Annotated in this window: 29 protein-coding genes and 9 tRNA genes; 9 read left to right on the top strand and 29 right to left on the bottom strand. The window is 40.8% G+C overall.

Annotation, left to right across the window (positions count from 1 at the left end; genetic code table 11):
* Positions 1-64 precede the first annotated feature (64 nt).
* The 15 genes from AB4160_RS12185 to AB4160_RS12115 form a co-directional block, all read right to left on the bottom strand.
* Positions 65-138: transfer RNA gene (locus tag AB4160_RS12185), tRNA-Cys, on the bottom strand.
* Positions 139-153: 15 nt separating this feature from the next.
* Positions 154-229 (bottom strand) — tRNA-Gly (locus AB4160_RS12180).
* Between the two features lie 183 nt (positions 230-412).
* Entirely contained in the window at positions 413-961 is a 549-nt protein-coding gene (pgsA, locus tag AB4160_RS12175) for a CDP-diacylglycerol--glycerol-3-phosphate 3-phosphatidyltransferase (RefSeq protein ID WP_076539933.1), read from the bottom strand.
* 45 nt (positions 962-1,006) lie between these two features.
* A complete protein-coding gene (uvrC, locus tag AB4160_RS12170) occupies positions 1,007-2,839 on the bottom strand; it encodes an excinuclease ABC subunit UvrC (RefSeq protein WP_102440277.1) in 1,833 nt (610 codons plus the stop codon).
* Positions 2,840-2,890: 51 nt separating this feature from the next.
* Positions 2,891-3,535 carry a UvrY/SirA/GacA family response regulator transcription factor gene (gene uvrY / locus AB4160_RS12165; RefSeq protein ID WP_372004784.1) on the bottom strand — a complete coding sequence of 215 codons (645 nt, stop codon included), beginning with the start codon at positions 3,533-3,535 and terminating at the stop codon, positions 2,891-2,893.
* A gap of 264 nt (positions 3,536-3,799) precedes the next feature.
* Complete coding sequence (locus AB4160_RS12160) at positions 3,800-4,396, bottom strand: hypothetical protein (RefSeq protein ID WP_102440279.1); 597 nt, start codon at positions 4,394-4,396, stop codon at positions 3,800-3,802.
* A 276-nt stretch (positions 4,397-4,672) separates the two neighbouring features.
* Positions 4,673-5,695, bottom strand: coding sequence for an HD domain-containing phosphohydrolase (locus AB4160_RS12155; protein WP_372004782.1), 1,023 nt, complete (start codon positions 5,693-5,695; stop codon positions 4,673-4,675).
* 45 nt (positions 5,696-5,740) lie between these two features.
* Positions 5,741-10,528, bottom strand: a complete 4,788-nt coding sequence (locus tag AB4160_RS12150; RefSeq protein WP_372004779.1) for a response regulator — start codon at positions 10,526-10,528, stop codon at positions 5,741-5,743.
* A gap of 155 nt (positions 10,529-10,683) precedes the next feature.
* The gene (locus AB4160_RS12145) at positions 10,684-11,334 is read right to left on the bottom strand and encodes an ion channel (RefSeq protein ID WP_157937390.1); all 651 of its coding nucleotides are present in this window, start codon (positions 11,332-11,334) and stop codon (positions 10,684-10,686) included.
* A gap of 20 nt (positions 11,335-11,354) precedes the next feature.
* Complete coding sequence (locus AB4160_RS12140) at positions 11,355-12,473, bottom strand: AI-2E family transporter (protein WP_102440283.1); 1,119 nt, start codon at positions 12,471-12,473, stop codon at positions 11,355-11,357.
* A 223-nt stretch (positions 12,474-12,696) separates the two neighbouring features.
* Positions 12,697-13,749, bottom strand: coding sequence for a DUF2955 domain-containing protein (locus AB4160_RS12135; protein WP_102440284.1), 1,053 nt, complete (start codon positions 13,747-13,749; stop codon positions 12,697-12,699).
* On the bottom strand, positions 13,739-14,920 hold the full coding sequence (locus AB4160_RS12130; RefSeq protein WP_102476056.1) for an HlyD family secretion protein: 1,182 nt from the start codon (positions 14,918-14,920) through the stop codon (positions 13,739-13,741). The genes AB4160_RS12135 and AB4160_RS12130 overlap by 11 nt, the downstream gene beginning before the upstream one ends.
* A 518-nt stretch (positions 14,921-15,438) precedes the next feature.
* Positions 15,439-16,410: a phosphoribosyltransferase family protein gene (locus AB4160_RS12125; RefSeq protein WP_303446762.1), complete on the bottom strand. Its 972-nt coding sequence runs from the start codon at positions 16,408-16,410 to the stop codon at positions 15,439-15,441.
* 846 nt (positions 16,411-17,256) lie between these two features.
* Positions 17,257-17,865: a hypothetical protein gene (locus AB4160_RS12120; protein ID WP_372004776.1), complete on the bottom strand. Its 609-nt coding sequence runs from the start codon at positions 17,863-17,865 to the stop codon at positions 17,257-17,259.
* A 200-nt stretch (positions 17,866-18,065) separates the two neighbouring features.
* Positions 18,066-18,156: transfer RNA gene (locus AB4160_RS12115), tRNA-Ser, on the bottom strand.
* Positions 18,157-18,535: 379 nt separating this feature from the next.
* Between AB4160_RS12115 and AB4160_RS12110 the strand changes: the two genes are divergently transcribed.
* Together AB4160_RS12110 and fabA are read left to right on the top strand one after the other, a co-directional pair.
* Positions 18,536-20,275, top strand: coding sequence for a S16 family serine protease (locus AB4160_RS12110; RefSeq protein ID WP_372004774.1), 1,740 nt, complete (start codon positions 18,536-18,538; stop codon positions 20,273-20,275).
* A 73-nt stretch (positions 20,276-20,348) separates the two neighbouring features.
* Positions 20,349-20,864: a bifunctional 3-hydroxydecanoyl-ACP dehydratase/trans-2-decenoyl-ACP isomerase gene (fabA, locus tag AB4160_RS12105; protein WP_102437655.1), complete on the top strand. Its 516-nt coding sequence runs from the start codon at positions 20,349-20,351 to the stop codon at positions 20,862-20,864.
* 128 nt (positions 20,865-20,992) lie between these two features.
* Here fabA and rmf read toward each other — a convergent pair whose 3' ends face one another.
* The 5 genes from rmf to rlmKL all read right to left on the bottom strand — a co-directional run bounded on the left by rmf (position 20,993) and on the right by rlmKL (position 27,611).
* Positions 20,993-21,169, bottom strand: coding sequence for a ribosome modulation factor (gene rmf / locus AB4160_RS12100; RefSeq protein WP_076539913.1), 177 nt, complete (start codon positions 21,167-21,169; stop codon positions 20,993-20,995).
* 179 nt (positions 21,170-21,348) lie between these two features.
* Complete coding sequence (locus AB4160_RS12095) at positions 21,349-23,247, bottom strand: DUF3466 family protein (protein ID WP_372004771.1); 1,899 nt, start codon at positions 23,245-23,247, stop codon at positions 21,349-21,351.
* Positions 23,248-23,272: 25 nt separating this feature from the next.
* The gene (locus AB4160_RS12090) at positions 23,273-25,198 is read right to left on the bottom strand and encodes an ABC transporter ATP-binding protein (RefSeq protein WP_102476871.1); all 1,926 of its coding nucleotides are present in this window, start codon (positions 25,196-25,198) and stop codon (positions 23,273-23,275) included.
* Positions 25,195-25,446 carry a glutaredoxin family protein gene (locus AB4160_RS12085; RefSeq protein WP_102437661.1) on the bottom strand — a complete coding sequence of 84 codons (252 nt, stop codon included), beginning with the start codon at positions 25,444-25,446 and terminating at the stop codon, positions 25,195-25,197. The genes AB4160_RS12090 and AB4160_RS12085 overlap by 4 nt, the downstream gene beginning before the upstream one ends.
* A gap of 17 nt (positions 25,447-25,463) precedes the next feature.
* Positions 25,464-27,611, bottom strand: a complete 2,148-nt coding sequence (gene rlmKL / locus AB4160_RS12080) for a bifunctional 23S rRNA (guanine(2069)-N(7))-methyltransferase RlmK/23S rRNA (guanine(2445)-N(2))-methyltransferase RlmL (protein ID WP_102476872.1) — start codon at positions 27,609-27,611, stop codon at positions 25,464-25,466.
* A gap of 300 nt (positions 27,612-27,911) precedes the next feature.
* Here rlmKL and AB4160_RS12075 point away from each other — a divergent pair.
* The 6 genes from AB4160_RS12075 to AB4160_RS12050 all read left to right on the top strand — a co-directional run bounded on the left by AB4160_RS12075 (position 27,912) and on the right by AB4160_RS12050 (position 28,838).
* Positions 27,912-27,988: transfer RNA gene (locus AB4160_RS12075), tRNA-Met, on the top strand.
* Between the two features lie 152 nt (positions 27,989-28,140).
* Positions 28,141-28,217 (top strand) — tRNA-Met (locus AB4160_RS12070).
* 110 nt (positions 28,218-28,327) lie between these two features.
* Positions 28,328-28,404 (top strand) — tRNA-Met (locus AB4160_RS12065).
* A gap of 114 nt (positions 28,405-28,518) precedes the next feature.
* A tRNA-Met gene (locus AB4160_RS12060) sits at positions 28,519-28,595 on the top strand.
* Between the two features lie 48 nt (positions 28,596-28,643).
* Positions 28,644-28,720 (top strand) — tRNA-Met (locus AB4160_RS12055).
* Positions 28,721-28,761: 41 nt separating this feature from the next.
* Positions 28,762-28,838 (top strand) — tRNA-Met (locus AB4160_RS12050).
* 509 nt (positions 28,839-29,347) lie between these two features.
* On the opposite strand, the gene megL is transcribed toward AB4160_RS12050, so the two are convergent.
* The 7 genes from megL to AB4160_RS12015 all read right to left on the bottom strand — a co-directional run bounded on the left by megL (position 29,348) and on the right by AB4160_RS12015 (position 38,708).
* Positions 29,348-30,517 (bottom strand): methionine gamma-lyase, encoded by a 1,170-nt coding sequence (gene megL / locus AB4160_RS12045; protein ID WP_102437665.1) that lies wholly within the window; start codon positions 30,515-30,517, stop codon positions 29,348-29,350.
* Positions 30,518-30,897: 380 nt separating this feature from the next.
* On the bottom strand, positions 30,898-31,947 hold the full coding sequence (gene oleD, locus AB4160_RS12040) for a 2-alkyl-3-oxoalkanoate reductase (RefSeq protein WP_102437667.1): 1,050 nt from the start codon (positions 31,945-31,947) through the stop codon (positions 30,898-30,900).
* Positions 31,948-32,013: 66 nt separating this feature from the next.
* On the bottom strand, positions 32,014-33,729 hold the full coding sequence (oleC, locus tag AB4160_RS12035; protein WP_303413950.1) for an olefin beta-lactone synthetase: 1,716 nt from the start codon (positions 33,727-33,729) through the stop codon (positions 32,014-32,016).
* A 69-nt stretch (positions 33,730-33,798) separates the two neighbouring features.
* The gene (locus AB4160_RS12030; protein WP_102437671.1) at positions 33,799-34,683 is read right to left on the bottom strand and encodes an alpha/beta fold hydrolase; all 885 of its coding nucleotides are present in this window, start codon (positions 34,681-34,683) and stop codon (positions 33,799-33,801) included.
* A gap of 48 nt (positions 34,684-34,731) precedes the next feature.
* Positions 34,732-35,781 (bottom strand): 3-oxoacyl-ACP synthase III, encoded by a 1,050-nt coding sequence (locus AB4160_RS12025; RefSeq protein WP_076539890.1) that lies wholly within the window; start codon positions 35,779-35,781, stop codon positions 34,732-34,734.
* 253 nt (positions 35,782-36,034) lie between these two features.
* Positions 36,035-37,363: a methyltransferase gene (locus AB4160_RS12020; protein WP_372004769.1), complete on the bottom strand. Its 1,329-nt coding sequence runs from the start codon at positions 37,361-37,363 to the stop codon at positions 36,035-36,037.
* Positions 37,364-37,421: 58 nt separating this feature from the next.
* Positions 37,422-38,708: a chemotaxis protein gene (locus AB4160_RS12015; protein ID WP_372004767.1), complete on the bottom strand. Its 1,287-nt coding sequence runs from the start codon at positions 38,706-38,708 to the stop codon at positions 37,422-37,424.
* 229 nt (positions 38,709-38,937) lie between these two features.
* Between AB4160_RS12015 and AB4160_RS12010 the strand changes: the two genes are divergently transcribed.
* The gene (locus tag AB4160_RS12010) at positions 38,938-39,168 is read left to right on the top strand and encodes a DUF1289 domain-containing protein (RefSeq protein ID WP_102437673.1); all 231 of its coding nucleotides are present in this window, start codon (positions 38,938-38,940) and stop codon (positions 39,166-39,168) included.
* 86 nt (positions 39,169-39,254) lie between these two features.
* Here the strand turns inward: AB4160_RS12010 and AB4160_RS12005 are convergent, their stop codons facing one another.
* On the bottom strand, positions 39,255-39,611 hold the full coding sequence (locus AB4160_RS12005) for a YajD family HNH nuclease (protein WP_076539886.1): 357 nt from the start codon (positions 39,609-39,611) through the stop codon (positions 39,255-39,257).
* Between the two features lie 174 nt (positions 39,612-39,785).
* Complete coding sequence (locus AB4160_RS12000) at positions 39,786-41,756, bottom strand: BCCT family transporter (RefSeq protein ID WP_102437675.1); 1,971 nt, start codon at positions 41,754-41,756, stop codon at positions 39,786-39,788.
* Positions 41,757-42,015 lie beyond the last annotated feature (259 nt).

The following is a 42,015-nucleotide window of genomic DNA, read 5'->3' as shown; positions in this document are numbered from 1 at the left end:
CCGATTCCACCACTCGGGCATAAGTGTTGTTTTAATTGTTAATATAACAACTAAACAAAATTTGTGGAGGCGCGACCCGGAGTCGAACCGAGGTCGACGGATTTGCAATCCGCAGCATAGCCATTCTGCCATCGCGCCGATATAAACATGATTTGGAGCGACATATCGGGTTCGAACCGATGACCTATACCTTGGCAAGGTATCGCTCTACCAACTGAGCTAATGTCGCGTAAATCATTTGTTTATCTTTTCAAATAAACCTGATGTCTTGTAGCTAAAACCTTTTGGTTATAAGCCGAAGCATCCTTGTCTACGGGGGTGCATTCTACCGATTTCAGTGTCGGTGTCAATTGCTGTTTTCAACAAAATTAACTGAGTGAACACTAAGTAAACGTATTGAAGTTTTATTGCGCTACTCAGCCGTTAAGTCTTTCCATGCTGCAGAAATATAGCTCATCATCGACCAGAAAGTCAGCACTGCAGCAATATAAAACAAGCCATAAGCCACATCGGTCAAAAATTCATTCGGCTGCCAGATCAAACCAACAATCGCCGCCATTTGCGCCGCCGTTTTGTATTTACCAATCCATGATACTGCGACAACACCGCGTTTACCGATTTCTGCCATCCATTCACGTAGCGCAGAAATCACAATTTCTCGGCCGATCATGAATAATGCCGCTAAGGTTAGATAAATATTATCATTTTGCTGCACTAGTAATACTAACGCCGTGGTCACCATTATTTTATCGGCAACCGGGTCAAGAAAAGCACCAAAGCGAGTCGACTGCTTTAATTTTCGCGCCGCATAACCGTCTAACGCATCAGTTACCGCAGCAAGCCAAAAGATAAATGCCGAAGCAAAAGGGGCCCACGAATAGGGAAGATAAAACACAACAACAAATACCGGCAATAAAACAAGCCGAAATAAAGTTAATGCTATAGGTAAATTAAAAGGCATGAACGAAACCAAATAGTCAGAAGCAGCGCCAATCTTGCCTTAATTTTATCCCCCTCGCAATGCATCATGGATTGTTTGTGCCATTTCTAGGCTAATTCCAGGAACTTTTGTTAATTCAGCGACACTTGCGCCCTTCACTTCTTGAATACCGCCCAAATGTTGTAACAATAGTTTGCGCCGTTTAGGCCCCACACCAGCAATGGATTCTAGCGTCGATGTATTTCGGGTTTTCTGGCGCTTATTTCTATGGCCTGTAATTGCAAAGCGGTGGGACTCATCACGGATATGCAAAATTAAATGAAATGCTGGTGAATCACTGGGTAATTCAAAGGTATCTTCCGAGCCACCAAACACAAAGGTTTCAAGCCCTGCTTTACGACCTTCGCCTTTCGTTACCCCGATCAGTAAAGGCGCATTATCTAAATGCACACATTTTTCATCAACTATTTGCTGTGCAATACGTAACTGGCCTAAACCACCATCAATAAATACAATATCTGGCACCTTACCCTTGCTATCAATTTTATCAAATCGGCGACTTAAGGCTTGTTCCATGGCAGCATAGTCATCACCACCGGTAATGCCATTAATATTGTAGCGGCGATAATCGGACTTGTGAGGCCCCTCACGGTTAAACACCACACAAGAGGCAACGGTACTTTCGCCCATGGTATGGCTGATATCAAAACATTCCATCCGCTGGATTGGGTGACCTAGCTCTAATGCTTCTTCTAATAATTGAAAGCGCTGCTCAACGGTATTTTTGTGGGACAGGCGCGTATTAACCGCATTGGTGGCATTGGTTAGTGCTAGGCGTAAAAAGTTTGCTCGCTCACCTCTGACATGTGTTTTGATTTCAAACTTTCGTTCTAATGCCGCAGATATAGTTTGTTGTAATCTAGTTAGTTCTTCAAAGGAGTGACTTAATAATACTTCTTTAGGAATTGTGCGCTGGATGTCGGCATTTAAATAAAACTGCCCCATAAAAGAGACGAGTACTTCTTCAAGCTCAGTTTGTGCTGGCACGGTTGGATAATAGCTGCGACTGCCAAAGATTTTACCATCTCGTATAAATAATAAATGAAAACAAACGATACCTGATGCGTAATGTACCCCTATCACGTCCATATCGCCTTTGTGATTAGACACTTCTTGCTGCTCAGCCACTCGCCTTAGGGCGGTGATTTGATCGCGAAATTGCGCTGCATGTTCGTACTCTAGCTCATTGGCAGCCTTATCCATCTTCACCACTAGCTCACTGATCACTTGCTGATCTTTGCCTTTTAAAAACAGGCTGGCTAATTTCACTTGCTCGGAATATTCATCATCGCTTACGCGACCAACACAGGGTGCACTGCAGCGATCTAATTGATACTGCAAGCAAGGTCGAGAGCGCGACTTATAATAAAGATCATCACACTGACGAATAGGAAACAGCTTTTGCATCAGATGTAAGCTTTCTCTAACTGCACCGCCATTTGGATATGGGCCAAAATAATGGCCTTTTTCACGCTTAGGGCCACGGTGATAAGCAAGTCGTGGATGCTTATGGCCACTGAGCAAAATGTAAGGATAGGATTTGTCATCACGCAGCAATACATTGTATTTGGGCATGTATTGCTTGATGTAATCATTTTCGAGCAATAACGCATCGGTTTCACTGTGGGTCAGTGTGACATCAATATTGGCAATACGCGCCACTAATGCTTGAGTTTTTACATGGGGAATATTGGCTCTGAAATAAGATGATAAGCGCTTTTTAAGATCTTTTGCTTTACCAACATAAATGACTTCGCCCTTGTCATCGTACATCCGATAAACACCTGGCGAAGAAGAAACATTCTTGAGAAATAACTTTGGATTAAAACGAGATGGCATCAACTATCCTAAAATAGGTGTGAAATACCAGTTTGACTCAACACCTATTAACTAAAAAGAACTGGCATCAAGCATTTTGTAGCGAATCGCCAAACGGGTCAACTCTACATCACCACCAATATTCAACTTGGCAAATAAACGATAGCGATAACTGTTAACGGTTTTCGGGCTTAAATTGAGCTTTTCAGAAATGTCGTTGACTTTTTCACCATTGGTGATCATCAACATAATTTGAAGCTCACGTTCTGACAGGCTGCTAAAAGGGTTTTCGTCTGTTTGACTAAACGGACTCAAGGCCATTTGCTGGGCAATCTCTGGAGATAAATAACGTTGCCCCCGAGATACCTGCTGAATGGCTCTTAATACCTCAGGCTGTGTTGCCCCTTTGGTTAAATAACCAGAGGCGCCAGCTTGCATGACTTTGGTAGGAAAAGGGTCTTCAGTTTGTACGGTTAATACGATGATTTTAGCTTCAGGTTGATAACGTAAAATTTTACGGGTCGCTTCTAAACCGCCCATACCGGGCATGTTCATATCCATCAAAATAACATCAGCTTCATTTTGACGTGACCACTGCACGGCGGTTTCGCCATCCGGCGCTTCGCCAACCACTTTTATACCACGCTCATCTTCCAATAAACGTCGAATACCGGTTCTCACTAGCTCATGATCATCAACTAAATATACTGAAATCAACTTCAACCCACCTTAAGCGTATTCTTCCTGAATTTTTATCATATCCTTACCGTTGTAATTTAGCCTATTGAACGAGTATCGCAAAGCAATATTAACCACAATAATGGCATAATTGTTCACTCCTTATGCAACCACTAACAACTAGCCCCTGTTGACGGTTAATTATTAGACTGTTGCGATATACAAATATAACAACCAACAAAAAACCGTAGCAGTTGCCTACTACGGCTTTTAATTTTTTGTGCTTCAAGTCATTAGAAAAAATTAGTCTTCACTATTTTCCATGAAATCATCAGAAAAATCGGTTTCCCAATACTTATAACCTTGTACGGTTGCCTGAGCTGCGGCGCCCATTAAGTTAACTTGATAGGTTTTTACACCTGTTACATCAACTGATTGGTTAGCTGAAGCTTGATCGCCACTGTCTTCATATTTAGCGCTCGCTTCTGCTTGAGCTTGGCCTTCATAGCCTGACTCTTTAAAACGTGTCATAGCATTATTATTCATAAATGCTTGCACGAATGCCATTTGCTTCCAGCCAATGCCAGCACCGACGCCTCCGGTTGCAAAACGGTAATAGGAGTTTTGGCCTTTAGAGGTGAGTACGCAAACACCGCCACCGGTTGATAATGCAAATAAGTAACTATTGCTGCCAGTGCACACGACATATCCCACAGAGCTCGCTACCGCAGCTTTAGCTTCATTGTGCTCAGCATAAATTTCTTGCAATGCGGCTTGGGTTTCTTTGCGGGCATTGGCTTTTTTAGCCTCTGGTGTATCACCTGTAGCACAGCCGGTTAACAGTGCTGGAAGCATAACCGCAGCCAGCAGCATTTTTTTACTGAAAAGCGTATTAGACATTGATATTTCCTCTGTTGAACAAGTATTGCGATATGTATTTAGCCATAGCAATTATCGAGTGTATTTAATGACAGCATTTAACGGCACATCAAGAATATGAGCCGCTTATATTCGGATCATACTCGCTATTCATCGTTTAAAATCACAAATGGCTTATTTAGCCAATAACTGCTTGTGAATCCAACAATAACTGACGATAACAGTACCTAATTCATAGCAAAATTTTGACAAACACTCCCAACACCTCAACTTTTATTACATGCTTTTAAACTGCTACTATGTATCGCTTTCATTAAATTTAGCCTTTATTTCAAGAATTTGATCTAATTTTTCAACAAAAAGTGGCACAAGCTGCGGATCAAAGTGTGTTCCAGCTTCTTTTTTAAGTAATTCAAGCGCCTTTTCAACGTGCCAGGCTTCCTTATAAGGACGCTTACTGGTGAGTGCATCAAACACATCTGCCACTGCCACAATACGGCCATAAAGCGGTATATCCTCTCCGCTTAAACCATTGGGGTAGCCACTGCCGTCCCACTTTTCGTGATGGGTTAAGGCTATAGTTTGCGCAACATCCATTAATTCAGAGTCTTGCTCGCCTAAAATTTCAGCGCCGATTTCACAGTGCTTTTTCATTTGTTCAAATTCGTCAAAATCTAATTTGTCGGTTTTTTTTAAGATGGCATCCGATATGCCGATTTTACCCACATCATGCATGGGGGCGGCGTGCATTAATAGCTCGGCATCGTCTTCGCTTAACCCTGCTGCAAGGGCCAATATATGGGTGTAATAACTCATACGGATAACATGCATGCCGGTTTCGTTATCTTTATATTCAGCAGCGCGCCCAAGGCGGCGGATCACGTTCAATTGATTTTGGGCAATTTCAGCTGTTTTTTGCCTTACCTGTAAGGCCAACAAGCGGCTTTGACTGGTTAAGGCTAACTGGGTTTGCACTCGCCTAAGCACTATGGGGGGATTAAAGGGTTTGGTGATGTAATCTGCTGCCCCTAACTCGAGCCCTTTTAATTCATCTGCCGCAGATATTTTTGCGGTAACAAATATAATCGGAATGTGCTGGGTGCGTTTATCTTGTTTCAATTGCCTGCAAACTTCAAAACCGTCAATACCGGGCATCATAATGTCGAGCAAAATGAGGTCTAATGTCATTGCCTTAGCAATTTTTAACGCGAGTTTGCCGTTCTTGGCAATTTTAATCTGATAGTCAGATTTTAATACACTGGCTAACACATCGATATTTTCAGCGGTATCATCGACCACTAAAATGGTTTGCCTTTCCATTTGAACTCCTATTAAACGCAAAAATTTTTAGTGAATAAGCCTCAATTACATGGCTGTTACTTTCTCAAGCATTTGGTTGGCAATTTCGAGACCACGATCCAACTCGTATTCCGACAATTGATAATCAAGCTGTTGATACTCATGTATTAATGGTTTTAAGTTTAAGCATTGTCCGTGGCTAATAAAATACTCTGTGGCTTCCATATCAAAATTCGATAGCATTGAAATGAGGACTTCTAAGGTTTCAATTGCTAATGACTTATTCAAAGTTTGATTTTCTAATGCAGTTTGGGCGAAATCAGCACCTATTGGTTGTAGCTTTGATAATTGCAATGGCTCTGATATTTGTAGTCGCTTAGGCAATAGCCGTTCAATGTCATGACATACTCCTTGTAACTCTATTGATAGTTTTGTAAAAACCCGCTCATAGTGTGCTTCAGATAGACTATCAAGCGTTTGTTCAAACTTTGCTGCCAATGTGGCAAGCATTTGTGCGCCAATGCTGCCAGCAACCCCTTTTAAGGTATGTACCAACCGCTGAGTCAGTTCGGTATCATTATCTATAACAGCTTGTTCAACATACTGCGGAAAAGCTTTTTGCCCTCGGATAAATCTTACTAATAATTTGTGATACAAGCTTATATCACCTTGAATTCGGCTCAAGCCTAGGGCTACGTCAATATGATCACAGGCAATTGAATTGAGGTTTAGGGCAAACTTAACGACATCGGCATCTGTCGTTTCTATTGCCGATTTCGCTGGCTTAGTAGTGTTAGTGGCAACCGTTGGGCTTATCCATTTGGCCATAGTGATAAACATCGACTCAACGTCAATAGGTTTAGAGATATGATCATTCATCCCAGCGGCTAACGCTTTTTCACGGTCACCAGCCATGGCATTCGCTGTCATGGCAATAATGGGCAAGTGTTGAAATTGTGGCTGCAGCCTGAGTAACGAGGTCGCAGTGTAGCCATCCATCACCGGCATCTGGCAGTCCATTAACACCCCATCAAAATCTTGCTGCGCTAAACACTCAATGGCTTGTTGACCATTCTCAGCCAAAACAGTATCAATTTGCTTATTAATTAATAACTCTTCAATTAACTCTTGGTTGAGATCATTATCTTCAACAACAAGCACCTTTGCTCCTACCAAAGAGGTGATCGCCTTATCGAATGGGCTTTGAACCTTAGTTCGAGGATCTGCTAAAGATTTCCCAGACACTAATGAAGATAGGCTTTGGGTTAATGTTGTTAACGTAATAGGTTTAGTTAAAATATGGTCGATGTGAACAGACATTAGACTCATGAGTAGCTCTTCTCTACCAAAAGCGGTAATCATGATGAGTTTAGGTTTAAGCTCGGGCGCAAGCTCGCCAATAAACTTAGCTACATCAACACCGTCAACCCCTGGCATTTGCCAATCGATTAAAGCAAAATCTGGCTTATTACCTGCCGCAATATATTGTATAGCCTCACGGCCACTGGCAACGGCTACTACTTGTAAACCTATTGAGCCCAATAGGTTATTCAGTATCGAGCGAGCGATATCATTATCATCAGCCAGCAACACTGATTGCCCATCAAAGCGACGTTTTTCCAAGGTATCGAGAGTCACTGACGTTGAACGACTTAACTCAAAAGGACAATACAAACTAAACGTACTTCCCTGCTCAAGCTCACTTGTTACCGTTATGCTGCCCTGCATTAATTCGGCTAAATTCTTACAAATGGCTAAACCTAAGCCTGTGCCGCCGTATTTTCGGGTAGTTGAAGCATCAGCTTGGGAAAAGGCTTTAAACAATCTTGATTGTTGTTCTTGACTCATTCCGATACCGGAATCTGTTACTGAAAAGCGAATGAAAGCCTGTTGGCTGGTTAACCTTTCGAGTTTGACTGCAATAATAATATTGCCACGTTCAGTAAACTTTACCGCGTTATTGGCGAGGTTAATGAGCACTTGCCCTAGGCGAAGTGGGTCTCCTAATAGGTTTTTAGGGATAGTATTATCAATATCAAATAGCAGCTCTAAACCTTTATCTGCGACCTTGATCCCAATGAGGTTATTAACATTGTTTAACACTGCTTCGATATCTAATTCGATATGTTCTAAAGCTAGCTTACCCGCTTCAATTTTAGAAAAATCGAGAATGTCATTAATAATCCCTAATAAGGATTGTGCCGAGCGATGGGTTTTTTCAATATAATTGCGTTGCTGAGGGGTCAGCTGGGTGTCTAATGCTAAATGGGACATGCCAATTATGGCATTCATCGGTGTACGAATTTCATGACTCATATTGGCTAAGAAATCACTTTTTGCTTGATTTGCACTATCAGCGGCTGAAATAGCGGCGGCAAGTTTAGTTTGTAATGCTCGCGCTTCATTAATGTTGATATGAACCCCACTGATCCGATCGGGAACCCCATGCTTATCAAAAGAGTAAGGTTGTCCAACGCTTAAAATCCAATCGTAACTGCCGTCTTTTCTGCGCATTCTCAGTTCATGGCGAAGAATTTTATTGTCACTTGCAGCCAATGCTTGTTGCGGATTGGAGATCAAGTTTTGCTCATCGGGGTGGACTAAATCAATAAAGGTTTGCGCGCCATTGATTAATGGCGACCACTTGTCATCCTCTTGACATAAATCAGTTGGTTCATAACCTAGCATCTTTGAATACATGCGGTTAACCACGACTTGTTGCTCATTAGGATAAAAGTCCCACATTCCCATTTGCGCACTTTCTGAGGCCACTTCTAACTTTTCTTCTGATGCGAGTAACCGATTGGCAGCAATTTTTTGTTCGGTAATATCAAACACAATGCCATCAAAAAAACCTGACATGTTATTGCCATTACCGTCAAACTGAGCATTCATTTGTAAATAGCGTAGCTCACCTGAGCGATTAATAATTCTAAACTCCGCGACAATTTTATCTTGCGCTTTGATGGTTTGTTCAACCATGACTTTTAAATGCTCTATATCATTTTCAAAAGCAATATCAGCAAGTCTTCTAACTGGATGTTCACCGATAAAGTCTGCCATTTTATAGCCAGTTATTGGTTCTATGTTGGGGCTAATGTACTGTAAATGGTAATGGTTTATGTCAAAATCAGTGACTTTATATCTAAATACTGCGCCTTGAATATTCTCAACCAATGTTTGATATTGATGTTGATTTTGTAGCATCTCAGCACGGACAGTTTCTTGCTCATTAATATCTAATAGAGATAAACGGATTTCACTAAATTCACCCGCAACATCGGTTTCAACACGGGTCGATAATGAAACAATTAAGGTATGACCAGAATGATTAACAAGCTCTACACGTGCATCAGACGTATCAATGCCTTGCAACACTTGGCTAAAGATTTGTTCGCCTTTAGCGTGCTTAGTGGCGAGTACGTCATGCCAAGTTAACGACGAGAAGTCTTTTCTGTCGTAGCCAGTAATCTGTGCAAATTGTTTGTTGTGTTTAGTGAAGCGGCCTTGAAGATCTAATGTGGCATAAGCTACAGCAGAGTTTTCATATAAATCCCATAAACGCTCTTCACGCTCTTGTAAATCTTGGGTTCGTATTGAAATAGTTTTTTCTAACCTTTCATTGTCAGCTTTAAAGCGCCGATGTACATGACGACTTAGCCACCAACCACCAAATGTCAGAAGCAAGCAAGAAATGGCAATAATACCAATCAGCATCACGACAATATTTCGAAAAAATAAATAGTTTCGGCTGGCTTCTTCAAGGGTCATTTCCGTCACAATACCAAAACCGTAGCGCTCATCCCATTTCCAGACACCGATAACATATTGCCCCAAGTAATTACGATAAGGCTGATAACTATAACCATCGTGTTTAAGGCTAATTTCTTTTGCTGCTAAGGTTAACGCTCCCTTGCCCCGACGGCCGTTAGCAGGTTGCTTTGATAATAATCTCTGCGGATTAGTCACAGTCAAATTAAGTACTGATACCTGACCTGCTTTTAATAAACCCAGTGACACCAAGTCATTTTCATAGCGACTGTGAGACAGCATTCTTCCTTGGGCATCGACAAAGTATGATTCACCAGTGTCACCCACCGCGCCACTTTGAGTCAGCTTGGCAAATTCAATGTAAGGGTCAATACGAAGTGACAAAATGCCACTGATACTGCCATCATCTTGAGTAATGGGGCTTAAGGCAAACATGGTGAGTGTTTCAGCTTGCTTCAACCCAAATGGGTTTGATAACGCCACTTCTGATGGCATAGGTGGAGTAATGACAATATTACCGGCCAAGACTTGATTAAATAGCATCGGATACTGTTGTTTAACGATATTGATTTGACCTAAATTGCTGTCACGACTTGAAGATATATTGACTCCATCAACTGAGATAACAAAAAATCCTAAGGTGCCAAAGGCCTGACTATAACGCCCGTAAGCTTCGCGAGACCAAAGCACATGTTGATTTCCGACAAGTGGCGCTTTTTTCGAGTCTAACTTAGCTAACATTGTAGTGCGCTTAAGTAATAAAGGATTTGTAGCCACTGCACTCACTCGGTTTTGCCAGCCCAAAAACCAAGATGCCAAGGCTGCATCAGTGGTTTTAGACACCGACTCCAAGGCTAAGCCACTTTTTTGCAAGTCATGCTTATAAGCAACATTCAAACTAATTGCAGCGATAGATGAGATGAGCAGTAAGAAAGAAACAATGATGAGGCTAAAGTAAATCCTATTTTTATCGCCTTCAAAATAGCGGGCAATATCATGATTAACTTGCGCCTTTAGACGCCAAAAACACCAACCTAGTAATAGCAATAACCCAACAATGACGAGGCTTAATAATAGATTCATGTTTATTGTTCCCCATACTGTTGTGCGAGACGGTTGACCTTGAATATCACGTCGCAATAAGTGCTTTTTGAGTAATAGTTAGTTGCGTAATCTCTCAGCTTTATTGCAGTTATCGCTATAAATATTGCGTACAGTTGATGATAAGTCACTCCAGGTTATTTCGGTTCGTGGTTGGACATTTTGGCTCCAACTAAACTGGCAACAATGATCGCCATATAAAACTGACCTGTAATCGCTTCAGAAAAAGCGAAAAAACGCGCCATTGGCACTGCTGGTGATATTTCACCATAACCGACTGTAGTCAAAGTGATGTAACTGTAATAAATCACAGTCGTTAAATTATCGGTCCAATTTTGGGCTTCAATACCATTGAAAGCCACACCAAAAATCTCAATCAGCAATAGATAAATAAACGCCCAAATAAGCCCTAGTAACAGAAATATACAAATAGATCCGATAATTTGATTAGTAGAAATAACCCCGCTAAACAAGACCTGCTTAGCGGCGCGCCAGCTGGCCAAAATAAAAAAAGTTAAAATGGTAAATAGCGCGATAATATCAAGGTTCAACAATTCAAAAACTGAGCCGATACTGGCTACCACTAAGATAGTAAACATCACCCCGAAACTTGAGCGAAACCAGTGTTTATTCGCGCCTAATCCAATCACTGAAATAGACAAACTCATCACAGTTGTCGAAACAACAATGAGCTGGCCCTGTTCAAAAAACTGTTCCACAAAAGCTGAACTTAACAGCACTAACACCAACGACCCCAGTAGGTAGCTGAAGTTATCTTCTTCAGACATAGGTTTAACCATTGCAACAACTACCCTTGTGAGTTCTCTGAGTTCGGTAACACTTCATCACCATCAACTTCAGCCGTTTCAACCACTAGCCATGCTGAAAATAATTTATAACTTAAAGCTAAAATCACCGCGCCAACAAACAAGCCAACAATACCCGAGAGGATCATCCCACCGATAGCGCCTAACAAAATCACCAACATAGGTATATCAACGCCACGGCCCATCAACATCGGTTTTAAAAATGCATCACTGGCACTCACTAAAATGCTCCAAATCATAAAAATAATCGCGGTGGTTGATGATTCAACAGAAAATACATACGCAATAATAGGACCTAAAACCAAAATCGGTGGCAATTGAATAATCGCGAGTATTAGCACCAGTAACATCCAAATCCCGGTTCCTGGCACCCCGACTAAAGCAAGCCCAACACCTGCTAATATTGATTGAATAAAGGCTACCCCAATCACCCCCTGAACCACACTTCTGACGGTTGCAACGGCCAATTCAGAAAACTCTTCACCATGTTTGCCAGCTAGCCTGACTGAGACTTTATGGAACATTTGGCTTGAGCCAGATGCTTTACCCATAAACACCCCTGCGATAATGATTGAAATTAAAAATTGCAAAATTGTCATACCAAAACTACCAAAAGCACTGGCAGCCTTAGTCGAAAAGCTTTTTATTTCATCGGCATAGGTTTTTACCACATGCTCGAGATCTGCAGAGACGTCTGACCAGAATTCATATAGTTTCTCACCAACAATCGGGAGTTCAGCTACAGAGCTTTTCGGCGCGGGGATAACTAAAGTGCCGTCATGTATTTCTGCGACAAAGTCCTGCGTGCTTGAAACTATCGCACCTGAAAATAAGTAGGTAGGTACCAATAATATGGCTAAGGCCAGCAAGGTAATTAACAGGCTAGATTTACTCACCGACAATCGCAGCTTGCTACTGATAAATAACACCACTGGATACAGCGCAATGGCGATAATACCGCCCCATAAAATGGGCATAATGAAAGGCTGAATAATCTTAAAACACCATATGACCATGATAAAAATCAGGGCTATTTTAATCGCGGCATCCACTGCCGCATGAGTAAACTCTTTCGAGCTTGATATTGGTTTATCACTCATAACTTATCTATCCCTAATTAAATGCTGTTGCGTTTTAAAATTAAACCTTAGTTAATGTATTGACACCTTTATGAACATCGAACTTATTGCAGTGAAAAGCCATCACAACAATAGGTGATTTTTCAGTAAACCTAGTATTGATAAACGAGAAAATTTGATTTCCGCCATTAAATCAACACTTAGCGTTCAATAAAATATAGCCTAGCGGCTACAATAAAACCGCCTAATCATGATTAGTTTGTAAGAACTTCCAATTTCTGGTTTCTAAAAAAAATGAAGCCACAACCATATAAACACCGACAATAAATAGCTGCGCAATACGAATATAGAAGTTGGTTGCGACATCGGCATCTGTTGACGAAGCCGTCGAGCCGACAACCACTAGCAAGGCTGAAAATATCCCCGCAAAAATAGGCGCTTTAGCAGGATCATCATAAATTTTTTGTGCAAAAAATAACGCGGCTATCATAGTGAGCCCGATATAAAACGCTAACTCAGGCACGACAACTAACATGTTATAAAAAATAATCGCCAGCACACCACCTATGCCATTAGTGAGTAATAAAAACAAACTCACTTTAACGCTCTTAGTGCCGGCCGTTTGCAAAGATAAAATTGCAATAAATATCATGGTCAGTAATGCGCCGGTCACCTCAAATAAAAAGAAAAAGGTGATCACCGGAAATGAAATAATTAATGCCCTAACTGACTCGTAAAGCCGCTCGTCATTAGATAATTCTGACTCAGAATGAGTTTCTTTTTCTGGTGCTAAATCAGGCAACAAAATATGCAATAAAGTAAAAATGATGACCGCCACCACGCCTGAAAAGCTTAAGCCGACACCAAAAAAAATCGCCGCACCTGGATGTAAAATCCCTAAATAGGGTAATACTAATGTCGAGACAATTAATATAGTGGCGAAAAAATTCCACTTGGGATCAGAAAACAGGTAATAGGCCCATAGCATCATTAATGCGAGTAATGGCAACAGTACAAATGGATATTGAACCGGCCCAAAACTCACCATCCAAGCAATGGCAATAGTGACCACCATTGAAATAAGCAATTCGTAAATGGTTTGCACTGTCGGCACCACTCTATCAACTAAAAACTTAGCGACAAACACCGGTAGTATAAAAGCTAATTGCCAATCAAACACCGCAGCTATGGCCACTGCAATGCCTATCCCCAAAGTGAAGCGTAATACTCGACGGGTAAATATCGCCTCAGCAAATTGAGCATTAATGGCTTTAAAGGCTAGCTCGCTATCTGACATAGGAGAACCAGCTAACGACTCGGATCCAAAACTTACCAAATAAGTTCATCAGTGAACTTTCTTCGGTATACACCATGACATCCGCTTGACCGCCGACACGTCGCAACCCTTTAGCCTCTTCGTCATCAAAATGAATGGTTACAGGAAATCGCTGAGATTGTCTTAACCAACCTGTTTGGCCTGTTGTTTGAGCCAGCTTTCCCGTTTGTTCACTTTGTCCCCAATCAACACCATAATCGATATAGGCTACTTTCCCAGTAAAAACCTCACCCGGAGCATAATCCAGTGCAAACTCGACTTTATCGCCCGCTTGCATATTGCCTAAGCTATTTTCTCTAAAGTTCGCTTCAATCCACACATCTTCAGATGAAATAAAGGTCATTACCGGTTGACCAGCGTTAGCATAAAAACCTTCTTTTAAACGAAAGTTTGATGCCACGCCATCGGTGGGCGCTTTAATTTCGGTGCGTGCCAGGTTAAGTTCAGCTTGCTCTAAGGCCAATAACGCTGATTTTACCGCGGTATTGTTTTCACCTTCTGAGCCCAACCTTTCTTCTGCTTTGGCTAAATCTGCTTTAGCACTAGCGACACCCGCTTCTGCGCTAGCAAGTTCCGCTCTAGCATTGTCGGCATCAGCCTCTGACATCACCTGCTGCTCAACCATGGTAAAAATACGCTTAGATTGTACTTTTGCATTAGTAAAGTTTGCCTCCGCATTAACAACCTTTGCTTTTGCAGCGGTGACATTAGCGGTTAAAGCTCCCATATTTTGCCCAGCCTGCGTCACATTTTGCTCAGCGGTAAATAATGCAATCTCATAATCTCTTGGGTTAATTCTCGCAAGCACCTGCCCTTTACGGATCAAGGTATTTGGCGTGGTTAAAATTTCAATTACCTCCCCTGAGACTTGCGGGGTAATGGGGACCACAAAACCGCGAACTCGACCTAAATCAGTTGAAGGAATATAACGATCAGCAATAAGATGAAACACAAACAAAAAAGCGACCACTATCAGTATGATATTGGTCGCTTTTCTTATTTTCTGATTTTTGGACTTATCCGCTGCGCCATTAGCAACATGAATGTCATCTGTAGGCGTTGATAAAACGGCTTGCTCCGGTGTATTTGCCGGTAATTCAGTGGATGAAATATCGTTATGCTTATCTGCCATACCCTTCCCTTGCATTGAAATCAATTGCATTACTTTTTAAATTAACGGCTTGCATGAGCTAATAATGTTAATAAATAGTAGAGTTGTTACATTAACGTCAGTATAGGATTATTTTTGCTCAAAACTCAACACTCTAGCTCAATGAACAAGCAAGAAAGCTGTGTTTAAGCCCTTTACTTAAGTTATTGATTTAACATTTTGATTTTAACTAATGATTTGAACGGCCGTTTGAGAAGGCCCTTGCTGGGGAATTGCATTAAATTGCGATGTATATTGTTACTATTACTACTTAAGAATCTATTTTAAATTAAGTGTATTCTTTAAAAGCTGCTTGGTTTTAATTGCCTAATATTAAAAAAGCAAAGCAAGTATAAAGATCAACTCAAAAGCATTCCTACAGAATGAAAAATCCTAATTAGACAAATCAAGACCTTAATTTCACCACTAAAAAACTAACATCTGCAGCTGGTAATAATCTGCCCATTTTTCACGCCAGATAAAGGTTTAGAGCTTATAAATTAAGCCCTAGCCAAATTTTTAACTTTTTTGTATATCGCTCTTAATGGCTTAATTTTTGAAAATTGCATTCTAATCGTCTCAGCAAGGTATTTTTTATTTTTAAACCGCTTAAGACCATTAGGCGCAATCATTTGGTTTGTATCAACACAATAAACAAACTTGTTAGACCGATTAGCAATTTCAATTGCTTGCTGATAATCACTTTCGATAAATAACACATTTGGGCTACGCTTAAAGTAGTCTGCCTTATGGGAAAAATAATCTACTTGGGCCCGTCTTGCGGCTTTTGAAGGCAAATCTAACATTTCTAGTTTGTTATAATTAACGCCATGTTTTGCCAGCCATTGCTCAGTATGTGGTCGAAATTTTTCTAACCTATTAGTTATCAGCACATCAACTTTCATGGTTGGGATAAATCGAGGAGTCGCATCAGCGAGAAACTGAATATATTTCTCCCCATCATCATTTTGTTCCTCAGTTGGATCCTGGCACAGGACACCATCAATATCGACACAAGCCTCAGTCACGATAGGATGATGAAATAAGTTCCATTCAAAAACCCGTGGAAAGTCCACATGCTCAAAAAAGATATCAACTTTGTCACTGACAAGCGCAGTGGTGTAAATCGCAGCTGTGGTCACCTTGCCTTGGAAGCTGCTAGGTATTTTGGCTAGCGCATCTATCATCGAACCACCAGTTAGAATGCTGTCATCGACAATTAAAATGTTGCTTGCTTCATGGGGGAAGTTTAAGGCTTTTTTGGCATCACGAGTAATGCCTTTACCTAACTTATCATTGCGAATAAAAGCAGGTAAATCGATACAGTTAGCATTGAGCAATAACGCCACCATATATGCAGGTACCATTCCACTTCTTGGAATACCTACAATTAAATCAAAGTCTTGTTGATTGATTTTGTGAATATTATTTTTAATATCATCACTCAAATCACAAAAGGACTTATAATTCATAGCAAACTCCAATGTTCATAGATTACAGCCCGATGCTTCAAAGCAGACGCTGTTAAGCTTAAATTCTACTAAATACTCATAGAGTATTGGTCCGTAGCCGCAACTACTATGCCGCCCAATACATACCGAATCATTAACCTATGTTGTTTGAGTAAAGTTCAGATTCGATCCCTCAAGACTCTACTCTAACTAATGCAATTTATTGAATTTAGCCATAACAGCATGCTTTATCAATTGTAGCTTGGTCTAATAAAATACAAATAACCCTTTAACAGCCTAAATTAAAAATACGCCATAAAAATGACAGTTTTAAGTCTAAATCAGATTAGTAAATTATCAAATCTACAAATATCAACAAACAGGATAAACATCAACCTTGCCTGTAGCACTACACAGTTTCAGCCAATGAACAATTAAGCGGATAAAAAAAATGCCACAGATAAAAACAGATATTATCTCATATAATCAATAAGTAAGTGACTCATTCAAAAATAGACACACTATATATATATTTTATTAAAGCAAAATAACGACTCAAGATGATAATTATTTCAACCATAAGTCGTAGCTAAGAGTTGAGTTCAATTCACTTCAATATGAGTAAATCGCGACAAGCTTCGAAATTACCAATTAAAGCTGATCTTAATCATAAAATTAATTAATTTCAGTTTTAAAATCTAACCTCTAGAACTTCTTATTTTTTATTGTCTATCTTGAGTTTTATTACCCTGTGGAACTTCAAATTGACTATCATGATTTTGTTTTTCAGAAACTGAAATTACTTCATATATATAACGTGCTAATGCCTCTTTTTCCACTCAATTACTATGTCATCGACCATACGAATTAAAACTGAAATACGGCCGCTAAGTATTCTTTATTACTTTTATAGCTTCTGCCCTGTGTAAGCAGTTCATCACGGTACTTCATCGCATCGGCCGAGGTAATATCGTTAGTGCAAATAGCTTGAGTGCTTTTTGGTGACCGGTTACCGATTGTTGGCAGTAATTTAATGAAGTGAAAGGTTCGCTGTTCAAGTTGTTTAATAGAGAGTGGTCTAATGCCTGACTTCTCTTTTGAAGTAACAAAACCTGCTAGAGCATCATGTAACGTCACCACGGGCATTGCTTGGGCTACAGCCGTGCTTTCACGGTGTTGTGGCAGCTTAGTGTCTCTGATGGGGATGCTATAACTTGCTGGCTTTGTACTGATGGTTGACTTGTTTTTCTCAAATTCACTGCGAAGACTGTTAATCACTTCATCAACATAACGAATAAAGTCATTGATACAGGTTTGATGGTCTATGGTATTGATGATTTTTTTCAGCGTGCCTGCGACATCGATATTGCGAATAACCGCTTGTGCTCTGTCACGAGTCAACAAAGAAACTTTAATATCAAAAGGAAAGCCTTTATCGCGTAACGATTTGGCTAAACAGATACGTGTGAAGTACACGTTATTAGGAGCTCTGCTGATGCGAAAAGCAGGGATATTGACTGAGTCAATCCTCTCAAGGAAGATAAGTGACTATAAAACAGGCACTTCAAACACTAGACAATAAAGTAGTTTTGAATTGATAGTATTAATCTTCAATATTTTTAGTAAGTTAAACGAAAAAAGGCTCATCATTTCTGATGAGCCTTTCGTCTTAAATATGGCGGAGAGATAGGGATTTGAACCCTAGATGGGCTACAAACCCATGCCGGTTTTCAAGACCGGTGCATTCGACCACTCTGCCATCTCTCCGAACGCCGAGAATAATATAAGTATCAGACCTCGTTGTAAACCGGAATTTATAAAAAAACATTCAAATGCTCATCAAATAAGCTTTTAAGACATTTTTCCACCTTTGTTGGCTCATTTGCTAATCAGGTGAGTAAAAATCACCTTCTACACCACTGGATTCCCTCACCTTTTCTATCAACAAACACGCTTTTAGCGATTACATTTTGTTTAAAGAATTACGCTAACCCCCAAATAAGAAGCAGCAATGGCCTTGAATATAGCAATCCAGTGTCATATTTTTCCAGCAAGCCCATAGATAATCCGCAAAGCATCGAACATTTCAATGATATGACGATAATATATGCTAAAATCGCTTTAACTATTTCTGATACTTAAAGCTATGACCACAACTTTAATTTCTATACCCAAACTTGCTCCTCAGTTTACGTTACCTCAATCTTTACCTTCTACTGCTTATCTAAGCCATTTATTGTTGGGACAAGAGCGTTGTTTAGATGCATTTAATTTAATGACTAAACTTGCACACCAACATTTATTTGTCGCTGATTTTGCGGGTATTGAGCGTGAACTGTTTATTAAAGCCCTTGTGAGTCAGGCTAATACGCCATCAGATTCCTTTTTGGTTGCGACTAAAAGCCAAGATGAAAATCACAATTTTAATTTCCGCTGGCAGGCTGAGTTACCGGCAGAGAATGTTGGCACTGTTGCGCATCAAAATACCCTTTACAGCTATGTTAGTGGCTCTATTCGCCGCGCTGATCTAGTCGGTAAAATGCATAAGACTGATAAGTCTAGCCAGTATAAAGCTGGCATTTTAGCCTCCAACCATTTCGTTTTTATTGATGCTAACTCTTTATGGAAACGTGAAGGCCTGTGGGATTTTGTCATGCAGATCCTCGAGCATAAACAATATAAAATTAGCAACGATATCGCGCCAATCCCACTCAATTGTAAAATTGTGCTAATGGGCTCAGCTAACTTGTTTACTCATTTAAGAACTGAAGACAGAGTTTTTTATAAAAACTTTCCACTGCTTGGCGAGGTTAACTCAGAAATTGATTTAACTAAATATAATGAAACTCAGTACCTGCAATGGCTAAATAGTTTAGCTGATGCCTATAACATTCAATTAGAGCCATCAAGCTTGATACCGCTATTTAATTACAGCGCCAAACTTACTGAGCATCAGCAACGCTTAAGTTTATCAATGCTGCAAATAGTTCAGGTACTGACTCAAGCTAAAGCATACTCTAATAGTGCTTCGCTCAATTCAACTGCCATAGCAAAAGCTCTTAGACAGTCAAAGTCACGCCATGACAGTTCTGAGGTTTATTCAGCACAAAACTTTGATGATAATTTCATTAATCTGCAAACGAGCGGTGAAATAATCGGCCAGATTAATGGCTTAACTGTGATTGACACTGATGATTCAAGTTATGGCGAGCCGGCAAGGATCACTACCTCTGTCCATTATGGTGACGGTGAAGTGATTGATATTGAGAGGAAATCAGAGTTGGGCGGTAATATTCATACTAAAGGTATGATGATCCTTTCAGCTTCCTTGTACCGTATTTTTGGTCGCGATGTACCTTTGCATTTAAATGCCAATATAGTGTTTGAGCAGTCTTATCAAGAGATTGATGGCGATAGTGCCTCTTTAGCTGAGTACTGTTGCTTAATGTCTGCCATTGCCGAGCAGCCGATTAACCAAGCATTTGCCATTACGGGCGCACTAGATCAATTCGGCGCGGTGCAAGCCATTGGTGGTGTGAATGAAAAGATCGAAGGCTTCTATCATTTATGTAAGCGACGTGGCTTAACAGGTGAGCACAGCGTTATTATTCCTAAATCGAATGTGCTACAACTAAACCTTGAAGCCGAAGTTATTGAGGCCGTTGAAAAAGGCTTGTTTCATATTCATGCAATTGAGCATATGGATCAAGCTATCGATTTATTAATGAAAGCTCCAGCAGGGGTAAGAAACGAAGACAATGATTTTCCTGCTGAATCAATTTATGGCCAGGTCCAAACACGTTTAGAAAAAATGGCTGGCCACGATGATGAAGAGCTCGAATTAAGCTTTTTACAAAAAATATTAATGAAATTAAAGATATTATAGTGATCGGAGTTGTTTAGCTTACACGTGTTCGCTATCTTGTCAGCCTATTCGTAATAAAGTGGTAAATATTTAAATGAAAAGAGCTAACAGTTTCACTAAAGAAGAGCTGATCGCATGTGGTAATGGCAACCTTTTTGAGCCTAACTCACCACGTCTGCCTGTCGATAATATGTTGATGATAGATAGGATCACAACCATTAATGCTGACGGTGGTGAATATGGTAAAGGCGAAATAGTCGCTGAACTCGATATCACCCCTGATTTATGGTTTTTTGACTGCCACTTTAATGGCGATCCTGTGATGCCAGGTTGCTTAGGTTTAGATGCCATGTGGCAATTGGTTGGCTTTTATTTAGGCTGGGAAGGCGCAGAAGGTAAAGGGCGCGCACTTGGGGTTGGCGAAGTAAAGTTCACCGGGCAAGTATTACCGGAAGCGAAAAAAGTCACCTATAAGCTCACTTTAAAACGAAAGATTCACCGTAAGCTGGTTATGGGGATTGCTGATGCCACTATGGAAGTGGATGGCCGTGAGATTTACTCGGCTACTGATTTGAAAGTCGGTATTTTTAAGGATACCTCGACCTTTTAAGCATTTCACTGAATATGAATAGTAATCACTGTTAGCTAATGTTGCTTTAGGTTAACTTAGCTAAACGGCATTATTTTGCCCTCAATCAACCCCCTGAGGGCAAAGATATTAATATGATGCCTTTTCATTTATTTATTAAACAAACCACTCATACGTCCATCTACGCCTTCTCTCCAACCACCTAACCATTGAGATTTAGAATCTAAAGTTCCGTAAGGGCAAAGCTCCTTAGAGCGCCCTGCAATACCTGCTTGGAATCCCTTAGAAAAAGCTCTATCTAACTTATCTCTTTTTTGTCTTTTCATTAACACATCCTCATTTTGTTAATCAAGAAGCGTTCGCTTCAGCATTAGAAATAGGTGAAATTTCACACAAGATCAATGCAAAAATATGACAAAATTATGTGTTTTTAATTAAAGTATTGAGATAAAAAGCAAAAAAAAATCGAGGAATAATCCTCGACTTTTAGTTCAAAAAATGCTCTCTACTTAAGCTTGCGACGACGTAACCAAAGTAACGGCAGAGCGAATAACCAAGCAAAGCTAGCCGCCCCTTTTCTTACATAGGGCTCATCTTCTACGTCATCACTTTCAGTACAGGCTTGTTCGTTACCTGATACCGGTTTCATTACCACCATACGCGGTAAATAAGACGTTACAGGGTCGCCATTACCATTTATTTCAAATAACGGTAGGTTAGTGTCTTCATCAAGAATCAAATTACCATCGGTATCAAATTGGTATAAAGGTTTACGAATAAATGCTGTACCTACAATGGTGCCGTCTTCATTGATGTCATTGGCCTCAACCACATATATTTCACTGTCATAGCTTAAAATTGAGCCGTCACCATCAATAACCTCAACCGGATAACGAGTCCATTTGCCATCAGCATCTTGCTCATAGCCTTTTGACTCACACGTTAAAGTCGCATTAAGGTTCACAAATTCATCATCACCGATGTTATAAAGAAAACCTGCTTTTGGTCGCGGCTTATCTTTATCATAAGTGACCTCAATATTACCAACCACTTGACCTGCATTATTAATGGCTTTTGGGTAACTACTTAGCTCTGAAATACCTGAATCTTGAAAGTCACTAGGTACTACGATTTCAGCAGATGGGTTGTTAATATCGTAATAGAAGAACTTATCTCGTAAAATTCCACTGACATATTTATAAAAAGTACCAATGACAATACCGTTGTCGTTAATATCACGAGCTATTGAACTATATACATCATCTTTGAAAATATCGGTATCAATCCACTGGTATTCATATTCTCCTTGGGAATTTTTCACCCAATAGGCAGCGTCTTGATAAAGATCATCCGTTTTACCATTACGGTAAACGTGTGAGCGCCCTACGACGACATCATTGTTGTTAATACCTAAAGCCTGAGCGGTATACACTAAAGTAGAGTCTTCATCAGGGGTTAACCCTAACTCTAGCTCAATGACGTTTTCAGCAGGAATAGTATTATCATCAGCAATTTGCCATACGTGGGCGCGGGTTTGATACTGAATGTTACGACGACCATTTGATGGGAATTGATCTGCCTGTACACATATTTCAACTGGCGCTGGCGAGTCTTCATCTGCGTCTAAATCTGCGTCAATACAACTATCGATACGATCTGAGCTGAATTCAATAATGTCAGTACTGGCATAACCTGCCACCAAATTATTATCGTTAATTGCCGCAGCCGCTGACCAACCACCTAACTCAACCACAAAATCGTCATCTTCACGAATATAAGTTTCGTAAGACGGTACCAATTCAAGTTCTTCTCCGTCAGGCGTGACAGCGACACCACGAAGCTCAAAATCGCGATAGTACCAAAACTCTTGGTCTTCATCACTACCAACATAGTCGATAGTTTTTTCAGGCGCAGTATATGAACCAACTTTGTAATTGTTGTCATTCATGCCATAGAAAAAGGTATCAACCGAGTTGATAATTAACTCGCCTTCATCATCAACATCGGTTGGTGCTGTAGTGCCATTAACGCTATAGAAGTTTGGATACCAAGCTGACTCAGCATCGTTTTCTTCCGCTGTGAAAGTAAAGTTATTTGCCACCAGAGGCAAAAATACTGAATAAATAATGGTTTCTTCAGGTGCGATACCATCTTCTACATCAATAACGTCATTGTCATCTTCATCATCGACAGATAGTTTTTTCTTACCTTTAGAAACACCTACAAGTTCATTGTTGGCATTAACAGCCATGGCGTAACCACTTCGGGTACCGTCTACTGTGCCTTTAAGATCAAAATCTTCAATGTTTACAATTTCATATACTGGAGCGGCATGTACACTTCCGATAGTGCCAAGCACACTCAAGGCAACGACAGATAATGCCTTATCAAACTTCGACTTCATTATAATTCCTATTATTATTATACGCTTACTTCAGTGATTCGAGTTCTTCCCAACGCTCGAAGCAAGTGTCCAATTCCTGTTCTTTTGTCGCCAATGCTTTAAGCACTGAGTTGACGGTATCTTGTGGTTGGCTATAAAAATCAGCTGAAGCCACAGTATTTTGTATTTCTTCTACTTCTTGTTCTAACTTTTCCATTTTACTCGGTAGTTGTTCGAGTTCACGTTGAAGTTTGAACGATAATTTTTTAGGTGCTGTACTGGCAGCTTTAGTCTGCTTTACAGGCTTAGTTTCTACTGGCGCAGGAGTTTGGACAACAGATGTTGCTGCTTGTTCCTCAGAATAAAATTTAGCGCCCTGAGAGACGGCATCATTGTATCCGCCAACATACTCATGCCAGTTACCATTACCGGCAAACCACCAACTACTGGTCACGGTATTATCAATAAATTCCCTGTCGTGACTAACAATCAATAAGGTCCCTTTAAAATCAGTTAGTAAGGACTCTAACAATTCTAGGGTCTCAATATCAAGGTCATTGGTTGGTTCATCGAGAATAATTAAGTTTGCAGGTCGCAATAACAAGCGTGCTAATAGCAATCGGTTTTTCTCACCACCTGATAACGCCTTAACAGGGGTACGTGCACGCATAGGTGAAAACAAGAAGTCTTGTAAGTAACTTAATATATGACGATCTTGACCGTTAATCGTAACGGTTTTCTTACCGTCGCCTACGTTTTCTTCAACGGTTTTTTCTGGATCTAACGCTTCACGGTATTGGTCAAAATAGGCAACTTCGAGTTTGGTACCGACTTTAACTTCACCTGATTGCGGCGAAAGCTGCTCAATTAATAGCTTAATTAATGTTGATTTACCACAACCGTTTGGCCCGATTAAGGCAATTCTGTCACCACGTATAACCGTTGAACTGAAGTTTTTAACTAAATCTTTATCAGGTAAATTGTAATTAAGATTATTAATATCAAATACTAACTTACCAGAACGCTCAGTATCACTGACGTTCATCTTGGCATTGCCTTGACGATTCAGGCGCTCACTGCGTTCATTTCTTAATGCTTTAAGGGCGCGCACTCGGCCTTCATTACGGGTACGTCTGGCTTTTACCCCTTGACGGATCCAAGTTTCTTCTTCTGCTAATTTTTTGTCAAAATGGGCATTTTGTTCCGCTTCAACACGCAACCACTCTTGCTTACCTTCTAAATAAGCATGGTAATTACCCGGCCACGATGTCACTACGCCGCGATCTAAATCAACAATGCGTGTTGCCATACGATGAATAAAGCCACGGTCATGACTGACAAACACGATAGCGCCTTTAAAGTTTAATAAAAACTCTTCAAGCCATTCAATGGTATCAATATCAAGGTGGTTGGTCGGTTCATCAAGCAATAATAAGTCCGGTTCGCTAACTAGGGCTCTTGCTAATGCCACTTTACGCTGCCAGCCACCTGATAACTCACTAAGGGGTTTATCGGGATCTAAGCCTAACAATTCACAATTTTGAATAATACGAGAATCTAAATGCCAGCCGTTATTATGATCTAATGACTCTTGCAAGCGCTGCATTTGATTGAGCATCTTGTTCATTTCATCAGGTTCAGCGGTAGCAACGTCATGTGAAAGCTTATGATAACGCTCTAGCATTTCACCAATTTCTTTTAATGCTAAAGAGATATATTTATAAACCGTGCCGGTTTCAGCTTTAGGCGGATCTTGCTGTAGTCGACTGACATTCACATCAGAGGCAATATTAAATTCACCGTCATCAAGTAATACATCACCTGACAGCACTTTCATTAAACTTGATTTACCCGCCCCATTTCGGCCTACGATACACACTCGCTCACCAGGTAAAATAGTGAAATCAGCATTTTTCAATAACGGGGTATAGCCATAGGCTAAAGAGCCATTATTAATACGAACTAAACTCAAGCGACGCTCCTAATAAATTCTGTTAACTGCTGGGCATCAAAGGGCCAAAACAATTCTTTTTCATCCATAACTAACACTGGTATAGAGATGCCATAACGGCTTGCCAGTGTGTCATTATCGCAAATATCAATATGTTGATAGTCAATGCCTAATTGCTCAACTAACGCTTGAGCAATTTCACACAGATGACAGCCATCTGTGTGATATAAAATTAGGCCTGCACTGTCTGTTGTTGGGTTAGAACTCATACTTTTAACCTTAAAGCTTATTTAGCGTAAGGAGACTTAGCATGGGTAATTAACCAAGTATTATGGATGTGCGGATTACGCTTATAATCCAATGGTAATGTTTGACTATCGATATTTTTAATGTCCATTTTATATTGGCTTAAAAGCTCGATATCCATTTTAAATTTACGCTTATTATTCGAGAAAATAATTTCGCCATTAGGGCTTAATACTTTAATCAAATCAACCAGCATTGCCGCATGGTCTCGTTGAACGTCCCAGCTATCTTCCATTCTTTTTGAATTAGAAAAAGTTGGCGGATCGATAAATATCAGATCGAATTTCTCTTCACAATCTTTCACCCACTGAATACAGTTAGCTTGGATGAATTGATATTGCTTACCTGATAAATTATTTAAATCAAAATTCTCTTTTGCCCAAGCAAGGTAAGTATTTGACATATCGACTGTAGTGACAGATTTAGCCCCACCTAATGCCGCATGTACCGATGCAGAGCCTGTGTAAGAAAATAAATTCAGCACATTTTTACCCGCTGATTTTTCACCAACTAATTTACGGGTCAAACGATGATCTAAGAATAAACCGGTATCAAGGTAGCCAGTTAAATTTAACTTAAACTTAGCGCCATACTCTTGGGTAATGATCTCCAGCTTTTGTTGATCAAGCTTTTGATACTGGTTGGTGCCCTTTTGCTTTTCACGGGTCTTTAAGGTAACGCGATCAGGGTCCATATTTAATGCTGCAGGCAATGAAAGTAATACATCGGTTAAACGACGCTTTGTCACCGCTTCAGGAATAGTCGCAGGCGCAGAGTATTCTTGAATAACCACATAATCGACATATTTATCAACTGCCACATTGTATTCAGGTAAGTCAGCATCATAAATGCGGTAACTATCAATACCTTCTTTTTTAGCCCACTTGGTTAGTTGCTTCATATTCTTTTTAATACGATTAGCAAAAGCAGGCGAGATATCTGCAATATCAACACCTTCAGGCAACACCGGCATTTCACGGCGAGTGCTTTTAGCATGCAAAGTATATAAGTTAAAGCCACACTCTAGTGCACCGTTAAACATCTTCATTTGCTTATCGGCTTTTAGCTTTAATGCTGAGAGTAATTCAATATCACTACACAACATGGCAATTTTCCAACCGCCAAAGTCTTTCTTAAACTTATCGCCAAGCTTGTAATACAGCTTCAATAATTCCGTAATGCTACCTAAACGCTCACCATATGGTGGGTTTGAGATTAAGAAACCCGCTTCTACTGGTGGAGTAACATCAAGTGCATCTGAAACACTAAATTCAATTAAATCAGCAACACCGGCGTTTTCTGCGTTTTGTTTTGCAAGCGCTACAAGGTGACCGTCAATATCAGAGGCAAAAAACTTCAATGCGCAGCGAGTTTTACCAAGACTGGCTCGGGCTTTTGCTTCATTTAAAATCCCTTGCCATAGGGTATCGTCATGTTGATGCCAATGCTCAAAACCAAAACGGGCGCGTTTAAGCGCTGGAGCAATATCTGCAGCCATTAATGCCGCTTCGATAACAACGGTACCACTGCCACAAAAGGGATCTAATAATGTAATTGGATTTGCTTGCCAACCACTTCTTATAAGCATGTTAGCGGCTAAGTTTTCTTTCAGAGGTGCTTCACCGGTTATTGAACGGTAGCCACGTTGGTGTAAAGAAGCGCCAGAGAAATTAACTGAAAGCGTTAATTGATTATTACGATAATGGGCATCAATTCTAAATTCAGCATTGACGCGTCCAACATCAGGTCTATCTAAACCATCATCGCGAAAACGATCCACAACCGCATCTTTGGTTTTTAAAGCGCCAAACTGGGTATTATTAATAAAGCCGCCAGTACCGTGAAAATCGATACTGAAGGTACTATCGTTTGAGAAGTGAGACGGCCAATCAATACTGTAAGCTGCGTTATAAAGTTGCTCAGCAGATTCACAAGCACCTTTATAGATAACCACAACAATTCGGCTAGCAAGTCGAGTCCACAATGTAATTCGATAGGCAAGTTCTAAAGGCGCAGAAAAATACACACCAGCGACGCTTTCCTTAACATCAGTAGCACCAAACTCTTTAAGCTCATTGGATAAGCTATATTCAAACCCCTTTGGGGCAGCAGCAAAAAAATTTAACATGGATAGACAGTCATCAACTCACAGATATAATTAAGCATGCATTATATACCTAAACCGATATTAGGTGTGAAAATGTCTGTTAATTGCCACATTTTATACAATACATTACCGATATAGCCCTGTATTGGTGAGTAAACTTTCATTTCTGTTTCAAAACTACGGCTATAACAGGGCTATCTGCCTTATAAAGCCGCTATTTTTTGCTATTGGTGCTCAGTAAGTCAGCAAGCAGTAATAAAGTTGTCATTATGACTTGCCAAGAACAAGATTGGCCGTTATAGTCTGCCCCGCTTAAACGGACGCGGGATGGAGCAGTTTGGTAGCTCGTCGGGCTCATAACCCGAAGGTCGTTGGTTCAAATCCAGCTCCCGCAACCATTTAACCTTAGTAAGCAGACAATTAGTTAGCATATAAATTGTCGGGCTCAGCTAATATAAACTGGCAAAGGTCGTTGGTTCAAACCCAGCTCCTACAATCATTTAATCATGGTTGCTAAAGAGAAGTTTAAGCAAGTTAGTTTTTATTCGGACGCGGGATGGAGCAGTTTGGTAGCTCGTCGGGCTCATAACCCGAAGGTCGTTGGTTCAAATCCAGCTCCCGCAACCAATAAAATTTTCAAGTTGAATATTAATTCAATTGGTTAATTTTATTAATGTGTATTATTGATTCAAATCATTAATCACAACCAATAAAAACAACACACTATTAAGTACGGACGCGGGATGGAGCAGTTTGGTAGCTCGTCGGGCTCATAACCCGAAGGTCGTTGGTTCAAATCCAGCTCCCGCAACCAATTTATTTGATTGAGCAGACAATTCGTCGAGCTTAACTTATATAAATCGGCAAAGTTCATTGGTTATAATATAACTAATGCAACCTCTTAACTTAATAGAACTATATAATCGGACGCGGGATGGAGCAGTTTGGTAGCTCGTCGGGCTCATAACCCGAAGGTCGTTGGTTCAAATCCAGCTCCCGCAACCAATTAGTATTATAGTTAAAGTATTATTGTAAAAAGTCATTAAAATCGGACGCGGGATGGAGCAGTTTGGTAGCTCGTCGGGCTCATAACCCGAAGGTCGTTGGTTCAAATCCAGCTCCCGCAACCAATTCTTTTTAATGCAGTGTAACAGGTAAGTTTTTAATCGGACGCGGGATGGAGCAGTTTGGTAGCTCGTCGGGCTCATAACCCGAAGGTCGTTGGTTCAAATCCAGCTCCCGCAACCAATTTAAATCATTTTAAATTATTAATACTCTTCTTAAATTTAAAAATACCCTTCTTAATTTCAAAATATTCTTCATCACTTTTCAAGCTCAAGTGTATTGCACCGATTTTTAGATCCTCAGTTCGGGCTCAACTCTTATAAATCTGCAAAGGTCGTTGGTTCAAATCCAGCTCCCGCAACCAATTTAAATCACTTTCAAATAGTAATACTCTTCTTAAATTTAAAAATACCCTTCTTAATTTCAAAATATTCTTCATCACTTTTCAAGCTCAAGTGTATTGCGTCGATTTTTAGATCCTCAGTTCGAGCTCAACCCTAATAAATCTGCAAAGGTCGTCGGTTCAAATCCAGCTCCCGCAACCAATATAAATCACTTTCAAATAGTAATACTCTTCTTCAATTTCAAAATATCCTTCTTAAACTTCCAAATATCCTCATTAAATTTCAAAAAACTTCTAATAATTTTACTTGCTAAAGCCGTATTTAAATCGCTTTCAAAAGTTTTATTACCTAAAGTGCTTGTTCAATATCGATAATCAAATCTTCTACGTTTTCTAACCCAACTGAAATCCGTAATAAATTATCGGTTATCCCCGCTTCTGCTCTCGCTTCGGGGGTGTAGGGTGAATGAGTCATTGATGCAGGATGCTGAATAAGTGACTCCGCATCGCCCAAACTCACGGCTATCGTGAACAGTTTTAATTTATTTACAAAGTTAATCGCATCTTGTTCGGACCCTATTAATTCAAAAGCGATTACCCCACCCGCTCGACGCATTTGTTTGCCGACATATTTAAAGCCTTGATGATTTTCAAGCCCGGGATAAAAAACACTGCTTACTTTTGTATGTTGATTAAGGTAAACAGCCAACTTTTCAGCATTGTCACAATGACGGCTTAACCTGACATCTAAGGTTTTTAATCCTCTTAAAATTAGCCATGCATCATGGGGCGAAATAACACCGCCAAAGTCTTTAAGAATTTGGTATTTTAATTGATGAATATGCGCTTCACTTCCACAAACAATGCCTGCAATGACATCCCCATGACCATTTAAGTATTTGGTTGCACTGTGGATCACCATATCAATACCCAAAGTCAGCGGCTGTTGCAATAAAGGCGTCATAAAGGTGTTATCAACAATACTTATCAAATTATTGCGCTTTGCAATAGCTGCTATTGCGGTTAAATCAAATACTTGTAAATGCGGATTGACAGGGCTCTCACAAAATACCAATTTAGTATTAGGCTGAATTGCCGCTTCAATTGCTAAGGGATCAGAAAAGTCTACAAATGTTGTATCCACGCCATACCGTTTTAGTTGGCTACTCAACAAAGCAAAAGTGCAACCATACACCGCATTTGATGAAATTAAATGATCGCCAGCCTCCAGATGAGTCATTAACGCCGCTGAAACAGCAGCCATGCCTGAGGCACATGCAGCGGCAGATTCTGCCCCTTCAAGTAAGGCCATTTTACGTTCTAACTCTGCGGTAGTAGGGTTACCAAGACGCGTATAAATGTAGCCTTGTTCGTCACCGGCAAACCTGGCTCCGCCCTGCTGGGCATTGTCAAACACGAAGGTGGCACTTTGATAAAGTGGCGTGACTAATGCGCCAAACGCTTCCTTTATATGACCACCATGAATCGCTACTGTGGCTGGTTTCCATTGATCTGGCATTTCGCTCTCCCAGGCCCAAATATGAATTTAAATTATTTTACTATGTGTGTGGACAGGAATTTAAGATAGCGCGCTGAAAATTTTAACCAATAGTTTAGCGATTATTCATATTGAACACATTGTAAACACAATGTTACATCACAACCAAGAATGGCGCGCAAGATGTTGTTTTTACATATTTAAAGTTTTAGATTGTGACTGCGGTTATAAACAATGAGTCAACGAGGATTCTAGTGGTTATAGTGATTAGTGATTTGCACAGTGCTTTAATAATAATGACAGATAACATACAACTGATGTGATGAAACAAGATCACCAGCAACAACATGTATACTGGTAATCCCTTGCTGATAATTTAAATTTCAACTTAAATTATCGGCTTAATTTAGTGATGCTTTTAAGCGCAACATACCTTCGTCAATACTGATCAGCGCTTCATAACCTAAATCGTTTTTAGCGGCGCTAATATCAAAATAATGACAGGTGGATAATTGTCTTGCGACAAACCTTGTCATAATCGGCTCTTGCTGTTTACCAAGTATTTTATAGATGGTTTCTAATACCACACCCGCGCTATACGCCACACCAGCAGGAACTCGTTTCGTCACTGGAGCAATATCAACACAGGCTAAAATGTTATTGAGCATGGCCGCCATAGTGATAGGTTCATCGTTACTTAAAAAATATGCCTTACCTGCACTCTTAGCTTGTTGCGTTAAGTCTACTGCCGCAAGAATATGCGCATAAGCGGCATTATCAACATAAATGGTATCAACCAGTTTATCTTGTTTACCCACCAACTTTAGCTTGCCGATTTTCGCCCGCGCTATCACTCTAGGCACCAAGTGTGGATCTTCAGGTCCCCAAATTAAATGCGGTCTTAATGCGGTGGTTTTCAACTGCGGCCCATTGGCTTCTAGCACCATTTTTTCGGCAATGGCTTTAGAGTGACCATAAAAGTTTAAAAAGCTAGCGGCATAAGGGGAAGATTCATCAATACCGGCTTCATCTTCACCCGCAAAGGTGACACTTGGAGTACTGGTGTAAACCACATGATTGATCTTTAATGCTTTACACGCACGCAGGATATTAGCGGTTCCATTAACGTTAGGGGCAAAATAGCTATCTCTATCGCCCCAAACACCCGCTTTTGACGCCACATGAAACACTAAATCACAATCTTGCATCGCCGCTGCTAGCGCATCTGAATCGCTAATATCACCTTGATACATGTTAACGCCCATCGCCGTTAATGCAGGGTATTCACCACGAGCAAAACCATTAACTTCAATGCCTGCTGCTCGCAGACGAGTACAAATCGCTTTACCTAAAAAACCACCTGCCCCGGTGACAAATACTTTGTTAACCCGACTTTTAAGCGCAGCTAAGGCTGCCTGTTCTGGCTTTAATAACATTTCGAGTTCAAGCATGTATTTACCTAATTGAGAACGCTAATAAAAATTGATTGTTGGCAAACATTTCAGCAACGATTTGCACTATTCTTTCCACTGTTTTTGAGCCCAAACAGCTAATTTTTCTCTGAATATTTTCGCGTTGTGTCTGACATCCACAGGAAAATCTGGATGAATTAAAAAACGTGAAATACCCATTGTATGTGTATGTTTTTCAGCGATATCAACTAACTCTTGGTATAGCGCTTTACTGTTTGAGCAAGTCATGGCTTTATCAAGTTCGACACATAACAGTGGTTCAATATTGCCATTAATGACAATATTCACCAGTGCTGAACGTTTTACTTGTTTATGGGTGTTAAATACCCGCTCACAGGGAATTGAAAAATAACGTTTACTAAGGCTACCTTTTAGAGTTTGATCAACTCGATGGGCCTTGCGGCCACACATCCATAATTGCCCTAATTCATCCAAGTAACCGACATCACCCATGCGGTGTCGAATACCGTCAGCATCAGTAATTTTGGCCAGCTTAGTTGCACTATCGCGATGATAATACTCACGACTTACCATCGGCCCTTTTACGACGATTTCACCAATCTTTCCTACAGGTAAAATATCGGCTTCATCCCAATGGCTGATAACTGACTCAGTAATATCGATAATGCTAATCTCAACACCATCAATGGCTTTACCCACACAAATACCTTTACCAGCATCAGTTGCGGCGGTGGTATCAAACAGCTCGCTGCTTGGCATCATGCTAATCGGCAAAGACTCTGTCGCCCCATAAGAGTTGAGCACCTCAACTCCTGTTGCTAACATTTTGCTAAAACGCTTTATTGATGAGATGGTTGCTGGCGCCCCTGCTGAAATAACTCTTTGCACGCTTGGTAATGTAAATGCTTGGTTTTGGGCTGCGGTTTTAGTTTCAGCAGCGGCGCCTAAGCGCTCCAGCAATGCCGGATTAACAAACATATTAGTACATTGATATTTCTCAATCGCTGCGAATAAATACTCAGGATTAGCGGTTATGGGTTTACTGGCGTCCATCGCTGGCACAATAGATGCCATACCCAGTGCAGGGCCAAATAATGAAAATAATGGAAAAGTCGCTAAGTCGCGCTCACCGGGCTTAATGCCGTAATCATGTTTAAGGGCGCTAATTTGCGCTTCAAACATGCCATGGGAATACACCACACCTTTTGGGGTGCCTGTACTGCCACTGGTAAATAAAATTGCCGCCATTTGATCATCACACAGTGTGACCATGGGGTAAGCTTTGGCAAATGATCCACTAACCTGTGGCAAGGCGTCAATACTCACTGCGCCTGATAACCAACGCTGAATACTACTGCCGCCCACATTTAAGCAAAGCTTAACCGAAGATTTACCCCAACCTAATATTCTTCTGGCAATATGGGCTTTAGGGATACCAATAAACACATCGGGTTGTGACTCTTCAAAACATTGTTTTAAGTTTTTAACCCCCATACCGGGATCGACCAGAATAGGAATTACGCCCGCTTTAAATAACGCAAACGTTAGCACGAAAAAATCAATGCTTGGGGTCACCATCAACACAGCTTTCATGCCAGCTTGAAGGCCAAAGGCATTTAAACGATAGGCAATATCATCAGATTGTTGGTTTAGGGAGCCAAAATCGACGTCTTGATAAGTTAAAGCGTGAGAGGCTTGATTGGCAGATGTCGCTGTTTGCACCGCGACAGCTAATTGAGAAGGAAAGTTATTTGCCGCATCTTGTAAATGCCGACAGATGTTAGCCGTTTTTAATGTCATAAGCCTGATGTCATTGGTTTATAACTTGGGCGTGAATAATGAGTATTTCATCACGCCCAAGGTCGCTGTTTAGCTTTGCTGGTTGTTAGCCATAAAGTTCTGAATAAGCCCGATGACATCTTCGCTAGCATCTTCAAGAATATAATGACCACAGTCATCAAACTCTCTTACTTGCGCATGGGGCATATATTGACGCCACTTTGCTAAAAAGTGCTTATCAAATACAAAATCCTGTAGTCCCCAACAAATCAGTGTTGGCACTTCAGAGAATTTAGATAAACTATCAGCAATATTTGAAACTAACTCATAGTTACGATCTTCAGGCTTTAACGGAATATCCTGCACAAAACGTAAGGTTGAAATACGGTTTTTCCAGCTATTAAATGGCGCAACGTACGCTTCGCGCACTGCTTTGGCCATTGGCTGACGTTTAACACCCACATAGGATGCAATGGATGAAAAGGCATTAAAGCCTCTGACCAAAAACGTCCCTAAAATAGTTTCGCGGCAAACCCATAATGCCCAAGGAAAAGGCTTAGATTCAGGTAAGTGAAATGCTGCTGTGTTTAAAAATACTAAGCGCTTAATGCGCTCAGGATAACGGGCAGCATAGCCCATACCAATCATTCCGCCCCAGTCATGAACCACTAAGGTGATGTTTTCTTTGACATCTAAATGATCTAACAGCGCTTCTAAATCATCAATACGATTTTCTAATGTGTAATCGTATTGTGGGTCATCAGGTTTATCCGATAAACCACAACCAATATGATCAGGCACAATACACTGATAATTGGTGCTTAATGCACTGACTAAGTTACGGTAGTAATAACTCCAGCTTGGATTTCCATGAACCATAACCACTGGCTCACCCTGGCCTTCATTAACATAATGCAGTTTGTTACCACTGCGGTCTAAATAATGGCTATCAAAAGGCAACAGATTTTCTAACATGATGCTTCCTACAATTTTATAATACTTATTCTATAACCAGCGAAATGATTACCACTTGATGCCTAGCATCATACAGTTCAACCCGCTGCCTATGCCTAGAAAGCTCACTTGATCGCCTAATTTTAAAAAGCCTTGGTCGTGGGCCATCGCCGCTGTTACTGGCAGCGAAACCGTGCCCATATTGCCCAAGGTTTCATAAGTTGGAAATTCTTTTTCATGAGGAATATTGAGAGCATTTAACACTTGTTTGCGGTTTGATGCGCCCACTTGATGACAAATCACTTTATCAACTTGATCCACTAACCACTCACGCTGAGTTAAGAAGTGTTCCCAAGTATGCTTAGCCAGATCAACCCCTTCTTTAAGTAAGGTGACGGCATCGGTACGCATAAACTCACGATATAACTTTTGACTGGTTTCTTGTAGGCCCCACTGACATAACTCGTGATGCTCAGGCGCCGATAAGTGGCTGGCACCTAATAGCTGATGATTACGAGTATTTTTAAGCGGTAAGCTACCGTCAGTTAAGATAACCGCAATCGCACCAGAGCCACCGGTTAAGGTCGCTAGCGATTGGGCAAAATTCTGCATTGTCGGCTCATTGAGCATATTGTCGATAGTGACTTCAACAATATCGCGCGCCGATTCACAAGATACCACCATACCGGCTTTAATTTGTCCAAGCTCAATACGGTTAGCGATATCTAAAATGCCAGAAAGCACACCTAAACAAGCGTTACTGATATCGTAAATCGCGGTATCTTTAGACACACCAAGCTCTGCAGCCACGCGGCACGCGGTTGCGGGCTCATGTTGGTCACGGCACACGCCTGTGTAAACAACTGCCCCTAAATCACTGACATTGATACCTGTTTCAGCAACCGCTTTACGGGCAGCACTGATAGCGCCGTCAGATAAACGATAACCTTTTGGCCACCAGCGACGTTCCTTAATACCGGTTAAAGCGGCTAATTGCCCCATTGGAATACGAAACTTTTGATAAAGCGGCGCAAGACGAGATTCTAGGTCTAGACTAGACACCACTTGGGGTGCTAACTCATAGGCCATACTATTAATAAAAACGCGGGAATATTTCATGAAACCGTATCAATCGCTCACTTTAAGGCCGCCTTAGGCAACCGAATTTATTGGTATTTGCTACTAACCCGCCATTTGAACAAGAAAAGCTTCAATATTCAATACAAAACCACAATTAGTAATATATAAATCTACCAAAGCCGCAGTTTATCGCTGGGGTATTAACTGTATCACTAAAGGGGTTAATCAAGAGGATTTAAAATAAAAACTATTAAACAGTACCTTAGAAAACTATTCGAACAGAATTATTTAATTAGGTTAATTTTTCAGCTTGAATTAACCAATTCCTTGGTGTGATTTCGTTTGCACAAAATTCAACCATGGTAACTTGATAACCCTGCTGTTGTAAAAAGCACATTCTATCCAGTAATAACCACTGCTCTAAAGCGTGCCTAAACAGGTGCGCGACTAGATCGATACGCTGAGTTAGCCTTTGCCTAGCTACCCCTTGAGCAAGATAGGCATCAAAGTCGGTTACAGCGCCGATATTGACTTGTTTTTGCGCCCCAGCCCAATAACAAAAATCACTAAATGATGCCGATAACTGGCTTCGTTTAACACTGGGGATCGGCAGATAGCGATCATTACCGCTAATATCTCGCTGCAAGCTATCAAAGCCTAAGCGCCAAGCAATTTCTTGATGTCGTAATGCTTGCTGCTTGTCATTGGCAATCACACTTTGCTGCAGCGGCAACTGTAAATCATGTCGCGATAGCTTAAGGCCACTGTTTTTTGCAGCATGGGATAGCGGCTGATAGTAATTAGCTTGAATAAGATGATAACAACAAGGTGAAAACGAGATTTGTTTGGTGTTTGCTTGAGCGGCTAACTCCAGCAGTCTAACATGTAAATCACCACAGGCATGTAACGCAATGGCATGTTGCTCTGAACTTAGCGGGTTGGCCCCTAATGTACTATTGGCTAAGTTAAACACATCAACACAATGAAACTGCTGCGACAATTGCCACTTGTCTGCAAACTGCTGGCCTTGCTCACACAAGCTTTGTTGCCACTCTAAACTGCTAACCTTAACTTGATGGGTTTTAGCAATATAACGTCCCAAATGGCCTTTACCTGCACACCATTCAACAATCGGGTTTCCTTTAGGAATATGCGCTGAAAAAGCAGTAATTTGCTGCCACTTTCGGCCTTTGATATGGGCGCTGAAATGGCTAAGCTCAGTGTCAGACAGGCCTATTTCTACAGCGTGTGCTTCAAACGATTTGGGTTCTGGTCTCGTTAACGATACATCACCATTTGTCGATTTGCTTAACATCGCGGCTAAGCCATCAATTTTCATCCCCAACTGCTGCATATCTTGCATCAATGACGGCAGTAACGCCGATACCAATGCCCCTTGAGCTACATCTAGTGCCTCTATGTCAGTATCTGCAATGGCCCAAACCTTTGCGGCTAAGCAAGGAAACTGCTCAGACCAAGGTAATTGCTGACAATCAAAGGCTTTCACTTGCCACAAACTATTTAGCTTTAGTAAGCACTCGCTAAGCTGGCCTAGCTTGGCGCTATTGTCGCTACAATTGTTAGCGTCTGTCGCGCAGTTCATGGCAATCTGTGTGCTCATTGGCATCCTATGGTTTATTGGTGTGATTGATGGTTTACACCATCATTAAGCACTCTCACTACTCACTATCTGCGACTTTGATAGCTGATTTAGGGTTAGATTTGGGTTCAGACTTTCGAACCGCCATGCGTTTACCTAACCAAACCCCCATAGCTAGAGGCGCAAAAAATATCGCAATTAAGAATAAAATGAAATACACAATCACACTTTTAATTAACTCAATCACTTGGGCAAACACTAATTCAACGGTTTTTTGGGTTAGTGTATCTAAATCTTGAATAGCAGCGCTGCGTTCATCAGCAATCATTTGCGCTAACGCTTCTCGCTCGTGAACAATAATTAAGGCTAGTGATTCACGCTCTTTTGATAACTGCTGCAGTTTATCATCTGTGACATCACTCAGTTGATCTAATAATGGCGCCAGCTCCACTCGCATATCACCGGCAAGCATGGTCATCATTTCAGGGGTTTGCTGCATTAACTGCTGAAATTTTTTGGTGGTTTCACTGATATTTTTAAGAGCTAATTCTATATCAGCGGCGCTAACATCAGCATGAAGTGCATATAACTCGGCTTTCCAGCCAAGAATTTTTGGCATCTGCTCAGTGGTCATCGCCATACGATCAGACATATCACTCATCACCTCAGGCATTGAACCAAAAGTGGTAATGGCTTCAAACTCTGAAATATTGCTAAAAGCCAACCAAGCATTAAAGGCAGTAGTGCGGGTAAAGGTAATATCCTCAAGCGGATTTTCAGCCACATATTGGCTCACAAACGCTTGATTATTTTTGAACTTTTGGTTGCTAATAAAGCCTTTTACTGTCGAGACGAATTGATCCGCTAATTTTTCACTGCTATCTATCGCGAGCTGCTGTTGTTCACCGAATAACTCACTGCCAGCACCAGTTTCATAAAACTGCTTCATTTGCTCGGTCAACACCCAAGTATCGAGCATTGCCGCTACTGGAGAGGCTTGGAATATAGCCCGCTGCAGGCTTTGCTCAGCGTAAATTTTCCACATTAAGGTGTTAGCTCTAACGTTGTCATCATCGCTATTAGCTGCAATGCGGTCTGCGGTGGCTTCAATTTCAGCATAAAAGCTATAACTAAATTCACGGCTAAACATACGCATGTTTATCTGCTCTTTAGGTAAGGGTTCAACGCCACTTTCAAGCTTAACTTCTAGCAGTGAACAAGCCGTTAAACTTAAAGATAACAAGCCGATACTCATAAGGCTAAGCAGTTTTTTACAGGTGATAATAAGGGGGTGAAACTGAGCAAACCAGCAACGACTACTCAGGCTAGCAAGATTTTTTACAGCTAAATTAAACCATGATTTCATGGTACTCTCCACGCAATAGCGACACAATAAAGCAGCAAGTTGGCTATTTATTATAGCAAAAAACCAACGAAACACTGACAACAAAGCCATAGTTACAACCAATTAAACTTGCAAATAACTTAATTAATTCAATAAACTATAGCTAGTCGCAGCCTAGTTTTATTTATTTAATTTGTCTATATGGTTTAATCAATAAATGCCAAGACTTTAGAACGGTAAAGGATTAACAATGCACTCACCTTGCGTCGCCAAATGCGGCTTAAATGAAGCAGATTACTGCATGGGCTGTTTTCGCCACATCAATGAAATTGTTGGCTGGGGACAAGCCAGTGAAGAGAAAAAACAAGCGGTATGGCAACAACTGCCACAACGAAAAGAACGAATGAAAGGCGGTAATAATAGCCAGATCATCAGCCGTGAGAAGTGGTTAAAAGCCCAAGCGGAAATTGAACAGCCTTGAATTGTAAAGCTGAGCAATAAAGCTTTCAGCCAAGCACAAAAAAGCCCATAAATATGGGCTTTTCATCTGAGTATCAGTAAACAAAGCTACTTTTTCATCATTGCTTTTAAATCTGCAAATGGATTATAGGTAGCGGCTTCTTGCTTGGTTTCAGTGGTATTGCCATAACGGATCAACTCTTCAAATCGAGAATGTTCATTATCGTGGCAATACAAGCATAACAATTCCCAGTTCGAGCCATCTGACGGGTTGTTATCATGGTTATGATCAACATGGTGTACCGTCAGCTCAGATAAATTCTTATGAGTAAACTCACGTGTACAACGGCCACATATCCAAGGATAGAGTTTTAAGGCTTGTTCACGGTAGCCTTTTTCACGAGTGGCTTTGTAATCTCTGGCTTCTGCTAATACTTTATCTAATTTACTTTGAGTAGCTGACATCGACTTTCCAATTTACTTTCATTACAAAATTACCCCAAGGATAAGCGCTGTTATCGGTTGGGGCAATGTTTTCTATCACAATTGCACTGCTCGAGTAATACTAACATCACTTAAAACAAGCACCACTTAAAACAAGCACCACTTAAAACAAGCACCGCTTAAAACAAGCAGCCGCTAGTAAGTCACTAACTCTGAATTAGACAAATGCTGGTAGTGTAAATAGCGTTCATATTGATTAACGATATCTGCAATAATTTGCTCTTGAGTATAACCCATCACATCGTAATGCTGACCGCCGTGCTCTAAGAACACTTCCACCCGATAATAGTCTTGCTCACTAGCAAAGCCTTCGACATCGGCACCATTCATGGTAAATGCTCGAATACGCAGCCCATAAGCAAACTGCAGGGTTTCGTTGTTACCGATCAATAAACGTACCCTTTCATCATCTTGGGTGATGACAGCAGGCATATTTTTAGCTAAAAATATTTGTCTGACTTGTTCAAGTCCCGGTTTGGCGATGTTATCTAAAAATCGCTGCGCATCTTCTTGACTGGGGTGAGAGACCAGTACATCAATACGATCTTCCCAGCTCATGTTGGCTTTAGCAAATTGCACACTGGTATTGTGTTGCTGCACACTTTCTAATTTCAAGCGATCATCTTGTAAGGCTTTATACAAGCCAAGGCACATCAATAGCATCACAATCATGATTGGCATTGCACTGGCAATCGCTGCTGTTTGTAACGCTTGTAAGCCACCAGCGAGTAATAATACGCTCGCGACAACACCTTGCAGTATCGCCCAAAAAACTCGCTGGCCTACTGGCGCTTGTTCATTACCGCCTGAGGTCAAGTTATCAATCACTAACGAGCCGGAATCTGATGAAGTAACAAAAAATGTTACCACTAAGAATATGGCAATGATGGACAATACTGATGAAAATGGTAGATGCTCAAAAAATCGAAACAAGGCCACCGATACATCATTAGAAACCGCATCCGATAGATAACTCGCCCCATGGTTTCTAATCATATCAATAGCGCTATTACCAAATACTGTCATCCATAGGAAAGTGATGCCAGTTGGGAAAAATAACACCCCGACTAAGAATTCTCGAATAGTGCGCCCACGACTGACACGAGCAATAAAAGTACCTACAAATGGCGACCATGAGATCCACCAGCCCCAATACAATAATGTCCAGCCACCAAGCCAATCATCTTTTTGCTCGTAGGCGTATAAGTTAAAGGTTTTACCCACAATATCACTTAAATAACCACCGGTATTTTGAACAAATGCTTGCAGTAACAGCACTGTTGGTCCAAGAACTAAAACTGCCACAAGCAATAGCAGTGCTAACGCAAGGTTAAGCTCACTTAAACGTTTAACTCCTCTATCTAAGCCTGCAAAAACAGAAACCGTTGCTATCGCGGTAATCGCCATAATGATAATAATTTGCACAGTGATGTTATTTGGCAAACCATCAATTAAATAACTTAAGCCTGAATTGACCTGTAGCACCCCAAAGCCCAATGAGGTTGCTACGCCAAACATGGTGCCGATCACCGCAAACGTATCAACCGCGTGCCCTATAGGGCCATAGATACGCTCGCCAATGAGTGGATATAAGGCAGAACGTGGCAGTAAAGGCAGTTTATGACGATATGAGAAATACGCTAAGCTTAAAGCCACTACGGCATAGATTGACCAAATATGGATGCCATAATGGTAAAAAGTAATCTTCATGGCATCTTTTGCAGCCTCCAGTGACTCAGGCGTTGCATCAGGTGGGGCTAAATAATGCATCACTGGCTCTGCCACGCCAAAGAACATTAATCCAATACCCATCCCTGCAGAAAACAGCATAGATACCCAGCTTTTAAAGCTGTAGTCAGGCACGGAATGATCTGGGCCTAGTTTGATGTCACCAAAACGGCTCATCATGACAAAAATAATAAAGATGAGAAAAATAGCCACCCCAACAATATACAACCAGCCCGCTTTAACTTCTAACCAACTTTGAATGGCTTTAAAAAATTGGCTAGCTTCATTTGGCCAAACGGCACAAATAAATACCATGACAAAAATAAGCAATACTGAAGGGAAGAAAACCGGAGGGTTAACACTCGCTTTCTTAAACATGATTGAGACCTGTAAATAGGATAATGAACACAGCTACATAGGTAACAATTGCGCTGACAATTGCATAAGTATAGGCTGGTTCTATTGGATTGCGTTTAACGTAATCATTGAGGGGTAAATTTGTACTCGCGCGCATTGGGATTAAAAAGCACTATTTCTTAGTTGCTGAAGTGCTATTATCTGACGCCAAAGTTTCATTAGCTGACGCTTCATCGCTAGTTGCATTGCCGCTAGCATTTGCGTTTATATCACTATTGGC

The organism is Shewanella sp. 10N.286.51.B8, from assembly GCF_041469325.1.
Lineage (GTDB): Bacteria > Pseudomonadota > Gammaproteobacteria > Enterobacterales > Shewanellaceae > Shewanella.
Note: the sequence above shows the minus strand (reverse complement) of the source record. Positions and strands in the feature narration are given on the sequence as shown.

Excerpts from the sequence above, each read along its gene's own strand:
- pgsA (WP_076539933.1), bottom strand. The coding sequence starts at position 961 with ATGCCTTTTAATTTACCTATAGCATTAACTTTATTTCGGCTTGTTTTA.
- uvrC (WP_102440277.1), bottom strand. The coding sequence starts at position 2,839 with ATGCCATCTCGTTTTAATCCAAAGTTATTTCTCAAGAATGTTTCTTCT.
- AB4160_RS12160 (WP_102440279.1), bottom strand. The coding sequence starts at position 4,396 with ATGTCTAATACGCTTTTCAGTAAAAAAATGCTGCTGGCTGCGGTTATG.
- AB4160_RS12155 (WP_372004782.1), bottom strand. The coding sequence starts at position 5,695 with ATGGAAAGGCAAACCATTTTAGTGGTCGATGATACCGCTGAAAATATC.
- AB4160_RS12150 (WP_372004779.1), bottom strand. The coding sequence starts at position 10,528 with ATGAATCTATTATTAAGCCTCGTCATTGTTGGGTTATTGCTATTACTA.
- AB4160_RS12145 (WP_157937390.1), bottom strand. The coding sequence starts at position 11,334 with ATGTCTGAAGAAGATAACTTCAGCTACCTACTGGGGTCGTTGGTGTTA.
- AB4160_RS12140 (WP_102440283.1), bottom strand. The coding sequence starts at position 12,473 with ATGAGTGATAAACCAATATCAAGCTCGAAAGAGTTTACTCATGCGGCA.
- AB4160_RS12135 (WP_102440284.1), bottom strand. The coding sequence starts at position 13,749 with ATGTCAGATAGCGAGCTAGCCTTTAAAGCCATTAATGCTCAATTTGCT.
- AB4160_RS12130 (WP_102476056.1), bottom strand. The coding sequence starts at position 14,920 with ATGGCAGATAAGCATAACGATATTTCATCCACTGAATTACCGGCAAAT.
- AB4160_RS12125 (WP_303446762.1), bottom strand. The coding sequence starts at position 16,410 with ATGAATTATAAGTCCTTTTGTGATTTGAGTGATGATATTAAAAATAAT.
- AB4160_RS12110 (WP_372004774.1), top strand. The coding sequence starts at position 18,536 with ATGACCACAACTTTAATTTCTATACCCAAACTTGCTCCTCAGTTTACG.
- fabA (WP_102437655.1), top strand. The coding sequence starts at position 20,349 with ATGAAAAGAGCTAACAGTTTCACTAAAGAAGAGCTGATCGCATGTGGT.
- rmf (WP_076539913.1), bottom strand. The coding sequence starts at position 21,169 with ATGAAAAGACAAAAAAGAGATAAGTTAGATAGAGCTTTTTCTAAGGGA.
- AB4160_RS12095 (WP_372004771.1), bottom strand. The coding sequence starts at position 23,247 with ATGAAGTCGAAGTTTGATAAGGCATTATCTGTCGTTGCCTTGAGTGTG.
- AB4160_RS12085 (WP_102437661.1), bottom strand. The coding sequence starts at position 25,446 with ATGAGTTCTAACCCAACAACAGACAGTGCAGGCCTAATTTTATATCAC.
- rlmKL (WP_102476872.1), bottom strand. The coding sequence starts at position 27,611 with ATGTTAAATTTTTTTGCTGCTGCCCCAAAGGGGTTTGAATATAGCTTA.
- megL (WP_102437665.1), bottom strand. The coding sequence starts at position 30,517 with ATGCCAGATCAATGGAAACCAGCCACAGTAGCGATTCATGGTGGTCAT.
- oleD (WP_102437667.1), bottom strand. The coding sequence starts at position 31,947 with ATGCTTGAACTCGAAATGTTATTAAAGCCAGAACAGGCAGCCTTAGCT.
- oleC (WP_303413950.1), bottom strand. The coding sequence starts at position 33,729 with ATGACATTAAAAACGGCTAACATCTGTCGGCATTTACAAGATGCGGCA.
- AB4160_RS12030 (WP_102437671.1), bottom strand. The coding sequence starts at position 34,683 with ATGTTAGAAAATCTGTTGCCTTTTGATAGCCATTATTTAGACCGCAGT.
- AB4160_RS12025 (WP_076539890.1), bottom strand. The coding sequence starts at position 35,781 with ATGAAATATTCCCGCGTTTTTATTAATAGTATGGCCTATGAGTTAGCA.
- AB4160_RS12020 (WP_372004769.1), bottom strand. The coding sequence starts at position 37,363 with ATGAGCACACAGATTGCCATGAACTGCGCGACAGACGCTAACAATTGT.
- AB4160_RS12015 (WP_372004767.1), bottom strand. The coding sequence starts at position 38,708 with ATGAAATCATGGTTTAATTTAGCTGTAAAAAATCTTGCTAGCCTGAGT.
- AB4160_RS12010 (WP_102437673.1), top strand. The coding sequence starts at position 38,938 with ATGCACTCACCTTGCGTCGCCAAATGCGGCTTAAATGAAGCAGATTAC.
- AB4160_RS12005 (WP_076539886.1), bottom strand. The coding sequence starts at position 39,611 with ATGTCAGCTACTCAAAGTAAATTAGATAAAGTATTAGCAGAAGCCAGA.
- AB4160_RS12000 (WP_102437675.1), bottom strand. The coding sequence starts at position 41,756 with ATGTTTAAGAAAGCGAGTGTTAACCCTCCGGTTTTCTTCCCTTCAGTA.